We start from the raw sequence: 56,834 nt of genomic DNA, 5'->3' as shown, positions 1-56,834 counted from the left end.
GCATTCCGCGCGATCTACAACCGGCACACCTTGATGCACCACCAGTTCTTCACCGACTCCGAGATGCGCTTCGCCGACCATCATGACTGGCGTGTGACGTTCTTTCCGCCCTACGCGCTGGTCACCTTCACCATGATGTCGATACCGCCCGCGCTGGCGCTCGGCCGGCTGATCTCGCCCAATGTCGGCTGGCTCCTGATCTCGACCACGACATCGATGTACCTGATCTACGAGTTCATGCATTTCTGCTGCCATGTCGACGAAAACTGGTTCGTGCGCAACGTCCCCTTCGTCAACACCATCCGGCGTCACCATGCCGCCCATCACAATCAATCGATCATGATGGAGCGGAACATGAACCTCACCTTCCCGATCATGGACTGGCTGTTCGGGACCTCGGACCTCGACCGCGGGCTGATTGGCCATCTCCTGAACGGCTACGACACCCGTTTCGTCAAGACCGACATGCGCAAGACCTCGCGGACGCCGAAGCCGGCCTTGACGCGACATCCAACGGGCTTCGCCACACCCGCCGAATAGGCCGCGAGTTTCCATGGACGCCATCGAACCACGCTGGGTTTCGCTGCTCTGGTTTGCGGGCTTCGCGACGGTTGGCGCGATTGCGTTCCTGATGGTCTCCGGCATGTTTCCGCTGCGCTCGCGCCCGGACGCGACGAAATCAAATGCAGCCACCGTGCTAGTGTTCGGCAATGCCGTTCTGCTCGCGGCCCTGCTGGCCGGCACGGGATTGTATGGCTATGCCGAACTCAAATGGAGCACGCTGGTTATCGTCATCGGGCTGGTCGTGCTGTTTGCCCCCGGCCTGTTCGAAGCATGGCCGGCACGGCTGCGGGATGGTCCGGCCGGACTTGCCGCGCTGGTCGGCGTTCAGATCCTCGTTCTCGCGGTCCTTGCGAAAGTCGCATGGTCATCCATCGCAACCACGTCGTAGCCACCGGGAGATTCAGGTGATGCCCGTAAGAATCAAACTTGGACTTTCCCTGCTCGTCGTGCTGGTGGCGGCCATCGCGGTTTACTATCAGCACGTTCTGGGCCACGAGCGTATCCAGTACGTTGTTGCATTCCTCGGATTTTTCATGATCTTTGCGATGTGGCTGTTTCCCGAAGTCAAACGCGAGGAAACCGCGGGCGGCGTCCGGCGCGACGGCGCGCGACAATGAATGCCGGCAAGGCTCTGCCGATCAACAAGAAAAGAAACATCGGAGGAAGTCCATGACGAAACTGCTGAGTGAGAACGAAGTCGCGGCCTATCGCGAGCGCGGTTACCACTTTCCGGTCAACGCGCTGACCGAGGGCGAGGTCAGCGAATTTCGCGGCAAACTGGAAGACTATGAGGCGAGGACCGGCGGACCGATCAAGGGCGAGATGCGCCATCGCAGCCACGTGCTCTTCCCGTGGATCAACGAGATGATCCGTCATCCGAAAATCCTGGACGCAGTCGAGGACTTGCTGGGACCGGACATCCTCTGCTGGAACACCAGCTTCTTCATCAAGGAGCCCCATGATCCGGGGTTCGTCTCCTGGCATCAGGATGCGACCTATTGGGGCCTCGATTCCTCGGACGTCGCGACCGCCTGGATCGCGATGTCGCCGGCCAACAAGGTCTCCGGCTGCATGAAATTCGTGGCCGGCACCCACAAGCAGCAGGTCACGCACGAAGACACCTTCGACCAGAACAACCTTCTGACCCGGGGGCAGGAGATTGCCGTCAAGGTCGACGAGTCAAAGGCCATTTTTGTTGAACTGAAACCGGGTCAGGCCTCGCTGCATCACGTGCTGCTATTCCATGGATCGGAACCTAATCGTTCCGACGACCGCCGCATCGGTCTGGCGGTTCGATATATCCCGACGCGATTGAAGCAGGCCGTGGGCCAAAGAGACTGGGCAACGCTGGTGCGCGGCAAGGACACCTACCATCACTTCGAGCCGGAGCATGTCCCGAAGCGCGACCTCGAGCCCGAGGCGCTGGCCTTCCACAAAGCCGTCACCGAAGAGCAGGTGCGCGTGCTCTATCGCGGCACCGACAAGACCGCTTACCGCGCGTAACCACGACGCGGTTGCCAGCTGTCGGAATTGCCGGGACCGCGCCCTTGTTGGGCGTGATCCGGGCGAGCGAGCATGACGATGGCCTCTTCAACAAGCGTGGCCGATCAGGAATTCGCCGATCGCACCTCGAATTTCATCGAGTTGTGGCGACGCATCGGCTGCAACGGCGTGGCCCGCGTTACCATCCAGTCGCACCAGCGTGGCGTCCGGAATGGATCGGGCCGCCTCGATGGCGTCATCGACCGGATTGTAGAGGTCCAGAGCGGGAACAAGCAGCAACGTCGGCGTCTTGATCGTTCGCAGCGCCGCCGCCGTATCGCCGTCGAATCCGGGCGTTGTGCCGACATCGTGCGCATCGTAGGCCCAGCTCTGATAAATCCAGTCGAGCGGATCGGACGCCACGCCGCGCGCCGTCTCGACCACCTGGTCCACAAGACCCGGAACAGCCGCCGCCGCGACGCCTTCGAGTGCCCTTGGTTCGCGGTTGGTGATGACGCGCGTCAACGCAGCCCAGGCCTCAATGCCAGAACCGTACGGACCGGACGGATAGCCAGGATCGGCCCGCAGGATCCGGCGGGCAACTTCATTCATTGCAACTGACCAGGGACGGGTACGCGCCATCGGAACAAGCGCTACGATGCTTCTCATGCAATCGGGATGGCTGACGCCCCATTGCAGCGCCTGCATGCCGCCCATCGACGCGCCGACGATCGAGGCCAGCCGCTCCACGCCGAGCGCGTCGAGCAGCTTGCGCTGGCTTGCAACCATGTCGCGGATGGAAAACCTCGGAAACGAAAGATCGGGCTGCGCCTCGCTATTGCTGGGGGAAGTGCTCAGACCGTTTCCGATCGCATCGGCGCAAATGATGAAGTGGTGCTCCGGATCAAGTGGCCGCCCCGGTCCAACCAGGAAGTCGAGCCGGTGATGGGTCGAACCGATCGCAGTCAGGACCAGAACGACATTATCGCCGGCGCGGGTCCCGTGCGTGACATAGCTGATCTCGAAATCGCGAATGGGTTCACCGCTTTCGAGCGGCAGGTCGCCGAGCGCCAGCACCTGATGCGGTCGCTCGATCCAGCCCGGCTGAAGTTCCGGATGCTGCCAACGTTGTCTGCGAAGTCGCACCGTCATTCTCCTCTGCGCGAAGCGGATCAGCAGCAAGCTACAGGATGCGGACGCGGAAAGTCCAAGCTTTCACCTTGCGTGCGTGGCCGCTTTCGATCGGCAGCTTCGCTGAAGATGTTGCGACGCAGTCGCTGGCGATGCGCGAAACACGAGATCTGCACACGCAAACATCTTGTTCTCGCCAGTCTCAATCTCTTGTGCCAGACTTGTATTTGAAAAGGCCACAACAGAGGGCCGGCAAAGCGGGGAGAAAACACGATGGACCTTTGGACAGGCGTTGCGCTGCTCGTTGCATTTCTTGCCATCGTCATACTGATCATTCGCGGGCAAAGCCCGATCATCATGTTGCTGATATTGGCCGTCCTTTGGGCGGCGATTGCCGGCATCGGTATCGACGACATCCAGAAGAAGGTCATCCAGGCCGGCGGCGTGCAGTATGCCAGCGCAGTAATCATCATCGTATTTGGCGCATGGTTCGCCCAGGTCCTCATTCAAACCGGGATCGCGGAGAGCGTCATCCGCTCGGCCGTCGAGTTGGCAGGAGACCGGCCGCTGGTCACCGCGATGACCATCACGCTCGTCACGGCACTGCTGTTCACATCGATGTACGGCGTCGGCGCCGCGATCGCCATCGGCGTCATCGCGCTACCGATCATGCTGAGCCAGGGCATTCCCCCGCACGTCGCCGCCCCCGTATTCACGATGGGCATCGGTGCCGGCACGTTCATCAACCTCGTTCAGTTCGGTACATTCCAGAAGCTGTTTCCCGGTCTCAAATACGAAGCGCCCTATCTGACCTATTGGGTGGTCGGGATGTGCGTCTACATTCTTGCGGCATGGATGCTGGCATTCTTCTATCTCCGTAATGGCGGTGTCCGCCGGCTGGCCTCGGTCGACATAGCCGGCGAGAGCGCGGCCCCTGCCCGCAAACGGACTCCCTACTACACCTATATCGTGCCGATCTTCCCGGTGATCATGATCCTCGTCCTCAAATGGGAGATCATTCCAACCTTCATCGTCTCGATCCTGCTGGCACTCGCGCTAACCTGGCCGGACCGCACGCTGCAAGGCCATCTCAACCTCTTCAACAAGACCTTCTCGGATGCGTTTCCCGATATCGCGACCATTGCCGCGCTCTGGACGATCTGCGGCATGATCATCGTTGCGGGACAGACGCCCGAGGTTGCGGGAGCATTGAAGCCGATCTTCGCACCGATCCTGCCGCATACGCCGTTGCAGGCAGCGGTGTTCTTCGGATTGCTGGGCGGAATCGCCAGCATCTATCGAGGGCCGATGGTCGTCATCGGCACCGGCGCCGCCCTGCTTGCGATCATTCTCGCCAACAAGGAGATCCCGATCCCGTATCTCTATTCGATCTGGCTCGCGCCGACCGTGCTGCAGGGGAGCATGGATCCGACCAACTCATGGACGCTGTGGACGATTGGGCATACGAAAGTCAGCCACGGTCAATTCCTGAAAACCGCGCTGCCGTTCGGCTGCCTGATGGTCGCCGTCAATTCGTTGATCTGCTACCTGATGCTGGGCTCCCTGCAATAGACGAGGAATGTGAGCGATGACTGAGTCTTCGGCCTCGGGCCGCGCCTATCGCATTGGTATTGACGTCGGAGGCACCTTCACCAAGGCCGTGCTGATCGACAATGTGACCCACGAGGTGGTCGGGCGGTTCTCCGTGCTGACCACCCACTCCGATCCGCGCGGCGTGGCAAAGGGCGTGGTCGACGTGTTCCGCAATGTGCTGGAGCAATCGAACGTCGATCCGAAGGAGGTCATCTTCCTTGCCCATTCGACGACGCAAGCCACCAATGCCCTGCTAGAGGGGGATGTCGCAAATGTCGGTGTGATCGGAATGTCGACCCGCATGGAGTCGCTGCTGGCAAAGGGCCAGAGCGCCATGAAGCCGATCGAACTCGCGCCAGGGCGTCACCTCACCCCGTCCAATCGTTTCCTGATCAAGGAAACGCTGACGGACGAGACGATCGGCAAGGTCATTGGCGAACTCAAGGCGGAAGGCGCCAAAGTCATCGTCGCAAGTTCGGCCTTCGGCGTCGATGACAATGAGGGCGAAGAAGCCGTGCGCCGTCTGGTGGTCGAGGCCGGCCTCGCCGCAACTTGCGGCAATGAGATCACCAAACTCTATGGCCTGACCACGCGGACCCGCACGGCCGTCATCAACGCCAGCATTTTGCCGAAGATGATCGACACCGCCACGATGACGGAAGCCAGCGTTCGCGAGGCCGGCATCCAGGCGCCGCTGATGATCATGCGCGGCGATGGCGGCGTGATGGATATCAAGGAGATGCGTCGCCGCCCCGTCATGACGATGCTGTCCGGCCCGGCCGCGAGCGTGGCCGGCGCGCTGATGTATCTGCGGGTGTCCGATGGCATCTACTTCGAAGTCGGCGGCACCAGCACCAATATCGGTGTCATCCGCAACGGACGGCCGACCGTCAAGTATGCGCGGGTCGGCGGACATGAGACCTATGTCAGTTCGCTCGATGTCCGCGTGATCGGCATTGCCGGCGGCAGCATGGTCCGGGCCCGCGGCGGCAAGCTCGTCGACGTCGGGCCGCGCAGCGCCCACATCGCCGGACTTCCCTACGCCGCCTTTGCCAATCCTGAGGACATCAACGACCCGAAGATCGAGTTTTTCCAACCGAAGTCCGACGACCCCGCCGATTATGTTGCGGTACGTTCGGCCAACGGCACACGCTATGCCATCACCAACACCTGCGCCGCGAACATTCTCGGCTACGCCAAACCGGGATTGCACGCCAGCGGCAACGTCGAGGCGGCGCGACGTGCCATGGCCGCGCTCGCCGAATTCACCGGCAAATCGATCGAGGACACCGCGCGCGCGATTCTCGATATCGCCACCGACAAGGTCATTCCCGTCGTCGACGATCTGATCGCCGAATACAAACTCGATCGCGATCAAGCCGTGCTGGTCGGAGAAGGCGGTGGCGCCGCCGCCTTGATCCCGCACGCTTCCAGCCGCACCGGACTCCACCACGAGATCTCGAAGGACGCCGAAGTCATTTCCTCGATCGGTGTCGCGCTTGCCCTGGTGCGCGACGTCGTCGAGCGCGTCATCCCCAATGCGCAGCCTGAAGATCTCAAGCGGATTCGCCGCGAAGCCTTCGAGGCCGTGATCAGGCTTGGCGCAGCGCCTGATAATGTCGAGGTGACGATTGAGGTCGATCAAAGTACCCATCGTATCCGCGCAACCGCCATGGGTGCCTCGGAGATGCGCGCGCGCCAGCGCCGCGATGAGGTCGGCGAGACCGAGGCGCGGGAAATAGCGGCGAAGGCAATGGGCGTCAGCCTGGAGCGCGTCGCACTCGCCGCCGCCACGCCGCGCATGCGGGTATTCCAGGGCGAGGTCGAGGAACGGAGCTGGGGATTCTTCAAGAAGCGCCGCAGCCCGGTTCGCGCAGTCGATCTCGACGGTGTCATTCGGGTGCAGCGCAGCCACAGCGTCGTCCGCCCGGTCTTGGCGCAAACCGCGCTCGATGGACTGCGGCGGCTGTGGGAAGACACCACAATCTATAACGGCGACAGCACCATCACCCCGGATATTTTCGTGATCGTCGGCGGTCAGTTGATCGACCTGTCGGGGGTCAGCTCGATCGATCAGGCGATGGCGGTGACCCGAAGCGAGCTTGATGGACTCACCGCAGACGCCTCGATTGCACTGATCGGCATTCCGCCGTCGCGGGGACTTTAGCTGTGGCGCCCACCATGGCAAACGCATCCTGGTTCTCGCATGGCGCGGCCGCGGCACCCGAGACGCTCGGACTCGTGATGTTGCAGGCCGATCCCCATGCCTGGCGCCTGGATCGCTCGACACAACTTGTCGCTGTTTCCGATGCGCTCGCCGACGGAATTGCTGCTGCCGGGAAATTGCGGACACGTTTTGTAGATCTCTCGCCGGAGCAGATCGCCCGCGAGCTTGGCCTGCACGTCGAGATGACGGACGACGATCCCATGGTCGGATCGATCTGGCGGTTTGCAGAATACCGACCGCGACCGCCGCGCATTGTGCTCTACAGCCGCGGGCTGAGTCCGCTCGAACGCAACCTCACGCGTTCCCGCGCCGTGCGATTGCTCGGCCGGGCAACGCTACGAGACGTCTTTATCGCCCACGAACTATTCCATCACATCGAAGCCATTCGACCGGACGTTCCGATCGCGCGCCGCTACCAACCTTCCCTTCTTAGAATTGGCAACTGGCACTGGCGCACCGGCATCGGAGCAATGGCCGAGATCGCCGCCGGCGCCTTTGCGCAGTCATTGCTCGACCTGCCCTGCCACCCGAAGGCGTTGGACTTCGTTGCCGTGGATGCCATCGCCGTAACGTAAACTGCGACCGATTTTTCACGCAAGCGAAACGATCAATTCGCCGATTTGCGATGGTTGATCGTTTCCAGAGAGGTGGTCAAACACGGGCCGTTTCAAGTGGATCGGACTCCTCGCCGCCAGGACATGCCATAACCGCTCATTCCGCGAATTGATGAGCCCAAGCGGATCGCACGCTCTCGACACACCTATCCTCCGCTAAAGCGCTCAGCTCGGCGTACTCACATTGGTGGTGTCTAGATTTTCTTTGATCTCTCGGTGCACACGGCGTGCACACGGCGGCTTCTAACTGATTGAAAAACCTAAACCCTCTCTCCAATCCATCACTGGAGCGACTTGCAGCGATGCCCTAGCAGTCTTCGAGCGGAAAGCGCACTCCCGAAAATCAGCCCTGTGACTACCAACTAGTAGGTAACTAAGGATAACATGCGTGTTAAAGCCTTCAAGTCCTTCATCATTGCCGCATCATTCGGCACGTCGCTGATGACAGGCCTTGCATCTTCGTCATCAGCTCAGAACCCGAACGCCCAGCAGGTGCGTCTGCGAGGCAGCATCGTCCAATTCAGCGATGCAGTGCTCACGGTGAAGACACGTGAGGGGCAAACCGTTGATGTCACGCTCGCGCAGGGCTTCAATGTTTCCGGCGTTGCCAGGGCTTCGGTGACCGACATTAAGCCGGGCGACTATGTCGGCATCGCCTCGCTGCCGAAGGCTGCCGGCGGTGATGGCGCCCTGGAGGTGTTGATTTTTCCGCCGGCTCTCAGAGGCGCCGGAGAGGGAAGCTTTGCCTGGGACCTCAAGCCCAACAGCACGATGACCAACGCGACGGTGGCGAATGCGGTGAAGGGGGTGGAGGGACGCAGGGTGACGGTCACCTATCACGGACAACAGAAGACGATCGCCATTCCCGAAGGCACGCCCGTTGTTACCTTCGCTCCGGCGACCCAGGCCGATCTAAAGCCAGGGGCCATTGTCTTCATCTCGGCCGAGAAGGACGCGGATGGCGCGATCGCAGCGCAACGAGTTGTCGTCGGCACCAAGGGCGTCGTCCCGCCCATGTGAGTCGCGACACCACCGGCCGGGCATCGCCCTCGCCCGGCCGTGGCATCTTCGAACTAGCAGGCCCGGAAGGCTGTAGGCTATTATGGACATCCGGCAATGCGCGAGCCACCAGAAATTGTTGTAACGCCCCGCCTTCTCTTACGAAGCCCGGCACCTTCTGATTTGCAGCTCCTGCATGAATGCCAGTCTGGCGATGGCGCTGTATGCCGTCTTCCACCTCAGCTGAAAGCCGATATTGCCGCCGGGCCCGCCCGCTGCAATAAGCGGACATCGCGTGCTGTGCTGCGGCTGATCGCAGTTCACAACAACAAGAAGTTCTAAGGGAGATATCGATGAGCGTTTCACGTCGCGCGCTATTGAAGGCTACCGCCGCCTCGGCGGTGCTGGGCCGCGTTTCGGCCCCCATGGTGGCGCGGGCTCAGGCGGCCGAGTTTTCGTACAAATACGCCAACAACCTCCCGGCCTCTCATCCCATGAACACGCGCGCCAAGGAAATGGCCGCCGCGATCAAGGCCGAGACCAATGGCCGATTTGACCTCCAGATTTTTCCGAACAACCAGCTCGGTTCCGACACCGACACGCTGAGCCAGATCCGCTCGGCGGCATCGAGTTCTTCACGCTATCCGGCCTGATCCTGTCGACCCTGGTGCCGGCGGCCTCGATCAACGGCATCGGCTTCGCCTTCCCGGACTACGACACGGTCTGGAAGGCCATGGATGGCGGGCTTGGCGGCTACGTCCGCGGTGAGATCAAGAAGGCCGGCCTCGAGGTGATGGAAAAGATCTGGGACAACGGGTTCGGCCAGACCACGTCCTCGACCAAGCCGATCAACGGTCCGGAGGATTACAAAGGCCTCAAGATCCGCGTGCCGGTCTCGCCATTGTGGACCTCGATGGTCAAGGCATTCGATGCCGCCCCCGCCTCGATCAATTTCAGCGAGGTCTATTCAGCGCTGCAGACCAGGATCGTCGAGGGCCAGGAGAACCCGCTGGCGATCATCTCGACCGCCAAGCTCTATGAAGTGCAGAAGTACTGCTCGCTGACCAACCACATGTGGGATGGCTTCTGGTTCCTGGCCAACCGCCGCGCCTCGCAGACGCTGCCGGCAGACGTGCAGACCATCGTCGCCAAGCACATCAACGCCGCCGCCGTGAACGAGCGCGCCGATGTGGCCAAGCTCAATGCCGGCCTGCAGCAGGCCCTCGCGGCCAAGGGCCTGGCGTTCAACCAGCCGACCACCGCGCCGTTCCGCGAGAAGCTGAAATCCGCGGGCTTCTACGCCGAGTGGAAGGGTAAATATGGCGAGCAGGCTTGGGATCTGCTGGAGAAAGCCGTCGGCAAGCTGTCGTAGGCTTTAGCGCGAGCCAAGCCGAGCACTCCAAGCCAAGCAATCCCGACCAAAGCGCGTCTGTCATGGCTGTGCTTACCGCAAATCAAATCCGGGCACCTGTGGGTACCGAAAACCTAAACCCGGACGTAGTGGTGGTGGAGTCCGCCGAGGATGGGGGCCGATTTGATGCTTCCGGTCCGCTGAACCCGGCGGGCAACCGGCGCGTCTTTGTCCAACGAGCGGTGCGTTCGGATATCGTTGTAGTAGCGAGCATAATCTCGCAGGATTCGGCGCAGATGCGCCTCGCCCAAGACGACGAAATGATCCAAGCACTCGCGGCGGATCGATCCGATCAACCGTTCGGCAAAGCTGTTCTGCCACGGGAGGCTGGTGCAGTCGGCTTGTCCCGGATGCCCATGGCGCGCAATCGCCGGGTAACGATGGTGCCATAGATACGGTCACGATCGCGAATGAGGTATTTCGGGGCCTGATCCCAAGGAAAGGCCTCAGTGATCTGGCGTGCCACCCATTCGGCGGTCGGATTCTTTGTGACGTTGATCCAGGCCAGGTTTCTGCGGTCTAGCCGGACGATGACGAATGCATAGAGCAGGTCGAAGCCGATGGTGGGAACAACGAACAAGTCCATGGCGGCAATGCCCGGAGCGTGATTACGCAAGAAGATCCGCCATCCCTGATGGGACGGTCCTCGCCGCTTGACCATGTATTTGGCAACGAGGCTGAGCAAGTATTCAATCAGCATCGAGCGAAGTAGAAATACATTCGTTGTCGTAGGTGCTGGCACGTAGAAAATTTCATCGTGGTGGCCGTGAGTGTCGCGCAAAAGAACTACGTTCTACGAGACCGCGGCTGCACCGAATACTTGCCCAGCCTCAACGCTTGATTGAGCGACCTCAAACCCGAGCTTGAGCAGTTCGCGGTGGAGGCGCGGGGCGCGCCCCAAAGTGGGTTCTCGACGCTCATCTGCCGGATCAACGCGCGCAGCCCCACCGCGATCGGCGGCCGCCCTCCCGAGTGAGCGCGATTTCCAACGCCAGTAGCGGCGAAACCCGGCCCGATGCCACCGCACGAGCGTCTCGGGCCGGATGATGGTAAGAACCTGAAGGATAGACGGGAACCAACGATACAGCCGGACAAAGAACCAGCGATCACTGTTCGCGAATTGGATCCGGCCGGGCAGCCTGCGCCGCAAGATAGTCAACTGATGTCGAAGCGCCGCGTTCTCGGCCTCAAGCCTCATCTTTGACTTGAATGGCGAGACCAAGACGGCCAGGACGAAATACAGAAGCCCGATCATTCCGCCAGCTTAGGTGATTCCGTAACGTCATCAACTCGGTCGAGGTTTTCGGTACACACAGGCAGAAAGAGGGCGGCGGCCAGTACGGCACCGCTGAAAGCTGTCCTGCGCATTTGAACCTCCTCACGCCGCATAGTGAAACCCGACCTGCTGCAGTTCCGGAATGGTCGCAACGATTCCGGGAGTCAGCACCACGCCGTCGATGAGGGGGTTGGTGAGTTCGGCGGCCACCGCCTCGTGCGAGGCGTGATCCGGATTCTTGCCGGAGGCGATGAGCTTCGCCGTCACCTCCCAGATCGCGTTATGGCAAGCCATGAAGACGACGCCGCGCTCCTGCAGCGCGGGGATGGTAGGCCGAGGTTTGATTCATCGATTGTATCGATTGGAAAGACACAAACAACGAATTGGATAACTGAATTGGCGGCTCCTATGCTCAGAACATCACGATGAAAAGCAAGGAGACCGATCATGGATCATGTCGCAGTACAAACCCAAATTCACGCGTTTCGGGAAAGCTCAACATCGATCGAGCGGATATTGAGAGGAGAGTTCTCATCACGCTCGACGGCAAGTGTACGGAGTCACAAAACGCGCCCCATTGCCCTCATGGCACTTCTGGCCTTGGCGAACGTTTTTATCGCCGCGGCACCTGCAAGAGCAGAATCATATCCGGTCTGTCTCGCTGGCGAAGAAAGCGGTTCATTGGAGTGCGAATACGCGAGCCTCGAACAATGCCGCGCTACGGCGTCTGGTGGCGTAGGCTATTGCGTTACGAATCCAGCGTACGCCTTTAGTGCATACGCCCGCTATAACAGTAAAGCTAAGCGCCTTCGCTGATCGGCAAGCGAGTGACCTGGCGAAGCAGCGAAACGCCGCGGCGCTGCTCATCGCCCCTCCCCGCGAGCCAAGCGCAAGACAGCAAGGACAGCTCCATCGATTCGCGTAGCAAGAGCCCGTAGTCCCAATGCGCTACAGAGACAAGGGACGAGTGTTGTTGGTTCGAGCCGATGAACAAGCGCGCCACGTCGAAAGCTGCGCCTGCCTAGGCGCGTCGCGCATCGTGACTCATGGATAGGTTGGCATTTGCCGGAGGCAAATTGACATTCACGCGTTGCGGCCAGGTCAGGGATGGACGACGCCGGAGGACATCGCGCAAGTAGTCCAGTTCGCTCCGGAAGCTTTGGTCTCAAGTCGTCGAGCCGAAAGCCGTTGCATAAAACGGCCCACCGCTTGGCTTGAGACAGAAGTGGTCGGCTCCCAAGCGCGAGCCCCTAAACCTTCGTATCATTCCCTGGCCTCTTCGGACGGCCGGCGGACTACCTACGTTCAATTGAGGCGCTGATCGCGATCGTCTTAGGATGCATGAGTAGGAATGTGCACAGGCTCGTGAAGTGTCCCGGTGAAAAAAGGATGATCGACAAACAGCGACGATAGGATCAAGAGGAGACTACAATGCATAACTGCTCCGAAAGTCTTAGATCTGGCAGAGCCGCGCAATGCGCCGCTTGTGATGGCAAGTTTGGTCTCGTCCGGTACTACTCGTGGCGAACTCCACTTTGTTCCAAGAAGTGCCTCGATCGTTTCAGAGCTCGCCGGGCAAGTGACCGCAATTGGCTGTCCTGGCTCAATGTCGCCTTAGACCAGACGCCAGGGAACCGCGCGAGGGCTCTATGACATTCCAGATCTCACAACGCGGCAAGGAATACTTGGAAACCGCGCAGACTTTGCTTCGCGCTGCCCAAACCATGACCGACCGAGCGATTGCGAGTCAGCTTAGGACCCTAGCCGACGACTACCAGCGGCGAGCCGAGAAAGCTTCGCATGTTGATGCGGCCAAGGCACTCGCTCGATCGGCCAAGGCGGAGGGCGAGTGGCGTACATGATCTGGTAGGCAGCTTGGCACTCTAGACTAGCCCGCGGAATAGCCGCCTCGGTTGGGATGACCGGCGCTCGGCCCAGTCGCGAGCTCTTTATACCTTCGTTACGACCTGCGGAGCGTCAAAGTCTAAGCTGATATTCTAGATCTGAATAGAATGATGATAATAATCTCATAGCGTTTTCTAACTGCGGAGTCCTTCTCGAGTCAAAGTCTGGAGCCAATATGGGCGAAGTTATTCGATTTGTCCCGAAGTCTGAGCGCGAGCGAGCCCGCCTAATTCGAGAGGCCCGCGCGATATATGACAGCATCTTTCCGCCGGCTGATCCGATCAGGGAGCAGCGGGAGAGGGCACCGGTAAGTCATACCGCCAGCGGCGCCAATGCGCATCGTAGCGACGGGGTTCTCCTGCCATGATCAAGATCATTGCCGTGCTGTGCAGTCTCTCCTCTCCGGCAAATTGTCACGAGCAGACGGTGACCACCTCGGACTTCGCTGACGCGTCGGTGCAGTTCTGCCTGATGGGCGCGCCGCAGCTTGCCGAGTGGATGACGCAGCATCCCGCGGAGCGCCTGGCGGCATGGCGCTGCGTGATTGGCAAGCAGGATGGCAGGGGAGCTTAGCAGGCCAGGGCGAACGCCTGCAGCCACCAGCTCTCAAGATAAGAGGCGTTCCGCGGCATAGGTCTCCCTCCACCGTCTATGCCTGCACTGGCAAGCTGGCGAGCACCTTGTCAAGTGTGATTGGATAGTCGCGAGTTCGCGCGCCGCAGGCATTGTGGATCGCGTTGGCGACCGCCGCGCCGGCGCCGCAGATGCCGAGCTCGCCAATGCCTTTACTCTTGAGCGGATTGGAGTCTTCGTCCAGCTCCCGAAGAAAAATCGCATCAATGGCGGGAATGTCGGCGTGGACCGGCACGTGGTATTCTGCAAGGTCGTGGTTGACGAAATAGCCAAAGCGCGGATCGAGCACCATTGCTTGCTGCAACGCTGCGCCCACACCGAACACCATGCCGCCGATTGCCTGGGAACGGGCAGTTTTCGCGTTGAGAGCGCGGCCGGCGGTGAAGACACCCAGCATGCGTCGCAGGCGCACTTCACCCGTGTCTTCGTCGACACCAACCTCTGCGAAATGCGCGCCATACGACTGCTGCGAAAAGTCCACACCGTTTCGGCCCGGCTTTATCTCTCCGTCGGCATCAATGCCATCTATGCCTATCAGGTCTGTGAGCTTTACTGATTGTCCGTCCGACGTAAACGTGACCATCGGCGAAATGAGCGGCCGCAGGATCCATCCGCGCCATGCGAGCCAGCTTCTCGCGTAAAGCGGTGCAGGCCTCGAACAATGCGGAGCCGGAACTCGCTGCGCCGAATGAGCCGCCCGAGCCAGCGGCTTCAGGATAAATCGTGTCGCCGAGTTCGACCCGCACCTTCTCAGTCGGCAAGCCCAGCATCTCAGCAGCGATTTGCGCCAGGATGGTATAGGTTCCGGTACCAATGTCGGTCACTGCCATCCGCACCGTGGCGCTGCCGTCCGCACTCAGACGGACATTGGCTCTGGAGAATTTGAGCGGGTTGCCGCGGGTCGCCGCCGCCATGCCGATTCCCACAAGCCATCGTCCATCGCGGACCTGTCCCGGCATCGGGTTGCGCTTGTTCCAGCCGAACAGGCGCGCACCCTCTTTCATGCACGCGACCAGGTGGCGGCTGGAATAAGGGATATGCTTCTCGGGGTCTTCGTGCGGCTCGTTACGAAGGCGAAGTTCAATCGGATCGAGATTGAGCTTGTCAGCAAGCTCGTCCATCGCGCATTCGAGTGCAAGGAGCCCGACAGCCTCTCCTGGCGCGCGCATGGAGGATGCGACCGGAATGTCCAGTGGCGCCAGGCGATGTCGCGTCAAGCGGTTGGGGCCGGTGTACAGCGTGCGAGTCTGCAGCGCGGCTGCCTCATAGGTCTGTTCGCTGGGAAGATTACCGGAGAACACATCATGGCCGATCGCAACGAGACGTCCATCGCGGTCAGAGCCGAGGCGGATGCGCTGAATGGTGTCCGAGCGGTGCGTAGTGATATGAAAGATCTGCTGTCGGGTGAGGGCGGTCTTGACCGGGCGGTTGAGCTGCCGTGACGCAATCGCCGCGAGGATTTCGTCGGCATTGACCCAGAGCTTGCCGCCGAAACCGCCGCCGATGAACGGGCTGATGAGGCGGACGTTCTCCGGTGGGATTTTCAGCGTACGGGCGATGGCCATTTGGCCCTGGTTGAGCATCTGGTTAGCCGTGTGAAGAGTGAGCTTGTCACCTTCCCACATCGCAATGGTGGCGTGCGGCTCCATCATAGCGTGGCTCTGCAGCGGCGTCGTATAGGCAACGTTGAGCTGCACGGGCGCATCCTCGAACGCGCTGGCGAAATCACCGACCGCGCTATCAGCCACCGGGCCATCCTTCTGATGCGGAACGCTCGCCAATTTCAGATGGTTGCGGAGAGTGTATCTGCCGGCCTCTCGCTCGTAGTTGATGTCGATCAGGTAAGCCGCTGCCCGGGCCTGCTCGAAACTGTCGGCAACGACGAAGGCGACCGGCTGCCCGTAACGCGTCACTTCCGGGCCTGTGAGCACCGGATGAGCTTCGCGGTGATTGCCGGAACCTTGCTCGGGCGCATTATGGTGGGTGAGGATCAGTTTGACGCCGGGTGCGTTCTGGGCGGTACGCGTGTCGACCGAGCTGATCTTTCCCTTTCCGATCGATGCTTCCACAACAAAACCATACAGCGCATTCTGCTGCATCTCATAGGCGTAGCGGGCGGCACCAGTGACCTTTGGTCGTCCGTCGATGCGGTCAATCGGTTTGCCAACAATGGTCTCGGCATCAAGTGGGTTTGCGCCGACGGGGGCATTCATTTCCATTGGTGCGCTCTCTCAAGCCTTGGTGATGTCGGCGAGCACGGCATGCAGTGTTCGCCGTGTCAGCGGGATTTTGAAATCGTTGCCGCCGAATCCGCGTGCGCCCTCAAGCACTGCCTCTGCCGCGGCATTGAAGGTGCGAGCGCCGGCCGGCGCATTGGTGAGGCGCTCTTCCGCCTCCGCAACGCGCCACGGCTTGTGCGCCAGTCCGCCAAAGGCGAGGCGGGCGGAGCGGATGCGGCCGCCGACGGAATCGACAATCGCCGCGACCGAGACCAGCGCGAAGGCGTAGGAGGCGCGGTCGCGGACCTTGCGATAGACCTGCACGCCGCTTGGTGGCGGGGGCAGCGTGACTGAAGTGATGATCTCGCCGGACTTCAGCGTTGTTTCGATCTCGGGAGTGTTGCCCGGAAGCCGATGAAACTCTGCGATCGGAATGACGCGCGCCTCGCCATTGCCGTTGACGGTCTCCACCTTGGCATCCAGCGCCCGCATGGCCACCGCCATGTCGGACGGGTTCGTCGCGATGCATCCGCTGCTTGTACCAAGAATAGCGTGGATGCGATTGAGTCCGGCAAGCGCGGCGCAGCCGGAGCCCGGGCTGCGCTTGTTGCAGGGTTTGGTGATGTCATAGAAGTAATAGCAGCGCGTTCGCTGCAGCAGATTGCCGCCAGTGGTCGCCTTGTTGCGAAGCTGGGCGCTGGCGCCGGCGAGCGGCGCCCGACCGAGGACGCCATAGCTGCGGCGGACGCGGGAGTCCGCCGCGAGATCACTGTTGCGCACGAGCGCGCCGATCCGCAAGCCGCCATCCGGCGTCTCCTCGATCTTGTCGAGCGGCAATCGGTTGATGTCAACCAGATCGCCGAAGCTATTCCTAGACTAGGCGCGATCGCCGCGCGGCGCTCAGAGGCTGGGGTCTGTGCCGTTCCAAGGTCGAACCGATCGGGACTGACGATATGGATTGCGCTGCTCATTTCATGCTCGGTCATTTTCGAACGCGACACTTGTTGAAGTAGGCACTCAGATAGTTCGGGTCACTAAATAGGCGTTTAGTGACTTGACGTCCGATTGATGTGTTTCGGCGTGGGGTCTCGACCATGATCGGCGTGGGGTCCCACCATCCGAATTTAGCGAAATCAATGGCTTGAAGGGGGTCCCGACGACGCCGATGGGGGTCACTATTCGATCAGCATTCACAAGGTGCCGACGAGGAAGGCTCGCTTGGTGATCTAAAGACCTTTAGAAAAACGCTCGTTGATCCCACGGTTATGTCGTCATACGGTGCAACGATTGCATGCCGTTATAGGAGCGGGGGGCCTATGACGCTGTGAGCGATTTTGGTTCTCGTTCGGTCGACCAAACGCAGCGGTATATCCGCTGCCAGAAGAGATCGCATGGAGGAGGAAACATAAGATGAGAAATGTATCTATAGTATTGCTCGCTACGGCGACGGCGGCCATCCTGCTGTCGGCGCCGGCTCAAGCGCAAGTCACCCTGAGAGCCTCTCATCAATTTCCGGGCGGCAAAGGCGATCCGCGTGACGAGATGGTGCAGATCATCGCCAAGGAAGGCAAGACCGCCAATGTCGGGCTCGAGATCCAAGTCTATCCGGGCGCCTCGCTATTCAAACCGAACGATCAGTGGAACGCCATGGTCAACGGCCAACTCGACATCTCGTCATTCCCGCTTGATTACGCCAGCGGCAAGGTACGTGCCTTCGGTGCCACTCTGATGCCGGGCCTCGTGCGCAGCCATGACCGCGCCGCGCGCTTAGCGAACTCGCCGTTCATGAAGGACATCAGGGCCAAGATCGAGAAGGCCGGCGTCATCGTGCTCGCCGATGCCTGGCTCGCCGGCGCCGTGGCCTCCAAGAAAGGCTGCATCCGCAGGCCGGAAGACATCAAGGGCGTCAAGATCCGCTCCGCCGGCCCGACTTTCGCGGCCATGTGGCAGGCCGCAGGCGCTTCGATTGTCTCAATCCCCTCCAACGAAGTCTATAATGCGCTGCAGACGGGCGTCGCGGAGGCCACCGATACCTCGACCGGCAGCTTCGTCTCGTTCCGCATCTACGAGCAGGTCAAGTGCATCACCGCTCCGGGCGAAAATGCACTGTGGTTCATGTACGAGCCGGTGCTGATGTCGAAGAAGGCGTTCGCCAAGCTCAACAAGCAGCAACAGGACGTATTGCTCAAGGCCGGCAAGAAAGCGGAAGAATACTTCGCGAAGGAGAGCAAGGGTCTCGACGAAAAGATGGTCAAGACCTTCCAGGACAACAAGGTCGAAGTCGTTACGCTGTCGGCGACCGAGTACCAGGCTTGGCTCGACGTGGCGCAAAAAAGCTCCTACGCCGAGTTCGCCAAGGAAGTGCCCGACGGCAAGAACCTGATCGACGAGGCACTGGCCGTCAAGTAACGCTCCTTCGATAAGGATCGGCCGGCCGTTCGCCGGCCGATCACGGAAGCGGGGCAGCAATGAACATTCTCAATCGACTCACAACGCTGATGTCGCAGGCCTGCGGGATTTTCGCGGCGGCCTTGACGGCGGTCGCGGTGATCATTGTCTGCCAGATGGTATTCATCCGCTATGTGCTCAACGAGAACACGATCTGGCAGACCGATTTCGTCACTTACAGCCTGATTGCGGCCACCTTCATCGGCGCGCCCTACGTACTGTTGACCAAGGGCCACGTGAACGTGGATGTGTTGCCGATCTATCTGAGCGAACGCGCGCGCTACTGGCTCGCCATTTGCGCGATCACGGTCTCGCTGGGCTTTTGCCTGCTGATGACCGTGCTCACCTTTCAATTCTGGTATGAGGCCTACGAAGGCCGCTGGGTGTCCGACACCATGTGGCGCGCGCGGCTATGGATTCCCTATGGCGCCATGCCGGTGGGCTTGGGGATTCTCACGCTGCAGTATGTCGTCGATCTGCTCAATCTGCTCACCGGCCGCGAGCCGCCGTTCGGCATCGAGGTTAACGAGCGCTCCGTCGACCTCCGCTCGCCCGAAAGCGGGACCGAGGTGAACATTCCGGGAGCCGGCACATGAGCCCGTCTGCCCAAGGCGTTCTCGTGCTCTTTGCCACAGTTCTGGTGCTATTGACCGGTGCGCCGGTCGCCTTCGCACTCGGCGCCGTCGGCGTTGCGTTCCTGGTGCTGTTCCAGGGCGTCGATTCGCTGCGGGTTGCGGCGGAGACGCTCTATTCTGGTTTGAATGATTTCACGCTCGTCTCCATTCCGATGTTCATCATGATGGGAGCAGCGATCGGCTCGTCGCCGGCCGGCAAGGATCTCTATGCCGCGCTCGATCGCTGGCTTTACCGGGTGCCTGGCGGGCTGGTGATTTCTAATATCGGCGCTTGCGCGATGTTCGCGGCGCTGACCGGCTCCTCGCCGGCAACCTGCGCCGCCATTGGCAAGTTGGGCATACCGGAGATGCGCGCGCGTGGTTACCCGGACGAAGTGGCAACCGGATCGATCTGCGCCGGTGGCACGCTCGGCATCCTGATCCCGCCCTCGATCACCTTCATCCTTTACGGCATCGCGACCGAGACATCTATCGGTCGTCTGTTCCTGGCTGGGGTGCTGCCGGGCTTGTTGCTGACTGGTCTCTTCATGCTGTGGACGCTGGCCTATATTTGGTACAAGGGCTTCCGTGCATACGAGGCGGGTTTCCGTTTCACCTGGCGCGAGAAGTTCGAAGCGATTCCGAAAGTTGCGCCCTTCCTGGCGATCGTAATCGGAGTGATGTACGTGCTGTATGCCGGCATTGCCACACCGTCGGAAGCGGCAGGCGTCGGCGCCGCGCTGTGCGTGCTTCTGGCGATCGTCATCTACCGGATGTGGAGCCCGATGGCCTGGTGGCAGATATTGCGTTCGACCACGCGCGAGTCGGTGATGATCCTGATGATCATCGCGACCGCCGTTCTGTTCGGCTACATGCTGACCTCGCTCTACATCACCCAGACACTGGCGCAGGCCATTGCCGACGCGCAGCTCAACCCCTGGGTGCTGATGGGACTCATCAACATCTTCCTGCTGGTATGCGGCTGCTTCATTCCGCCCGCCGGAATCATCCTGATGACCGCACCGATCCTGCTGCCGATTATTACGGCCGCCGGTTTCGACCCGGTCTGGTTCGGCGTCATAGTGACCATCAACATGGAGATCGGGCTTATAACCCCGCCGGTCGGGCTGAACCTGTTCGTGGTCAATGCCATAGCGCCGGACGTGCCCACCAAGACGGTGCTGTGGGGCTCAATTCCCTATGTCGCGATGATGATTGTCGGAATCATCATCATGTCTATTTTCCCAAGTATCGCCACATGGTTGCCTGATTACCTGATGGGTGGTGCTGTAGGGCCTAAATGAACAATTCCTTCTTCGGCCAGTAGAGCGCGGTCGCGTACTGCTCGACCGCGACCGCGCAAAATGCGCAGAGCTCTTGGTAAGGCCGACATGGTATGGCGCGAAATAGAAGAGACTTCCGGGCTTGCCGCGCTGCCGGAAGCATAGCGTGTATGAAATAGGACGTCCGTCATTTGGCACTTTTCGGACCTCACGCAATGTGAGACTTGAGTCCGGAATGCGCCAAAAGCTGCCCTCCCCGCGAGGTCGCAGTTTGACCAAAGCTGCCCTCGCAACGAGAACGGCGAACGGCCGAGGGTAGACAGCAGAGTCTTCCTTAACTGTCGGCGCCTCCGCGGGCTCAACTCACAGGCCACGCCTCCGGGAATTTCCAGGTGCCATCGAGGATTTCGGATCGCGGGCGAAACATACGCACCGTGTAATATAATTCCACCCTGGTGTGATCGGCAGGCAGTTGGGTTTTTGCCATCGCAGCCGCCGAACTGGAGGGTGACCGAGCCATCTGGAGCTTGTTTCGCGGTGACGCTGTTTACTGCACAGGCATTGCTTGGATTCGGCTGCAAGTACCCTTCGCCGTTGTAGACAGTGAGTGACCAGAAACCATCGACGGGGATGTCCCTGACCATCAGCTTGTAGATCGTGCTGCCGTCATTGCCGGCCGGCGTGATCAGGAGTAAAGCGCGTCCTTCTCGGGATTGCCACCCCACAGCATTGCGCTTCCGATCAGGTTGTGTGTACCGAAAACTTAAACCCGGGCGTAGCAGTGATGGAGTCCACCTAGGATAGGGAACGGTTTGATGCTCCCGGTCCGCTGAACCGGGCGAGAGACCGGCGCATCTTTATCCAATGACCGATGCGTTCGGACCTCGTTGTAATAGCAGGCGTAGGATCGCAGGATTCGGCGGAGATGGGCCTCACCGAAAACGACGATATGATCCAGGCACTCGCGGCGGATCGACCCGATCAGCCGTTCGGCAAAGCCGTTCTGCCAAGGTGAAACCGGTGCGGTAGGCTTGTCCCGAACGCCCATGGCACGCAATCGACGCGTGACGATGCCGCCATAAATGCGATCGCGGTCTCGGATCATGTAGCCCGGAGCCCCATCCCAAGGAAATGCCTCCGTGATCTGACGTGCAACCCATTCCGCCGTCGGATTCTTTGTGACGTTGACCCAGACGAGGTCTCTGCGATCTATCCGAACGATGACGAATGCATAGAGGAGGTCGAAACCGATCGTCGAGACGACGAAGAAGTCCATGGCGGCAATCTCCGGCGCGTAGTTGCGTAGGAACGTCCGCCATCCCGGGCTGGATGGCCCGCGTCGCTTGACCATGTATTTGGCGACGCTTGACTGCGCGACCTGAAACCCGAGCTTGAGCAATTCGCCGTGGATGCGTGGCGCGCCCCACAGCGGGTTCTCGATGCTCATTAGCCGGATCAGCGCGCGCAGCTCCGCGTCGATCTGCGGCCGCCCTCCCCGTCGACCCGATTTCCAACGCCAATAACAGCGAAAGCCAGCCCTGTGCCAACCTACGAGCGTCTCGGGCCGGATGATCGTGAGGACCTGCAGGATAGACGGAACCCAGCGGTACAGCTGCATCAAGAACCAGCGATCATTGTTCGTAAGCCTCACGCGACCATGGAGCCTGCGCCTCAAGATATTCAACTGATGTCGAAGCGCGGCATTCTCAGCCTCAAGCCGGATCTTCGACTTGAATGGTGAGGTCAAGACCGCCATGACGAAACACAGGAGTCCGAACATTCCACCAGCTTAGGCGATTCCGTCACCTCAGCAACTCGGATAAGGTTTTCGGTACACACAGGTCGCGCGGGGCTTCACATCACCGATCTGGATGACGTTCAAGCAGTCCCTCGAGCTCGGCGGCCATGTCCGCAAAGGTGAGACCGGAACGATGGTGGTCTATGCCAACAAGATCACCAAGACCGAGACCGATGAGCATGGCGACGAACTCGAACGGACCGTTCCGTTCCTGCGCGCCTATACGGTGTTCTGCGTCGACCAGATCGAGAACCTGCCGGATCCCTATTACGGCCGCCCTGCTCCGAGCGTCGCGCCGGCGCGGCGCCTCGCGCAGGTCGACGCATTCTTCGCCAACACAGGAGCGACCATCCGGCATGGCGGTGACGAGGCATTCTTCGCGCCTTCGCTCGATCTCATCCAGATGCCGCCGTTCGAGAGCTTCCGTGACGCCGAAAGCTATGCCGCCACGCTCGCGCATGAATGCGTGCATTGGACGGCGCCGACGCATCGTGCCAATCGCGATCTCAGCCGCTACGCGAAGGACCGCAGCGAACGCGCCCGCGAAGAGCTGGTCGCCGAACTTGGCGCGTGTTTCCTTAGTGCCGACCTTGGCATCGTACCCGAACTCGAGCCGCGCGCCGATCATGCGAGTTACTTGGAATCGTGGCTTGACGTTTTGTCTAACGAGAAGCGCTTTATCTTCTCGGCTGCCGCACATGCGCAACGCGCCGTCGCCTATCTGCACGGCCTGCAGCCGAAGGCAGCAGACGTCGAGAAGGCGGCATGATGAGAGCACGCGCGATTTGCGCCGGCGCTTGCCGGTTATCCGCGATCAGCGTGGAGATTGCAGCCTCTTGTCGGCTGCTCCAGCGCCGCTTTATTCCTCGTCCTGGGTGTCGGACCCGGCAGCGGCCTCGCTTACCTTCCCTCGAGGGGGAACGACGTTTCGGCGTTGCACAGATCGTCACTATGCCGAGCACAAATCTTGTTTGGGGCCTGTGCGTTCACCTTTGCGGGCCAAATGGCTCTTGACGGCCAAGCGGCACGCTTCCCTTCCCGGTTCGGATTTCGACGCGCAAGCCTGAGGGGTTGCCAGATGTCTGCGGTGCTCGGGCGGTTCTGTCGGTGGCGGTTCAAGGTTTCGATGATCGCTATTCGTGTTCCTCGGCCGTTTCGTCCGGCACGCCCACGTCGTCCTCGATTTGGCATGTCTGACCGAAGGACGGCGTCGCTATAGCGCCGCCTCGCTCTTACCCCCGCAACAGCCGGTTACGACTTTCTTCCCCTGGCCGCTTTGCGTCCATTCCTCGCGTAAGACAAGAAAGTCGCGCCCTGGCTGCCCTTTACTGCGTGCCGGCCCCTTCGGGGTGCGGGTCGATCGCCTCCGGTCTGTCGCCAGCCATCGAGGCCGCGATGGGCGCGGCCCAGGAAACTGAAAGGACACGACAATGGCGACCATCGGCACCTTCACCTCCACCGGCAACGGCTTCACCGGCACGGTTCGCACCCTCGCCCTCAACGCCAAGGCCAAGTTGGTGCGGGTCGAGAACCCCTCGGACAAGGGACCCCACTTCCGCATCTTCGCCGGCAATGTCGAGCTGGGCGCCGCCTGGCAGAAGACCGCGAAGGACACCGAGCGCGATTATCTCTCGGTCAAGCTGGACGATCCGAGCTTCCCCGCTCCGATCTACGCCACCCTGATCGAGGTGGAAGGCCAGGACGGTCTCCAGCTCATCTGGTCCCGCCCGAACCGGGACTGAGGGCCAACGCAGCGGTCTCGCCTAAAGGCGGGGCCGCTTCTGCATGGATGACCGAGCACGGCTATCGGGATTTGCTGCATGGCGGAGCGCCGCACTGACGCGGCGAAGCTACAGGATACCCCACGCGCGATAGCGTCCCCGCCCGGTCGCCTCTCGCAAGCCGAGTTCGGCGACAAGATTTTGGGCCGCACGGGGTGTGACCCCGAGCTCGGCCGCGATCATACCGGCCGAGACGATCGGCCGCGTCAGCACGTAATCGAGGAGAGCCGGCAGTTTTGAAGTGGCGCGATGACCGGCGAGCTTGCGAGCGAGCAGGTTTTTGGTCATCAGCCAGCGGTCGTGATCGTTGCGGCCGGCCTCGGCGGCGGCCGTCATCGCCTCGAGCTGCACGCAGAGCCGCGCCGCAACGTCGCGGGGCCGCCGGCGCTCAAGCGGAATGCTCTTTAACCCGGCATGCAGACACGGTAGATGCCAGCGCGCTTTGCCGCGGTCGCGCAACAGCGCCGCGGCAAGCAGGTGGCCGAGCCAAGGCGTGTGCTCGAGCGGTTCAATGGCACGCCAGGCGTCCGCTGCGATCGCCGCCGCCAGGGTCGGCGGCAAACCACGGGTCTGGTCGACCATGGCGCGCCAATCATCCAACCGACCCTCCTCGTCCCAGTCGCGATCGTAAATGAGGGGATCCCGCTCCGGCCGCGAGCGAATCTTATCGGCGAGCGTGCGCTCCGCCCTGGCGTTCGCGGCGTCGACCGCGGCGAAGGCCGCGGCCAGATGAGGATCGGTGTTGATGGCACCAAGCGGCCCTTCGAGACCCACCCCCTCCCGCTCCACGTCCTCGTCGGCCCCAAACCCTTCCCCCTCTTCCTTCCGGTTGCCCTTCTCCTCTTCGCGTGGGCCCCGGCCACGGAGGCCAGCGAGCCCGGTTGCTGACAGCGCCCAATCCGGCTTTGCCTCGGCGATGCGCCGACGGGCGCGAAGCACCACATGAGCCCGGGTCAGCTCGTGTGTGGGGGCGCGGACGTCCATGCCGGCGTCGTGGAGTACGAGGTCGTCGAGGTGGACAAGTTCGCCGTCGAGCCACAGACTGGCGCAGGCATCAGTGAAGTGCATCCGGCTAATCGCGCCATCCCGAATTGGGCTTTTGGCCAGCCGCTCGTCGAGGCGGGCGACGGCATCCTCGGCCGCGGCGAGCGGCCCGGCGAGCTGGGCCCAGGGCACCGGATCGGGGAATTTGTAGCGAGATAGCAAGGTCTTGATAACCTTAAAAGAAGCTGCATAACGGAAGCTAACACGGCTTTAGGTTCCGTCATAGCGGGCCGAACCGTCGGCTTATCGGGGGCAGGTGTATATCGTCGGCACCGGCGAGCCTCTTACGTCGGAGCGCCTGGATCTCCGAACGTCTTGGAGCCTCAGAATCGCTGATTTGCGCCTCTAGCGGGGTACGAAGGGCCGCCCACCGCCTCAGGCGGCCTCGATATCTGTCTGCGGAAAGTCGCCGCCCTTGAACATTAAGGGCTGGCCCAGATGCCGGGCACAAGCATAGGCAAAACAGTCCCCGAAATTGAGACTCGCCGGATGTCGGCCCTTGCCGAACCGGTCGAAGGCGTCGAGTGCGATCCGCGCTGTCTCTGGAGGCACCGCGACCACGGCAATCTCCATCAGCGCAAGATAGCTCTCGACCGCCTCAGCTGCGGCGCTGATCGAAAGATTCAGGACGCGCGCCACCGCGACTGTCGTCTCCCACACCGCCAGTGGCGAGGTCAGGCGAGCTCCGGTCTGCTGTAGCCGCGCCAATAACTCCCGCGCCTCCTCCTCGTCGGTCAGGAGCGCGGTTAGCGCCGAGGCGTCGATGAACATCAATCGTCCCCGTACAGGGTGTCGCGAAATGCCTTGTCAGCCGGTTGGCCCATGGCGGGGTTGCCCCTGGCGCGGAGATCCCGGCAGAATTGGATGCCGAGGTCGACCAAAGATGGCTTGCCCTGCTCGCGCTCAAGCTCATGGGCGAGCGCAGCGTGAACCGCCTCTGTGAGGCCAATTTTTTTCAGCGCGGCGACCTTGCGGGCCAGCGCGTCGGTTTCCGGGTTCTTGATGTGGAAGGCCATAAAGCGCCAATCTAGAATACTTGGTGTATCCCTATATAGCACTGCGGATACACCAACGGAAGGGGCGGCCTCATTGGCCGGATTAGCCAAAGATCATCCTAGACCATCCTAGACTTGGCTAATTCGGGCTCAGGTCCAAGGTGCGAAGGTCGCCGATCGACGCTCGATATATCGAAGCGAGGCAGCGGACCCTCGGAGCGCGAGGGGTGGATTTCTATGGTTAATTCTTTATGACCACCTCCCCTCCCCGTCTCCTGAGGCTTCTTCCGTCAAGGCTGTGTTGGCTGATGCCGATCCTGCCTCGGCCGCCGAGCATCTTGTAGTAGCGGCCCTCGCCTGCGCCTTGTCTGGGTTTGGATTCAGCGGGGCTCGGTCCGTCATGCGACACCGGTCGGGACTTGGCCCCAGCGAACTAGAGTCTGACCGCACTTCACAGGACGCGGGATGTTGTCAGCTGACAACATTCCGTCGGCAATCCCCTTGTTGTCAGCTGACAACAACGCGGTAGCCGAGGTTGGTATCTGGCACGATAGCAAGAGGCGCATTCCGCATGCTCGACCGGCTTGATCGGACGCACGCCATCAGGATCCAATGCTCCACCACCGCGAGATCGGGTTCGTTCGTCCGCCTTTCTGCGCCAATGAAATGCTGCTTTTAGGAGGCCTCGGACCATCCTCTTGATGATCCGGACCGAGGTAGTCGACCGCGAGGTTGTGGTTCTTCCAAATGTGCACGGTGATGGCTTCATCCCCACGCCGGTTGCGATGGCCCAGGGTCCGTCAGCGCGTTTGCGGTCGGCAACACTCGGTTTCCAGTGGGGTTGGCGATGGCGGCGCGTCGTAGCCGAGCAGGATGTGAGCGCTAGGCGGTAGGTTTGTAGAGCATCATTAGTGAGATCCGCCCGGCGCCAGATCGATACACAGCGCGACGAGCCGATCGAAATTTTGGGCCGACCGCACGTTGCCCCTTTCTTGACTTAACGAATCGCACGCTCCCCGGGGAACGAGTGATTGACCAACTGGCCGCCCTGCATTGCTAGAAAGGAATCCCTTCGCAGCGCTGGCCGGCGGTCGGCGTCGCGGCTGACGTTCGGACCTCGGTGTGCCGGGGCAGCGTAAGAGCAAGCGCCGACGACCGGAATGTGCTGGGTCGACTGCTCACACCTGTCCGTCCGACCAGCGAGCGGACACCTTGTGGTGCTCACCTTTGGCTCCGACGAACGGCGCCTCGATGGCGCGCTAGCGCCTCCATAAATCGACTTTATGCCCGCTCACCATCCAACACTTGCGCGCCTGAGCCGCAGACGAGGCGGGGGAGGGGGCTTCGTGCGGGACCATGGGCGCGACCTCGGTCGAGTGGCTGGAGCGAGGCGACATTGCAAGGCGCGATTCTCCGGGCGATCTACCCCGTTGGGAGGGTGTGAAAGAGAGCCGTTAGCGCTCGAATCGATCAACTCTCGTCGAGCGGCGGTGCGTACTATTGGCTCGACCCTCAGGCGAGGGAGTTTGCTGCGCACGGTCGGGAGCGGAAGCCCTCAGTTGAGGCTGCGCGCTGCTGCTTCCCTTGGTGGCGGCATCCCGCGAGCACGGAAGGAAGACTTTGGGGGCATGAGAAACAGCCGACTCATGCTATAGTAGAGGTTCGAACTCCACTCGCTGGAGCCATTGTTGTCAGCTGACAACAGCAAGATAATGCGCCTAAAGGGCTGCTGTCCGCTGTTGAGCACGCTATCTAGCGTTAACTGCTCGTTAACCCTTTAATTCTTGCTCAAATCATAGAATCGTGGCCTTCTCTCAGACGGATATCAGGCGTCAGACGCGCGGAAACCGTCTTGAGAAGGTAGATGACGAGCTTAGCAGAAGATTCGGTGACTATGAGCGAGACTGCCTCTGCGCGGATCTCTCGGCACGCCGGCATTCTGTCCGGTCAGCTTCGCTCGCTCGCGACGACGCTTTTCCCGCCTTCAGCGAGCAAGTCGCTCCGGTCGTTCACTTCAGGGGAGGTTGCGCGAATTGCGGGCGTGTCTGATGGGTACCTTCGGCAGCTTTCTCTCGACGGACTTGGGCCGACCCCAGCGACGGGACTTGGTGGACGCCGATCTTATACGCTGGCCCAGATTCATGAGTTGCGCGGGTATCTTGCCGGCGCGCGGGCCCGAGAGGCATTGGAATTTCTTCCGCGCCGTCGCCCAGGCGACAAGCTTCAGATCATCACCGTCGCAAACTTCAAAGGCGGCTCCGCCAAGACGACGACGGCATTGTATCTTTCGCAATACCTCGCCCTAGCCGGCTTTCGGGTCCTCGCGATTGATCTGGATCCGCAAGCTTCGCTGTCGGCAATGTTCGGGTACCAACCCGAGTTTGACATCGCGGCGAACGAAACCCTCTACGGCGCCATACGATATGACGAACACCGCCGGCCAATGCGCGAGGTCGTTCGGCCGACCTATTTCGATGGGATAGGTCTCGTTCCAGGCAATCTCGAGCTTATGGAGTTCGAGCACACAACGCCTCGAGCAATGGTCGAGCGGCGTGAACGCGGACATGATCTATTCTTTCGCCGTGTCGCCAGCGCCATCGATCAGGTCGCAGACGACTATGACGTCGTCGTCATCGACTGCCCACCCCAGCTTGGTTACCTGACCATGGGCGCGCTAAACGCGGCGACTGCGATGCTCGTGACCATCCATCCTCAGATGGTCGACGTCGCATCCATGAGCCAATTTCTCCTCATGACGTCGGACCTCATGTCCGTCATCGAGGAAGCTGGCGGCCGCCTCGATCACGATTTCATCCGGTATGTCATCACGCGTCACGATCCCAATGACGTGCCCGAAGCTCAAATCGTGGCGCTCCTCCGGACCCTTTTTGGATCGGATGTGCTCCAGGCCACGGTGTGGAAATCGACCGCGATCGCCAACGCCGGCCTCACCAAGCAGTCACTTTATGAGCTGGAGCGCGGCGCCGTAGGGCGGGGCGCCTACGACCGAGCATTGGAATCGGTCGACGCAGTCAATGCCGAAATCGCGCAACTTCTTAAGAAGGTGTGGGGTCGATGAGCAAACGTACTGACACCATCAAGAGTCTTTTCACCGCCCCGCAATCAAACGCGTTGTCAGCTGACAACATGCCCGGTGCGTTGCCGCGGGTCTCGTCGGGCTCAGTCCGCTCGCTGAAAGACTCTTTTTCCGAGGTCGAGAAAGAGAACGAGGAGCTGCGCGACAAAATTGCATCCGGGTCTGTGATCCTTGAAATCGACCCCTCGCTTATCGATCCGTCGCCGCTGGCCGACCGGTTTCGCGACCAGGATGATAGCTCGTTCGAGGCACTTAAGCAGTCGATCGCACAGCGTGGTCAAGAGGTGCCCATTCTCGTTCGGGAGCATCCTGAAGCAAAAGGGCGCTACCAGAGTGCGTATGGTCATCGCCGCGTCCGCGCCACACGCGAACTGGGCATTTCGGTCAAAGCGATCCTGCGAGCGTTGTCAGATGAAGCGCTTGTCGTGGCGCAAGGACTCGAGAACGCACAACGCGAAGATCTGAGCTTCATTGAGCGCGCTACGTTCGCGATGCATATCGAAGATGCCGGGCATAGCCGAGCAATCGCGCAAGATGCGTTGTCGATTGATCGGGCAGAGGCCTCGAAACTCCTTGCTGTCGCTCGATCGGTTCCAGCCGAAGTTGTTCAAGCAATCGGGAAGGCTCCGAAAGTTGGCCGCGGCCGCTGGCAGTCATTCGCTGAATTGATCAAGGATACCGCGGCGCTCGAACGTGTCAGAGCGGCGATCGCTGAACCGAAATTTGCAGAGCGAGAGACCGATGCCCGGTTTCTCGCAGCATTCACAGCGGCAAGCCGTACATCTTCTGCGGGGACATCGAAGGCTCCGCAAGAGAAGCCGGTCTTTTCCGCATCCGGCGACAAGATTGCGCACGTGCGGCAGGCCGAGCGCGAATTGAAGCTTACCCTCGACAAGAATGTCTCGGCGACATTCGCGGCATTTCTTGTCGACCAACTCCCGGCCCTGTTCGACGCCTTTTCCAAGACGAGCGGCGGCCAGGAAACTACCGAGGCCTGACGGCCTCGTCCCGTAAACACGAACCAGGAGCAGACAAGGCAAAAGAAAAGGCCCCCGAAACGGAGTTCCGGAAGCCCTTCTCTTCAAGTTTGGCGACTGACAGAGAATCACTTTCGCGAATCGCAGTCAAGAGTTTCTACGCGATTTTATCGTCGTTTCGGCGAGCAGGTTTCCTTTGCCCAGCTGAGGCAAAGACATGCAGTCACACTCTCCAACGACGCCTTTTGGGCGGCGGTCGTTGACGCTTGCCCATGTGGCAAGCCAAATGATCGCAACAGAACGTCCTCCCGAAAAGATCGTGCACAAATGGAAGATCTTCCACGCCATCTGCACGGCACGGCCGCGCCTTGGTGTGTCGGAGCGCGCGCTGTCGGTGTTAAACGCGCTGCTGACCTTCCACCCTGAGACGGCGCTCACAGGAGAGGATGATCTGATCGTATTTCCGTCGAACCATCAGCTCAGTCGGCGGGCGCACGGCATGCCGGCATCGACGCTGCGACGCCACTTGGCTGTTCTGGTCGACGCGGGACTGATCGTTCGGCGCGATAGTCCAAATGGCAAGCGCTACGCGCGGAAGGACGATGCCGGCGAAATCGAGCTCGCCTTCGGCTTCGATCTGTCACCGCTTGTCGTGCGCTCGGAAGAGTTCGAGAGCCTGGCGGCCGATATCGAAGCGGAAGCCCGCGCACTCAAACTCGTGCGTGAACGGATCACGTTGTGCCGGCGCGACATCGCGAAGATGATTGCAACTGGCATCGAGGAAGGTATCCCAACGCGAAGGGCAGGGCAGGGGCCCGCCGATTGGCAGGAGGTGCATGCCGCCTTCCGCACAATGGTCGCCCAGATTCCGCGCACTGCGACGCGCAAGGAGCTCGAGCCGATCGCCGACGAGTTGTCGCAACTTGCTGACGACGTGCTCAATCTTCTGGAAGCGCACATCAAATCCAAGAATCCGAGCGCCAATGAGTCCCATTCTGAGCGCCACATACAGAATTCAAATACAGATGCCCCTATTGATCTTGAACCTAGCCTTCAAGAAGGCAGGGCCGCGAGAGCTGAGCCTAAACCTCAACCATCGCGAGTCGGGGAAAGTTCGTATCCGTTGGGAATGGTTCTGAGTGCGTGCCCGGATATCGTCGATTACGCGAAAGGTGGGATTTCGAACTGGCGCGATTTCCTCGCCACTGCAGCCGTTGTGCGATCGATGCTGGGGATCAGTCCGAGCGCCTGGGAGGAGGCGCAAACCGTCCTGGGTGAAATGCAAGCGACGGTCGTCGTCGCATGCATTCTGCAGCGTGGCACTGCGATCAGATCTGCTGGCGGCTACTTGCGCGGGCTGACGCGGAAAGCGGAGGTCGGGGAATTTTCCCTTGGGCCGATCCTGATGTCGCAGATTAATTCCCGGCTCCACGAAAAGCGACGAGCTTGAGCGATGGGAAGACCGGGGCTGGGTCGGGTTTCGGCTCGAGCGGGCGTAGCGATGTCCTTCAGCGCAGGTCGGCGATGTTGCCGATCGTACATGAGCCGGTGAAAGCGATGATCGCGGCATCTTCCTCGGCTCTAATTGTCGCTCCCGGTTGCATGGCTGGATACCTAAGATCGTCGATGGGGCGTCAACCAATGGAAGAAAATTTACTTGCCGGATCTATCCGGCAGCGGGGTTCCGATTGGGCTTGTGCGCTCGGCGCCAAAATTCTTTGCCTTCGGCCAGATGCCGAGCGGCGCTTGCCCTTTCCCCGGTCTTTCGGGTTAGTTTCTGTTTCGTCGCTCCACGGACTTCGCAACGTGGTGCAGCCCCAGAACACGTTGGTTTAAACCAACACGGCACGTGCAGCGCGGCTGCGCATTCGATTTCGGTTGTCTCCCGACAACGGCAATGTTGCCTGCTCAACCCTTGCGAACCGGTTTCGCACTCGGCGCCCTTTTTGGCTTGGCCGACCTGACTCTTCTGGCAGGGGATTTCGTGCCGGGTTTTCAAGATTATCCGGGAGGCGCTGGTTCGTAGCGGGTGTTGGTTCAAACCAACATCGGGATGAAGAGGCCGGTTTCATCAAGATCGTGCCCCGCGGGTGCCGCACGATTGGTGGGAGAAAATCGATGAAATGGGCTCAGATGGTCTCATCAAGGTTCGCCCGATGAAAACGATTGTCATCAACAATCAAAAGGGCGGCGTTGGCAAGACAACTCTCGCTGTGCATCTGGCCTGGTTCATGGCGGAGGCTGGCCGCCGGGTTCTGATGATCGATGTTGATGCGCAGGGCAACGCGACCGACACGCTCCAGCAGCATGCAGGGACGACCTCGGCGGCCGATTTCTTCAAGCCGGCGGCCCGGTTTATCGCTGGCGAAAGCAACGGTATCACGCTGGCGCCGGCCGACAGCTCCTTGACGGATATCGATCGCGGCAATGCTGCTGCCGTCATGACCCTGCAGCAGAATCTCGCCGATGTCGCCGAACGGTTCGATGTTTATGCGTGATCGACACCCCGCCATCGCTTGGCCTTCGCAGCGTCGCTTGCCTGGTTGCCGCCTCGCATGTGCTGGCGCCGATTTACCTAGAAGATTATTCGGTAAAAGGCGTCAAAGGCCTGATGCAGACCGTGATCGGTGTTCAACGACGATACGGTCGCCAGGACACGAGATTCCTCGGCCTGCTGCCTTCGAACTTTAATACCAAGTCGCCTCGTCAACGAACGCACCTAGGGCAGTTGTTGCGCGAAGCGGGCAAGTATGTGTTCCCAGGCCAGATTGTTGCACGAGACGGCTATGCCGAAGCCGTCGCGGAACGGGTGCCGGTGTGGAGCTTAAAGCGCCGCTCGGCGCAAGAAGCGGGTCGGGAAATCCGCGCGGTTCTCGCCAGGATCGCAGAACAGCTTGATCAGGAGACGACTAGTGACGCTCGATCTCAGCTTTAGGGAACTCGTCGACGCCGCCGCAAACCCTAACGCAGCCTCCGGGCGGCCGCTTTTGGTCGCGATCGATTGCATTGACGAAGACCCCGATCAACCACGCCGTAACTTCAGCGAACGGGAACTGGAGGAGCTCTCACAATCGATTGGCGAACATGGCGTGCTGCAACCCATCACGCTTCGCCGCTCCGATGAGAATGGACGCTACGTCATCGTCATGGGTGCGCGCCGGTACCGCGCTGCGCAGCGCGCGGGGCTGCATGAAATGCCCGCATTCGTTCAAGGCGTCGGTTCGCCGGACCGATACGCGCAGATGATCGAGAATATCCAGCGCGATGATTTGCGCGCGCCTGAAATCGCGACGTTCATCGCAGACCGGTTGAACGTCGGCGATACCCAAGCGGATATCTCGCGCAAACTAGGCAAGCCAAGAGACTGGGTGTCACGCTACGCATCGGTTCAAAGCATGCCGGAATTCCTCCGAGCGCGACTTGAGGGCAGTTCGATCCGTGCTCTTTACGAACTCTACCAAGCCTGGCGCACGCATCCTGACGAGATCGAACGGCTATGCGCGATGCAGGACAGCTTTACCGACGCGCAGGCTCGGCAACTGGCCCGCGACGTGCGCGCTGAGGCCGGCCGCGCCAATGCCCAGAGCGAACCGCCTGCTGGACCACGCCGATCGGAAAGATCCGATCTCCTCCCGGAAGCACTGCTTCCGCGCGCCGCTGCGAAAGGCCGAGGGGCAGCAACTGAGGATCAACCACCAAAAACTCGCGTCGTTTCACAATCGAGGTCGGCAGCATCGTTGGCAATCAGGGTTCGGTATCAGAACCGGGCTGGACAGCTTGTTGTTGATCGGCTTGCGACGCAAGGCTCCCGTCACGCTGTGGTGTTGGTCGACGGTGCGGAGCAAGCAGAAGAGTTTCCAGCCTCGGCACTCACGATCGAGGAGATCCTGTCGAGATGAGCTTCTTTGGCAGTCTTGTATCCGCGAAGACAGACTACCGGTGTGTGGCGGCAGAGCGACTTTCCCATTCGAAGGATGGCGCGTTAGCGCAGCAGCCGAAGGCCGAACGCGCTTCCCATAGCGCTGTAGAGAGGCCGCAGGCTGCTGGAAAGTCGCGGTCCACATCGCCTATGTCAGTTAGTGCGTCCGGTTCCTTTGTTGCCGGCGGATCGGGGCTCGCGGCGGTTATCTCGTCTAAGAGGGACCGCGGGCCGAATTTGGCAGAGAGGGCAGGGGGCGTCCGTCGCTTCGCCGTCGCGAGCCCTGAACACAAAGAATGTTGGTTTGAACCAACAGCAAGGGGTAGGTTTTTCTGCTTTCTAGTGCAGGATAGGCTTCGCGCCAGCGATGTATTACATCGCGATTGGGATTGGAGTGCATGGCTCTGATCTCGCTTCGCGTCTCCCGACGAAGTCGCGGCGGCGTTCTCAGTTCTTGCAGCTACCCAGGGCGGGAAATCCGCGCTGCTGCGGCGTCTCATTGCTGATGCACTAGCTGCACCAGCGCCCCGCATCTTGGCGTTGCCGGTCGGACGGCCGGAGAAGGTGACGGTGCGATTTCGCGAGAGCGAGATGCGGCAGCTCGCGGAAGTCTCACATCAGCGTGGAATGACGCGAACCGGCTGGATCGTTTCGCTGGTGCGCTCGCGATTGGCGTCACCCGTGCAGCATTCCCCGGACGAGCATGACGCGCTTCGCGCGATCGTTCGCGAGCTCAACCGAATCGGCGGCAACATCAACCAGATCGCGCGTGCCGCAAATACCAGTGTGCTGCAGGGCAGGGCGGTTGAGCCCGATCTATCCGCAATTCAAGAGGCCAAACTGGTCATTGAAACGGAGCTCGCGCAACTACGTAATGCGCTGCACGGCAACGCGGATTATTGGGATGGACGGCGATGAGTCGACGCCACTCGCCGCGGTCAACCGAACTAGCGTCCGAACTTCCGCCGATCTCGTATGTCTGGGAAACGCCAAATCGGCGCCCACGGCGGGCCGAGTGGGATATCCCGGAGTCGGCCGCTCCTGGTCGCCTTACGCCGGCGATGCGTGCAAAGCTCGAACGCATCGTGCGCCGAGCACCAGAGGTGATGGTCAAGATCACCGGTCGCACGAAGGGCGTGGCGCATCTCAAGTCGCACCTCGCATACATCACGCGAAACGGTGAGCTCGATGCGGAAACAGAGCAGGGCGCGACACTGGCGGGTCGTTCCGGATTGAAAGACCTGCAGCAACGCTGGGAGGATGATGCCGGTCTCGACGACAAGCGCCGTCGTGATGGATCGCTTTCGATCAACATTATTCTGTCGATGCCGGCTGGCACCGACGCCATCGCAGTCAAGGATTCAGCCCGGGCATTTGCCATTGAGACGTTCGGAGACAATCACGACTACGTCTTCGTCCAGCATCTCGACGACAAGCATCCCCACGTGCACTTGACCGTTCGGTCCCTGGGCCATGACGGCGAGCGTCTCAACCCCCGCAAGGCGGATCTTCAGGCCTGGCGGGAACGGTTTGCTGGCGAACTCCGAATTCGCGGAATCGCGGCGGAGGCAACGCCGCGGCGAACCCGCGGGCGGGTTCGAAAGGCCGATCGCGGGGCGGTGCTTGCTTTGCGCAAGCGAAAGATCACACCCGATGTCGATCGGCTTGCTCGCAAGGAGGTGCTTTCGGAGGTGAGGGGCGGCAGGACTGCCAAACATCCTTGGGACGAACAGATCAAGTCACGTCAGGACGAGATTCGGCGGCGTTATCTCGACTATGCGGCCGAGCTACAGCGCTCTGGATTGGCAGCAGATCAGGTGCTAGCGCGACAGATTCGGCAATTCGTCAACGACATGCCTGCTGTCGAAACCCGCCGGCATGCGCTCAAGAACGAGCTTTCGGAGCTTGCCAATACTCGGCTCCGCAGCGCGGAGCAGGGCGTTGATGCCGACCAGCGTGACGAAACGCGAGGCGATGAGCGGACCAGATAAGCGAACCCGCAGTTTTGGGCCAGATTTCTTCGAGCTAGGCCCGATCTTCCGGAGCTATCGAGACGCCTGGAATATATCCCAGTTGCTGTTCCATGGCGGCCAGAGTCAGGCGGGCTGAATCCAGCTTCGCAGTCGCCTCGCTCAAGCCCGCTCGATGCGCGGCGGCTCCAGCGATTTCGAATCCCTACCCTGTGCTAACCGCGGCTCGCGGATCGTCGCCACGGGCGAGAAGGAAGACCCGGCGCCGGCCGCTTGTCCACGTGTTCCGCCCCGGCCCACGCTTCCTCTGACCGTGACACCCACTATCGCGAAGCCAGCATTAAGATCGGTCCCGCCGGGATGAATCCTTCCGCCGGCGTCGTTCCCGGCGCACGCCCGCGATCGCGCCTATGATATCGCTCGTCGGGATCCGCGGGCAGGCATTTCTCCCGACGAAGCCACAGATGCGATCACAGAGCTCTTGGATTCGGTCGGCGATGCCTGCCGCGAGTGTCCGCCCAAGGATGTGGTCTAAGCTGCGACGGCTGGACGGCGAACGTCTATAATCTAGGGATGGTCCGGTCCGATTCAGAGCAAGGCGACCCGAACGCGCCTCACCGCAAGATCATCCATATCGACATGGATGCGTTCTATGCGTCCGTGGAACAGCGCGATAATCCGGACCTGCGTGGAAAGCCGGTCGCGGTGGGCGGCTCGGCAGAGCGCGGCGTCGTGGCGGCCGCGAGCTACGAAGCCCGCAACTTTGGGGTTCGCTCTGCGATACCCTCGGTGACCGCGAAGCGACAATGTCCCGACCTGATCTTCGTCAGGCCGCGCTTCGAGGTCTACAAGGCGATCAGCCGGCAAATACGCGAGATCTTCGCCGAGCACACAACGATCATCGAACCTCTGTCGCTCGACGAGGCCTATCTCGACGTGACCGAAAATCTTCAAGGCGTCCCACTCGCCAGGGACATCGCGTTGCGCATCCGCGAGAAGATCAAGGCGGAGACCGGCCTCAACGCCTCGGCCGGCATCTCCTACAACAAATTTCTGGCGAAGCTCGCTTCGGATCACCGCAAGCCCAATGGTCAGTTCGTCATCTCGCCTGAGATGGGGCCGGCCTTCGTGGAGGCGCTTCCTGTAGGCAAATTCCACGGGATAGGCCCCGCAACGAGCGCTAAGATGAATGCCTTGGGCATATTCACCGGTCTCGACATGCGCAACCAGACGCTGCAGTTCATGAACGCGAACTTCGGCAAGTCGGGCGCCTACTACTATTGGATTTCGCGCGGCGTCGACGAACGGCCTGTTCGAGCCAACCGCACCCGGAAATCCGTCGGCGCGGAGAATACGTTCTCGACCGACCTTACCGAAGCCGAGGCCATGATCGCCGAGCTTGAACCGCTGATCGACAAGGTCTGGCGACATTGCGAATCGGCCGGCACGTGTGGGCGAACGGTGACGCTCAAAGTGAAGTTTGCCGACTTCGAGATCATCACGCGCAGCCGATCCGCCTCTTCGGCTGTGGCCAACCGCGATGGCTTCGCCGAAGTGGCCATAGGCCTGCTGCAGGATAACATGCCTTTTCCGAAGCCGGTTCGGCTTTTGGGGGTGTCACTGTCTTCCTTGCAAGTCGGAAATGGTGCGGAGCCGCAACTGGATTTCGGGCTTTGATCCGGAATAGATTCACGGCGGTCGCCAAACCCGCTGCGCAGGTATGCGAGGGGCAGTAAGAATCAAATGCTCGAAGCTGATTTAACTTTGGCCGCGATGGCCGAAAGGTTGGCCAAATCCGCCGACTACCGCGTCCTTCGGCGCCTGGTTCACCGCGAGACTTCCACTCGGATCACAGGTCAAAGCACCAAGACAGCCATCCTGCTCGACGTGGAGACGACCGGCCTAGACCAGCACAAGGACGAGATCATCGAGCTCGGAATGGTCAAGTTCGACTACCTACCCGACGGTCGTATCGCAGGGCTCCGGGATGTCTTCTCCTCATTCAACGAGCCGTCCGAGCCGATCCCGCCGGATGTAATCGCACTCACCGGGATCACGAACGAGATGGTCGCGGGCCATCGGATAGACGAGGTTGCGGTATCATCGTTCGCAGAAGATGCCGTGATCGTAATCGCCCACAATGCCGGATTCGACCGCAAATTCGCCGAGCGCTACTGGCCGACACTTCAGCGCAAAGCTTGGGGGTGTTCGGCGACCGAGATCGAATGGCGAAAGCACGGTTTCGAGGGCTCGCGCCTCGGCTACCTGCTGAACGGTGCCGGTTTCTTTCACCAGGCTCACAGGGCGGTTGACGATTGCCACGCTCTCCTCGAGATCCTTGCGTTGGAACTGCCGACAGCCGCCGCACCGGCGCTTGGCATCCTGCTCGAGCAGGCTCGCAAAAAAAAGATGCGAGTGTGGGCCGAGCAGTCGCCGTTCGAGCTCAAAGACGCGCTCAAGCGGCGCGGCTATCGTTGGAGCGACGGCAGCGATGGCAGACCGAGGTCATGGTACGTCGACGTCGACGAAAGCAAGCTCGACGACGAAATCGCGTTTCTCAAGGCCGACATTTACCTTGGTGAAGTGGAGCCGCGCCTGCAGACCTTGACTGCATTCGATCGATTTTCGATCAGGGCGTAGGTTCAGTCCCCGAGTCGGACGACGCGGCCTCAGCGTCCAAGGGGCTTCTCGACGCGCTTGCGGCTGTTTCCGATCTTCTTGACGGCCCGCTTCACGGCTCCGGCCCAGCCACGCTTTGACGCGGACCGCGGGGGCCGGGGCCGCTTCCACAAGCGGGAGGCTTGATATCACTCCGGCCGCGGGATGATCTGGTGATGGGCGTCCACGCCAATGCGGCCGCGCTCCATTCCGTGCGGCTGGCCGCCGCTGTTGTAGATGACGAGGATGGCGTTGTTGTGGGTCGGCATGCTCGGCAGCGTCACGGTGACGCTGCCGGTGCCGTCGGCCTTCGCGGTGAAGCTGTTCGTCTTCCCGGCGCCGTCCATCGGCGTGAAGCTGATTGGCTTCGTGTCGAAATGGTTCTCGAAGAGGCTGTAGCTCGCGTTCGGCTGCAGGTTCTTGAAGGTCGCCTCGAGCGTCACCTTGCCGTCCTTCTCCGTGATGGAGACGGTTCCGGTGGCGGCCAACCATGACTGGAGATCGAAGCCCAGCGGCTTATGCTCGGCGTTGAACAGCTTCGACGTCTTGGGATCCTGGTCGATGAACGGCGGCCGAATGCCGGCGACGGCGCGATCCAAACCCAGCGGGCGGGCTGCGCGAGCAACAGACTGAGGATCATGATATACAGGGCGGCTCCGATGTAGCCGTCCGGAATGCCAAAGGGCCGCGCAAACGGTGCGTCGGCGACGCCCTCGCACTGCTCGCCGAGGAACGGGCAGACGAGGCGACCGACCAGACGGCTCTGATACAGGCCGACGTAGAACATCGCTGCGGCGCTCCCCGCCGCGATGGCGAATGCGATGTAGCGGAATTCGATCGCCGTAGCCGCCCGACGGATCGCGCGGCATCGATAGGAATGGTTCGATCGAGCTTCGAAAAGGTTACGGTCGTCGCGCCGATTTTAGTCACGCGATTGGGCAACAGTCGGTCATGTGTGTGAAGGCTAGGGCGCAGTGAGCGCGAGGGATGGGCCCATGGCGGGTAGCCAAAAACCGCTGTTTGTGCGCGACCAGCGCCGCCTAGTCGTAGGCAGCCGGGTCCGTCGGCAGATCGTTGCGGATCAGATGAGATACGAAGGGAGGAAATGCCGCGCTGCCTGTATTGCGCCAGATCACGAAGATGTCCTTGTTGAGCTCGGGCCTGACGGGTATCGCTCGCAGGCTGCCGCTGGCGACCTCCTCGGCGACGGCCGATCGCAGCACCAGGGAAACGCCGAGGCCCGCCTTCACCGCCTGCTTGACCGCTTCAGTGCTGCCGAGTTGCAGTTGAGAAACGCGCGGCCTTGGCTCGCCCGGCCCGAAATAGGCATCAAGCAAACGGCCGGTCCCTGTGCCGGGCTCGCCACCAAGCAGGTCAAGCGTTGCGAGTTCGTCCTTGTGGATCTCCCGGCGATCAGCCAGGGGGTGCGCAGGCCGGACAATGACGACGAGCGGCTCGCGACGCCATTCCTTCCAAAGGAAGCCCGGCCGCCTGTCCCACCATTCCATCACGGCCACGTCGATTTCCGAATCCGATAGTTTCTGCGCAATTACCGGGTTGCGGTCGATCGCAACGTCGAATGACACCGGATCTCGCCCGTCAAGATAAGTCCTCAGATAGGGCTGAAGCACGTAGATTCCGACGTTCGAGCTTGCCCCGATCCGCTGCTCGCCGCGCTGCACAGCCGCAACCGCCCTCTGATGGATCCGGATGAGACTTTCGGCATAGGGGATGAACGCGGCGGCGGCCGGCGTCGGCGCGCAGCCCGAGCGGCGACGGGTTAGAAGAACCACACCGAGTTGCTCTTCAAGCTTGCGGATCTGCTGCGAGACCGTCGGTTGCGCAAGTTGCAATTGATCTGCGGCGGCCTGAAAGCTCTTGTACTCCACCAAGGCAAGAAAGGTTCTCACCCAGGTCAGGTTCAACATGCGGTTTCCCTCAGCACGGCAATATCATTGATGGCGTCGTCCGGCCGTTGCCCCAGCAAAGCCTGGCGGATATTGGCGGCGGCCCGCAACTCGATCGCGAGCCGGACGCGCCGTACCGCCGAACCCATATGTGCCGTGAAGAGCGTGTCGGGACGCGACAGCAAGGCCGGCGCGATCTTGGTTGGACGATCCGCGCGGGCCCAGTCCTCCATCTCGAACACATCGGCGGCATAGCCCGCGAGTTGGCCGGCCTGCAGCGCGGCCAGGACTGCGGCTTCGTCCACCACCGATCCGCGGCATGGATTAACCAGGAAGGTGCCGTGCTTCGTCAACTTGAGGCTTTCGGCGTTGACGAGATGTTGCGTCTCGGCCGTGAGCGGCAGCGCGAGGATGATGGCGTCGGCCTGCCGCAGCAGCGCTTCGCATTCGCACCAGGAAAGGCCCAGCCGCGCCTCGGCATCCGATGCGATCCGCGCCCGATCCGTGTAGAGAATACGGGCGTCCCAGCCACGCAACCGATCGGCGACGGCTTGGCCAATCGCCCCCATCCCGACAATGCCGATGGTCGATCCCGCCATGCCTAGTCCATAAAATTCGGGCCGCCATCCAGCAAACTGGCCGCTGCGGACCCAGCCGTCACCCTGCCGGATCTGGCGCGTGATGCCGATCAGCAGGCCAATCGTCAGCTCTGCCGTCGGGACGGTCAAAAGGTCCGGCACCACCGTGAGCCAGACGCCTCGCGCGGTGCAGGCGGCCACATCGAAATTGTCAAAGCCCTTCAGCGCAGCGCCAACGATCTTCAGCCGCGGGCAAGCTGCCAGGAATGCCGCGTCGATCTTGTCCGGCATGAACGCCATCATCGCATCCGCGCTCGCCGCTCGTCGCGTCACCTCCTCGCGCGGCAGCGTCTCGGCTGTCTGATTGGCAACGAGCTCGCCGCAAGGCGCGAGATATTCCAGCACCTCCTCGTGCACCCTGTGAGTCAGGACAATCTGCGCCATTGCGGTCCTTCCTATTTGAAGCTGCGGCGCAGATAGCCGCTGAACCAGTCCACGATTGTGACCATCGCCAGGATCACCAGCATGACCGCGCTGACCTCGCGATACTGCATGATGCGCAGCGCGCCCATCAGTTCGAATCCGATGCCGCCGGCGCCAACCATCCCCATCACGGTCGAGGCGCGGAAGTTGTACTCCCAGCGGTAGATCGAGGTGTCGGCAAACTGCGGCAACACCTGCGGCAGTACGGCGTGATAGAGCACCTGCAACGGCATCGCGCCGGCCGCCCGCGCCGCTTCGACCGGCGCCTCGTCGACGTGTTCAATCGCCTCGGCAAAGAATTTTCCAACCATGCCGACCGAATGTAGGCCGAGTGCCAGCACGCCCGGAAGCGCACCAAATCCGACCGCGGCGACGAACACGATGCCCATGATCAGCTCGGGGACCGAGCGCAAGGAGTTCAACAGCGTCCGCGCACAATGGTAGACGATCGGATGCGGCGAGGTGTTGCGCGCAGCGAGAAATGCCAGTGGAAAGGAGAGCAGAACAGCTACGGCCGTGCCGGCGATGCTCATGGCGAGGGTATCGACGAGCGGCTTCCACCAGCGCATTGCGTTGCCGAAGTCCGGCGGGAAGGACTCGCGCGCGAGCGTGAGGATCGCGGGCACGCCGTTGGCGAGCGTCGCAAAATCGAGGAGATTGACATACCAGGCCGCGGCAACGACGACGGCGAGCACGATGCCGGCATGGACCACGGCGCGCAGGCGCGCCTGGCCATATGCCGCAACTCGCGCGCCGCTGTCAGGGCGACCGGGAACCGCGACGTCGGTCATCGTGCTCAGATCCGCCTTACATCGTTGCGAAGTCGAGATTCAGCAGCTTGCCCATCTCACGGATCACGTCGTAATCCTTGTCCGTGATCGGCGCGAAGCCCTCTGCCTTGAAGTTCTTCAGCACTGCGGGATCTTTCAGGGTGAGGAAGGCATTGCGTAGCTTGTCCTTCAGTTCGGGCTTCAGATCGGAGCGCATGGTCCAGGGATACTGCGGATATTCCTGGCTGTAGCCGAGCACCTTGACCTTGCTTGCGTCGATCACCTTGCGCTCGACGAGACTGTTCCAGATCACCTCGGAAAGGCCTCCCGCGTCCCCGTTGCCGTTGGCGACGTTTGCAGCGACGGCGTCATGCGAACCGACGAAGTGCTGCTGGTAGTCGCGATCGGCCAGCAGGCCCGCCTGCGCCAGCATGGTTTTCGGGATCAGGTGGCTCGAGGTAGAGGCGCGGTCGCCGTAGACCATCTTCTTGCCTTTGATGTCAGCGAAACTCGTCACCCCGGACTTGACGCTGGCGATCACGACGGACCGATAGGTCGGCTTGCCGCCTGAGATCATCGCGGCAAACGGCTCGATCTCGCTCTTGCTCCTGGCAAGCACGTAGGAGAGCGGCCCGAAATAGGCGATATCGATGCGGCCGAAGCGCATGGCCTCGATCATCGAGGAATAATCGGTGGTGACAATGAGCTCGATTTTCTTGTCCAGCGCCTTTTCCAGATAATCCTTGAGCGGCTGATTGCGCTTGATCAATTCCGAAGCGTTCTCGTCCGGCAGCAGGGCCACCTTCAGCAGTGCCGGATCGGCTTCGGCTGCAACCGTCGGACGCGCCAGCCCGAAGGCAAGCGTCACACCGACGAGGAATCCGAGTACGTATTTCACAGCGACGTCTCCATTCTGGGTTCGAGGAAGGATGGGGCGAAGGATGCTTCGTTCGTGTCGGTCTTGTTTATCGCGGGCGGCCGGCCCTGACCGCCGTAGATGCGGCCAAGATGCGCATCATTCAGCTCCGTCGCCGATCCGTCGAACACCACCTGGGCATCGGCGAGCCCGATGACGCGGTCGGAAAATTGTCGTGCGTATTCCAACTGGTGCAGCGAGACGACCGCGGCGATGCCATCCTGCCGGCAGATCGATCGCAGCAGGTTGAGCACGGTCTCGGCGGTCGCGGGATCAAGACTGGCGACCGGCTCGTCAGCCAGGATCATCGCTGGCTCCTGCGCCAGCGCGCGCGCAATGCCGACCCGCTGCTTCTGACCGCCGGAGAGCTGATCGACGCGGGTGAGAGCCTTATCGCTGAGCCCGACACGATCGAGGCAGCGGAGCGCAAGCTCAATGTCGGCACGCGGCAACGGAAACAGGCTGCGGATCGTCCCGTGAAACCCAAGGCGTGCCGTCAGCACATTGTCGAGCGCAGCATGTCGTTCGATCAACTGATGATGCTGGAAAACGAAAGCGGTGCGGCGCCGGTGCTGGCGCAGCGAATGGGCCGGCCCCAGGGTGCCGAACTCGCGCGAGATCACGCGGCCCGTGGTCGGCAAGACCAGATGGTTGACAGTGCGTAACAACGTCGATTTTCCGGCCCCGGAACGGCCGAGCAGCACGGTGAATTCGCCGCGACGGAAGGTAAGCCGGGTTGCCCGCAGCGCGGTGACGCCGCCGGGATAGGTGACGCCGACATTATCCAGCTCGAGAATACCGTCCTCGCCGCGGTCGCCCATGTATTTGCCTTTCGCAATTTGATGAGCAGGCAGATTACGATCGGCAATACGCCTACCGCGGTCGCGTGACAGCGCAGTGACAAGCTTGCAATGATGGACAACTCAGATTTTGCGCCGAGTATCTTGGCAGGTAATCTCGTCGGCTCTGCTCAATCTAATTCCCGGTCCGTGAACCAGGCGCGCGCTGTCGCGGAGAGGACGGCAAGCGTCGCCTTCGCGCCATCGGCCTCTCCTTTTTTTCGAAGTCCCCTTCCGTCTGCGCCATGGCGTTCGTGACATGAGCAAAACACACGACCGGATTGTCCGTGGCGGCACTGAACGCATACAGGGCTGCCGCTTCCATTTCGACGGCGAGCACCTCCAGATCGCGCGCGTGCGAGATGGCGGCCTCGGTCTCGCGGTAAGGCGCGTCCGTCGTCCATGTCGCTCCGCGGTGGAGCGCGATGGTCGGCAGCGCGCGAACGCTGTCCTCCACGCCTGCGAGCAGCTTCCCATCGGGGCATCGGCAAACTTCGACGGCGGAAGATAGTGGTAGCTCGCTCCCTCGTCGCGCAACGCTCGATCGATCAGGACAAAGTATGGGGTTGGTCCGATCGGGGTGATTTGTCCGGCGGACGTGACGCTGACGAGCAGCCGACAGCCGGACGCAAAAAGCTGTTCGGCCACGAGTACCGCGAACGGCGCGCCTACGGCACAGCCGACGATGCCGACCTCGCCAAGGCCGTCAAGTTCGGAGGCGAGCAGCTCGGTATGATAGCAGGCCCATCCTTCATGGACCTTGCCGGCGTCCGTCCGCTTGAGGTGACGGGCGACATCACCGTCTGGATCGAGCACGCAGATTTCGGGGACAGCGACGAGCGGCAACTGCCTCTGCCGGCGCGCCTCCCTTAACAGGGCTTCGGGTCGGAACACCGAAGGAGCGGAATTAATACGGCCGTCGGATTGCGTCGCCTGCGCAATCCATTTGAGGGCGACAGGGTGCGATGGCCGGACGACGCGAAGCCCTCAGTCCGGCGCGAGGCGCTCGATTCAGCTCACCGGCTGCTTCATGGCGAATCCGTCGACCGTCTTCAAGGCCATGGCCGGCAAGGGGCCGTATCCGGTCAAGTCGCTGTTCTCGCTCGGGAACAACACCCTGATGAGCTACGCGAACATGCCGCTCATCCTGAAGTCTTTGCTGAACCAGGACCTCAACGTAATCCATGAGCAGTTCATGACGCCGACGGCGCAACTCGCCGACTACGTGCTACCTGCCGATAGTTGGCTCGAAAAGCCTTGGATCATGGAGGGTTACGGGTGGTCGTCGGTCTATCGTCCGTCCCAGAAGGCGATGGAGCCGCCGGGCGAGTGCAAGAGTACGTTCGAATTCTGGAAGCGGACGGCCGACGCGCTGGGGCGTTCCGACGTCGTGCCGTGGCCGACGCTCGAAGCGCTCTACGACTGGCGGCTGGAGAAGGTCGGCATGGGCTTCGAGGAGTTCGCCGAGACCTACGAAGTCTACGCGTACCGGCCCGGCTTCAAGAAGTACGAAAGGTTGCTTCGCGACGCCGAGCGGAAAGGTCGAGCTGAAGTCGTCGGTTCTCGAGAGCCTGGGCTTCGATCCGCTCCCCTATTATCGGCCCGATCCGCCGGTGGACCCAGAATATACGCTGAAGATGTTCACCGGCGTGCGCGAGGACGAATACTTCCAAACCGGCGGTCGCCACATTCCCGAGCTGCGTAAGCGCAAGCCGGAGCCCATATTGTTCGTGAGCCCGACGACCGCGGCCCGAGCCGGCGTCGTCGGAGAGTGGGTCGCCGTCGAGAGTCCGACTGGTCGCATCGAGATCAAGGTTGGCGTCCGCGACAGCATGCCGGACGGGCTCGTCCGTATCCCGCACGGCTGGTGGCGGCCCGAAGCCGAGTGGGGTCTCGACCGGAAGCTTTCCGATGCGCTCCGGTTAGCCGACGCCATGCTGTGTCCGGACGACGAGGACTACCTCGATCGCGAGCAGGGTATCCCGCACCTGAAGGGATTGCCGTGCCGCATCGCCAAGCTGAGCCAGCGGAAGGCCGATCAAGGAGCACCATGATGACGCAATGAAACGCTACCGCCGTGGTCGTCGGCGCCGGCGACTACATCGGCGCGGAGATCGCGAAGAAGTTCGCCGCGGAAGGCTTGACTGGTTCCAAAAAAGAACTGTAAGGAGCTGGTCGAAGTATGCATTCCACCGCGATTTGCAGCGGCGCAGAAGCCTGCATTGATCGCGTCAGCCTCGGCGGCTTCACGGCAGCTCACGCACTTTCGTCGGGCTTCAACGACACGCCGGAGCGCGCGTCACGGCCGTTCGACCGCGACCGATTCGTAATGGGGGAAGGCGCTGGCGTCGTGGTGATCGAGTCGCTCGATCACGCGCTGGCGCGGGGTGCGGAGCCGATTGCAGAATAGATCGGCTACGGCACCACGTCGGATGCGTTTCACATGATCGCCGGGCGCGAAACGGGGATGGCGCCAAGCGGGCGATGCAAATCGCCTTGCAGCCGGCGGGAATTTCCGCGCGCAACATCCAGTATCTCAACGCGCACGCGACGTCGACCCCCGTCGGCGATCACGGCGAACTGGAAGCAATCAAGACAATCTTCGGCACCAATGGCGGCGTCGCCGTCAGTTCAACCAAGTCCGCCACCGGCCATCCGCTCGGTGCCGCCGGTGGCCTGGAGCCGATCTTCGCGATCCTCGCGCTACGCGACCAGATCGCGCCGGCAACGCTCAACCTCGACAATCCAGATCCCTTCGCGCGGAGCCCTGGCCGGGAGCTCCGCAATGTTGGCGTGGAAGCTGAATTCATCCGCGCTGACGTCCGCCACGAAGACGAAATCCGCGACCCATCGGAGGCGCGGCCTAACTCGAAGATATCCTGTTCTAGAGCATGATCCGGAAAAATGGAAACCGGTCTTCCGAAAAGATCATGCTCAAACGAAAAGATAAGATCATGATGCGGTTCCAGTGGATTTGACGGGATACGGCCTCGAGCACGGCCGACCGCGGCCAGCTTGCTGGCGGCTGCCGCGGTCATCGCATCATCGCCAACGCGCTGTTCCTGCAGGCTGGACGGCATCCATCGCCGATGTTCGGATCCGTGGTCGCACTGCCGCGGCCCGACCGGCACCATCGGTGCGGACACCCAGGCCGCGATTGCGAAATTCGAGCGCGACCGCAGTTGCCGATGACCGGGCAGATGTCGGATCGCCTGGTGCGCGAACTCACCGCAATGATCGGCCACCCGGTCGAGTAGCGGCGAGGCCGTCAGCGCTCGCGAAACGCACGCGCGATCTGATCCGACAACGGCTTGACGAAATAGGACAGCACGCTCCGATCGTAGGTCCTGGCAAAAATTTCCGCGGGCATTCCGGGAAGCAGCTTGACAGTGCCCAATCGCGCCAGTTCCTCGGGCGGGATCGAAAGCCGCGCCGTATAGAAATTCTGCCCGGTGCGCTGATCCGACGTCACGTCGGCCGAGATGCGGCTGATCGCGCCCTGGATCTCCGGGGTGGTTCGCTGATTGAAGGCGGAAAACCGCAGGCTCGCAACCTGTCCGACATAGAGCTGGTCGATGTCCTGCGGCGAAAACTTGGCTTCGACCGTGAGCAGGTCGGCCTCCGGCACGATCAGCATGACGGGGTCGGCCGGGCTCACCACCCCGCCGATCGTGTGCACGTTGAGCTGGTGGACGACGCCGTTTTGCGGCGCGCGTATGTCGACGCGCTTGAGCTGATCCTCGGCCGTCACCTTGCGCTCCACGAACTCGCCGATCTTGCCGTCGATCTCGCGCAATTCCTTTGCGACCTCGCTGCTCAGGTCCTGATCGATCTGAAGGATCTGCAGCTCGATCTCGGAAATCTTGCCGCGCACTTGCGCGGTGGAGGCGATCGACTGGGCGAGTTCGCCCTTGAGACGGGCGGCCTCGCGCTCCAGCAGCGTCAGCCGGTTCATCTGGATCAGATTCTTCTGCCACAGCGCCCGCACGCCGACCAGTTCGCGCTGGATCAGCTCGATCTCCTCCGACTTGGCCTGCTGCAGAGCGGCATAGCCGCGGACTTCGTCGTCAAGCTGGGCGATCCGCTGGCGAAGCTGGGATTTCTGGCCCTGGCGCGCCGCGCGCCGCGCGCCGCAGCTCGAACAATTTGGTCTCGCTCTGCAACGCCGAGGCGAATTCCGGCGATGGCGGTGCATCGAGCAGATCGGGTGCGACCACGATGCGCTCGGCGCCGTCACGTTCGCTGGCAAGGCGGGCCTTGCGGGCCCGCATCTCGTCGAGGCCCTTGGTGTAAATTGCAAGCCCCGCGCGCAGCACGGTTTCGTCGAGCCGAACGAGGGTGTCTCCCGCTCGGACGTGGTCACCCTCGCGAACCAGCAACTCGCCGACGATTCCACCGGTCAGGTGCTGGACTTTCTTGACGTTGGAATCGACGACGACCAATCCTGACGCGGTCACGGCGCCGGATAGTTCGGTGGTGGCGGCCCAGCCGCCGATGCCGAGGGTCAAGACCATCGCGATGACAGCGCCGCCGATCAGGTGATTGCGCAGGGTGCGGACTTCGCCGCCTGATGATTTGTCGGTCATGTCGATGTCGCGGTTTGAGGAACGACCTTCAGGGACGCCGCGGGCGCCGGTTCTCGCCGCGCCAGCAGCGAAAGCACTTCTTCTTTCGGTCCGAACGCGTGCTGCCTGCCCTGCATCATCGACATTACGAAGTCCACCGCGGCGAGGGCGCTGGAGCGATGCGCCACGATCACGACGATGCCTCCTCTCGCCCGGACCCCGAGAATTGCCCGTGTCAGCGCCTCTTCGCCTTCAGCGTCCAGATTCGAATTGGGTTCGTCGAGAACGATAAGGAAGGGGTTGCCATAGAGTGCGCGGGCCAGGGCCACCCGTTGCTTCTGGCCGGCCGAGAGCAGCGCGCCCTGTTCGCCGATGTGGGTGTTGTATCCTAAGGGCAGGCTGACGACGAGTTGATGGATTCCGGCCGCGTTCGCCGCGGCGAGCACCTGATCCATCGCGGGATCCGGCGCAAATCTCGCGATGTTTTCGGCGATCGCGCCCTCGAACAGTTCGACGTCCTGCGGCAGATAGCCGATATGGTCTCCGAGGGCCTCGGGCGGCCATTGCTCCAGCGACGCCCCGTCGAGCCGAACGACACCGCGCGACGGACGCCATGCGCCGACGAGCGCGCGGACCAGCGACGATTTTCCCGATCCACTGGCGCCGATGATGCCGACCGCACTGCCGGCCTTGAGGAAGAAGCTGACGTCGGCGACCAGAAGCTTTTCCGACTCGGGCGCCGTCACCGACAGCTTTTCCACGGTCAGGGCCCGGGTCGGGGCAGGCAATGGCAGCTGGGCCGTAGCGGCGGGCAGCAGCGCCAGCAGCTTCTCAAGACGCTGCCAGCTCTGGCGCGCCGCAACGAAGTTTCCTCTAGTTTCCGATCGCGAGATCGACGGGCGCGAGCGCACGGCCGGTCAGGATCGAGCTGGCGATAATGATCCCTCCCGATGCCTCCTGATGAATGACGAGATAGGCGCCCACCGCGAGGACGGCGGACTGCAGCATTATGCGCAGGATGCGCCCGGTGACCCCGAAACCTCCGGAGATGTCGCCGGCGCTCTTCTGCTGCCTGCGATAGGCGAAGCCGAGCTGGCGCTACCGCGCCAGCAAGCGCGCCGACATCGCCATCGACACCAGGACCTCGGCGTTACGCCGGCTGGCATCCGCCAATCGGTTGCGGGCAGCCGCATAGTTCGAAGCCTTTTGCACCGATTGGCGGGACAGGCGATCGGTGAGCAGCGTCAGGAACACGAGCACGATTGCGCCACCGAGCGCCGTTACCCCGATCAGCGGGTGGAAGGCAAAGCAGATGGCGAGATAGAACGGCAGCCATGGCAGGTCGAACAAGGCGGCCGGGCCGGAGCCTGACAGCACCGAGCGTATCGTATCGAGGTCGCGGACCGGCTGTAGGCCGTCGCCGCTGCCCCGGGTGCGTAGCGGCAGGCGCACCACCAGATCATAGACACGGTCGCTCAAGCGCCAGTCGATCTGGTTGCCGATCCGAACCAGCATGCGCCCGCGGGTGAGTTCCAGTACGCCCTGGAAAAGGAAGAGCAGGGCCGTGATGATCGCGAGGCCGATCAAGGTCGGAACGCTGCGGCTCGGCAACACGCGATCGTAGACTTCGAGCATGAAAAGCGAGCCGGTCAGGCCCAACAGGTTGATCAATCCGCTGAAGGCGGCAATGCCGACCAGCGCGGCGCGGCACGAAGCAAGCGCGGCGTTCCGATCCTGTCTCGGTGGCCGCGGGACGCCGGCTTGCCTGCGCAGTTCGTGTCACGAGCGATTACTCCGCGGATCAAAACGCCAGGAATCGGGAAACACCAAAGGTGCCGGCCCGAAAGCCAGCACCTTTGACGCGTTTGTCTTGAGAAGACCGGCGAAGCTGACGCTCCACCGGCCAGGATAGGTCGTCACACCAGGTACTGGTGGATCAGCTGGAGCTGACCGCCTTCGTATCGTTCGCCGGCGACGGAGAAGTGGGCCTGGGTATCGATCAGGTAGACATTCTCGCCAGCGTTGCCGAGGATGTGCGTGATGTCGATCACGCCGGAAGCTTCCTCGTCCTGGGTCAGGAAGTTGGTCGCTCCTGTCAAGAAGCGGTCCGGATCGTGCTGGGCGAGTTGGGTCAGCACGTCGGTGGCGGGATCGTATTGCCAGACCTTGCCGAGATGAGCGTTGTTGCCGACGTCCTCGCAGAGGGTGACGCGGCCATACGAGTCGACGGTGATATTGTCGAACATCTGCTGGCCTTCGGTGCCGTTGAGAAGCAAGTGGATGGTGCCGCCGGCAGCCGGATTGCTGGCATCGTTGAAATCCGCCGCCCAGAGCTGGCTCGGAGAACCGAAGGCATTCGTCGTCACGAAGTAGAAGCGGTTGGGATTGAGGGTATCCCAGGCGCCGTCTTCCGGACGCAGGAACGAGGTTACGCTTGCCGCATCGATCTGGGCGCCGGTCATGCCGTTGACCTCGTTGAGATCGATCATCGTGAAGGCGGAGCTTTCGTCCGCGCCAAGCGGGCTCGAGCTATTCGGCGCGTTGTTCGCACTGCCCTCAAAGTCGACCACGTGGATACCGAACAGATGGCCGCCGGTCAGACCCGCCTGCTCGATCGCATTGCCGGTCGCCTTTTTGTCGCCGGCATAGAAGTAGACCTGGCCGTTCGTGCCGTCGTCCATCATGGCGACGATCGTCCGGTCGCCGGTGTGCGCGTTGGCGACGACGTTCTCGTAGGCCATGTTGCCGAGCCAGGCGAGTTCGTAGCTGTTGCCGTCCTGCGCGCCGCCGACGATGTGCGCAAACGCGCGGCCTTCAGCGCCGGTTTCTTCGCCGTTGAGGAACAGTCGTCCGTTGAATCCGAGCCCGGTGCTCGCGTTGTAGAACGCCAGCTTCTTAAGATGGGTCTTGCGTTCGACCAGCGGCAGCTTCCGAAGGTCATAGCCGTTGAGGTACAGCAGATCGAAAGCCACCATCACGATCTTGGTGGACCTGCCTTTCAGCTCGTTCTGCAGGACGGAGAAATCCGTGGTCCCGTCCTGCGATGGCACCACGACCTCGCCGTCGATGATTGCCCAGCCGGCATTGATCTCATAAGCGTCGGCGGCAATCTTTTTGGAGCGCCTGGTCCAGTCGTAGCCGCGCCGGGTGAATATCCTGATCGCCTCGTTGGCTGTGTGAAGCTGGACGCGATAGCCATCGAACTTGATCTCATGAAGCCAGCGCGTCCCGGAGGGCACTCGATCGACCGGGGCGGCCAATTCAGGCTCGATGAAGCCCGGGTAGGGCGCCTTGATGCCGATCGCCGCCGGCTTCTTACGCTGAAACGCCACTCAAATAACTCCAATACGAAAGGCTGACAAATTGGAGGTTGCGACCTTTCGTTCCAACTGCAGTTGACGATGGGAACGGATCATCGTGACGCCGGTTGGCGCGATGGGCAGCAGCTCTGTGAGGGAAACGATGAGGATTAAGACGATCAGTTTAGCCGCAGTTTTTGTATTGTCATCGGCCGTCGCAATGGCGCAAACGGGCAGCAGCGCTGGAGGTAGTTCGCAAGCTGGCGGGCCGGCTGGTAGTAAAACCACCATAGGAGAGTCCATGAGTGGCTCGACGACCGGAGGCGGCGCGAACATGAAGAACAGCAGGACGGGACCAGCCGCACAAAGCTCGGCCCCATCCGCCAAGGAGCCGAGCACCCAAGGAGCCGGTCCAGCCGGGGCGCCTGATCGCAAGGGCGACGCCGCATCGCCCGGAGGGGTGATGAAGAAGTAGTTCTGGTCTGACGTGTAGACTGGGCGCCCGCCCGCAGCTGGGGCCGTCCGCGCCTCTCCCACTCGTGGAAGAAGGCGGCCCAGCTGCCGGGTCGCTCCAATGCCTGCGCTCTCATCGGATGATTGGGCGCCGCGGAGCCGATCCTCGGCGACCCCGAGCCGACATGGGCGGGAACTGATGAGGCGTCAGCTCGTTCCGGGAAGCAGCAGAATGCCAATCGTTGGCGAGCCGCACTCGCTAGGCCGTTTGTTAATGGGGGGCTAATTGTGTCGGCGCAGAGGAGGAAGACGCGATGTCGACTTCAAAGAAGCCGCTGAAACCCAAAGATTTTCCGGTGAGTGCCGAAGGCAAAAAGATCAAGAAGCAGGACGGCACCCCGATCGCGACCACGGAAGATTCACCTATTGCTGACGAGGTGGCCGAGCGCCTCAATGAGGACGAAGCCCGCCGAGAACAAGATAGGTGGTCGGCATGATCGTCGTGAATAGATGTACGACGGCCGGCCCATGCGACTAGCCGCTGGTCAACGCGCCGATCAAGTCGAGGAGCGCGCGGTGCTCGGGAACGCTAGCTCCATCTCGAAGAAATTCGCCAATGGCCGCGTAGGACACCTGTCCCCCAGGTCTTGGGTTCGGGTGATGCCTCACGACGACCGCGGCCGCCGCAAGAAACAGTCCCCACCTCCTGGACAGGCGACCCGCTCGCCCGGCGGGCAGGACCATGGTCCCGAACGGCGCGTGAGCCCCACTTGCGACAGCTACTGCATTTGCCGAGATTAGAGGCTGCGCTCTCGGCGTAAACCAAGTCGCCACGTCGCAGCGATAGTCGACAGCACCACTCGAAGTACAAGCACAAACAGCGTGATCTGAAGCCAGATCAAACCGCCGAGCTCTCGGAAGACGAACTCAATCCGTGGTCGCCACGGCGGTCTTGACAACGAGGGTCCAGCTTCCTCCCGGCTGAAGCGATGATTCGATGTCGCGGGTCATCAACAAAGCTTCCCGCCAAACAGCGCGAGCGTCTCGAAGCTCCGTTCCGCTTTCGTCATGAAACGGGAACGTCCCCTCGATGTGCAAAAAGTAGCGAGGCATCGACCGCAAACCGCGACGTTCTAGGGCGCAAAACAACGACCTTCCGCAGCCGTTCCTAAACGGCTTCGCTATCCGGAACGTTAAACGAGCGGGTGAATTGAGGGCCTGAGACCGGACCAATTGGCGGCAGGGGAGCGAGCGCGACCAGTGGATCGGCCATGCCTGACGATGCAGATATTTGCCGCACGCGAGCCGAGCAATACCGGCAACATGCTGCGAAGACGGTTTGTCCGATAGACAAGCAGCAACTGCTACGGCGTTCGGAAGAATGGCTGAGGCTCGCACAGCGACCCTCATTCGGGGACGACATGGCTGCCGACGGCGGTCAGGCTATCGGGGCCGCTGTCAGGCATCCACCGGTTCACTGAGCGTCCGCAGTCAGGATGAGAAGGGAAGAACCATGAAGACGATCTATTTCGCTTCGGTTTGCGGCGCCACCCTTTTGGCAGTCACCAGCTTCGCAAACGCACAAGGAACGGGTGTTAGTGCAAACCGCGATCAGGGCGTGACGCCCAAGCAATGCTGGGATGTAAGCAGTAACATCATTCGCGAAAAGAACCCGGCTTCCGCTGGTGCATCATCGTCGGGAAAGGCACCTGAGACTACTGTGGGTTCAACCACGTCCGGCCCCACCAGTTCTGGCGCCTCTGGCTCAACCAGCTCCACCGGAAATGTGTCGGCGCGTCCGGCGGGAATGCCAGATTGCTGAGACACACCCTCTGTGTCGGCCTGTTTAAGCCGATGGCCGCGGCAAGGCAAGCTTTGGCCGCGCGCGACGACAACGATGTCGTGATTAGCGACCGCTTCGCACCGGTGATGCGAGGGGCGAAGGCCTAGTGAAACTCGCTCGGAAACGTTCACTCGCATCCGCTGTTGCGGGCGAGCACAGCTTAGGTGCCGTCGCGCGGAGCTGATTGGTCACGGCATTAGCGCACAGTCCATGGCCATGCCAACGAAGTTGCGGTTTTGCGGCCGATCAAGCCGCACGAACCATTATCCGGCTTGTGCTTAGGTGAGCGCGGTTACTGCGCTTCCATCACCCGGCGATACGCTTCGTTGACCTTTGCCCGGTCTTGGCGATCCTCTTCCGGCAATTCCATGACGGCACGGTGCAACTCGGCTGGGATCGTCTCCAGGCTATTGAGTGGCTTTTCAGTCCACTGCCAAAAGCGCTCCAATGCGTCGTTCCATAGGCAATCAAAGAAGGCAGCCATCACAGACAGGTCCTCTATGGTCCCTCTTCAGCTTCCGGGTCTTTTCGCTTCGGATTAAACTCGCGGACGTGGCCGCGGTTCAGCGCCCGCATAATGCCGATGCGCGCGAACATCGTGGGGCCATTCAACTCCACCACCAACATAAGCGCCTCCATAGCGGCTTGCCATTCCGGCGCGTTGGCTTCCTTCGCGGGGAGGGCGGTGATGTACTTCGCAGCGTCGCGCAGGCAGGCCAGCTTCTTGCCGTTTGGCAGCGCTGTTGGTTCTGAAAACCCACTCGACCAAGGCAAGTTCTAACGAACACCTTTGTCGTAGTTAATGGAGGTCCCGGCAACGCCGCGGCGGGCACGTCGCCGCGCAATTGCGATGCGCGCGTCTCGTGCTCTCTTTCGGCGCCTGACACGCGCTCTCGCTTCGGCCTGCTGCACTTGCCTTCTAAGATCGTGAAGTTCCGCAATACGTTGGGTCATCGCCCGGATACGCTTACGCAGAGCGTCGGCTGAAATGCCGCTGCAACCACTCATAAATACCACCTATAAACACTACTAAAACTACATATAAACGGGGGTTAGTATCATGGACGGCTGCGCTCGCTCAACAAGACTTCTGGCCGAGACATGGTGCTGAGGCGCGCGCCACACCCTGGGGCGCCGCTCGCTTGAATATTGAGATGTGCTTCGCGATTCTGCTAAAGCAGCCGTACTTTGCACAATCGGAGTTGAAAATTGAAAAAGAGCAAGAAGAAGCCAATTCGTCGCGAGTGGAGTGCTGAAGATCTTCGCGTTCTCAAAAGGCATTCAAAGGCTCGGACGCCTATCGTGAAGGTTTCAAAGGAGCTCAAGCGAACCGTCGGCGCGCTACGCGTGAAAGCTTCCCAACTCGGCCTTGGGCTTGGCCATCAACGATAGTGGAAACGGCTCCAGTGTTGGGGCTGGGGCCGCCAACCTGATTGGGACAGGTTTTCTTCCGGCCGGGGCGCTTTCGTGGGGAATGTGCGGCCGGAAGCCGGGAATCGACGATCACCGACCGATTTCGTTCCTGCTTGACCAGAGACGGTGAGGCGCCCGCTTTCGGCTCCCAGCGGTTAGCGGCGTGCCGGACCTTGGGACTCGCTGGTGCTCTCGTCGGTGCACACCTGCGCTCACCCGTAGGTCTCCGCAATCTTACCGCCGCGAATTTCATTCCCTCGTTGCACGCTTCGGTATTTAATTGCCCTCGTATTACCTGATTATATTTTCGAATGGCCCGGCAGGCGTGCTGCCGGATTTTTTGTTGCTATCCGGCCCCTTTAATCCTTCAACCCTGATGGAGGCTAACCGACTTGGTTCCGCGGAGGCCTGCGCCTGTTCGCCCGGGTTAAGCGAAGATGGACAAGTTCGTGCAGAAAACGCCTCTGTCGATGCAAGCACGCCGGACAGATGAAAAGCTGCTGACTTCCAGGTGGATCAGCAACGATTTCGATTGTGTCTCCCCGTGGCGGCTTACCAACCGCTAAGGAGATAAATTCTCGGCAGTCTTCATTCTCGCAATACAGGCCCGAATTTTCGGTCCCCGCAATGCCCTTGCTTGCATTCAGGGGCTCCGTCAGGCTTGTCCTCAGATGTATTCGGCGAATGGTCATGAATGATCGCCACAAGCTCACATTCCAACCAACTCGGTCATCCTTTCTTTCTTCCGGCCTCACAAACCTTTTAGACCCCTCTTAGTATTAGACCCCGCTTAGTAGAAGTGCCCTTCGACATCGTCCCCGACCTGCTGGGTTCATCCAACCCGAGCACACGAGGTGCAAGCGCGCCGGGAAACGGCCCCAGAACCGCCGGGGCCGCCAACCTTGGAGGTTTTCCTCCGGCCTGGGCTGAGGAGTCGGCCGGAAGCCCTAAGTTGACTCCCGGCAAGCCGGCTTCGTTCCTTAAGGCCGGTCTCGGCTCCCGCTCAGTGATCTCGCGGCAGCGCCGGCCACCAGGCTGAGGCGGCCTTACTCTTTCGGATCGGGATGTAGCTCGCGCTTTTGCGCCTCGTACCGCTCTATCAGCAGCGCTATGCCCGATTGGGTCAACTG

At 61.3% G+C, this 56,834-nt stretch carries 50 protein-coding genes and 11 pseudogenes (1 of these 61 running past the window's edge); 34 read left to right on the top strand and 27 right to left on the bottom strand.

Annotation, left to right across the window (positions count from 1 at the left end; translation table 11 throughout):
- The 4 genes in view from J6497_RS28725 to J6497_RS28710 are tightly spaced (at most 52 nt apart) and all read left to right on the top strand, a layout consistent with a single transcriptional unit that may run on beyond the window.
- Window positions 1–540, top strand: the 3' portion of a protein-coding gene (locus J6497_RS28725; RefSeq protein WP_225707624.1) for a sterol desaturase family protein. 264 nt of this gene lie to the left of the window's left edge; the window shows 540 of its 804 coding nt (coding positions 265–804); the start codon falls outside the window, past its left edge; its stop codon occupies window positions 538–540.
- Window positions 541–553: 13 nt separating this feature from the next.
- Window positions 554–952 (top strand): hypothetical protein, encoded by a 399-nt coding sequence (locus J6497_RS28720; protein WP_225707623.1) that lies wholly within the window; start codon window positions 554–556, stop codon window positions 950–952.
- 19 nt (window positions 953–971) lie between these two features.
- A complete protein-coding gene (locus J6497_RS28715) occupies window positions 972–1,181 on the top strand; it encodes a hypothetical protein (RefSeq protein ID WP_225707622.1) in 210 nt (69 codons plus the stop codon).
- A gap of 52 nt (window positions 1,182–1,233) precedes the next feature.
- A complete protein-coding gene (locus tag J6497_RS28710; RefSeq protein WP_225707621.1) occupies window positions 1,234–2,067 on the top strand; it encodes a phytanoyl-CoA dioxygenase family protein in 834 nt (277 codons plus the stop codon).
- An 87-nt stretch (window positions 2,068–2,154) separates the two neighbouring features.
- On the opposite strand, the gene J6497_RS28705 is transcribed toward J6497_RS28710, so the two are convergent.
- Window positions 2,155–3,192: an alpha/beta fold hydrolase gene (locus tag J6497_RS28705; RefSeq protein ID WP_225707620.1), complete on the bottom strand. Its 1,038-nt coding sequence runs from the start codon at window positions 3,190–3,192 to the stop codon at window positions 2,155–2,157.
- A gap of 258 nt (window positions 3,193–3,450) precedes the next feature.
- Between J6497_RS28705 and J6497_RS28700 the strand changes: the two genes are divergently transcribed.
- From J6497_RS28700 to J6497_RS28680, 5 genes and pseudogenes are all read left to right on the top strand, one after another.
- Window positions 3,451–4,749: a hypothetical protein gene (locus J6497_RS28700; protein WP_225707619.1), complete on the top strand. Its 1,299-nt coding sequence runs from the start codon at window positions 3,451–3,453 to the stop codon at window positions 4,747–4,749.
- Window positions 4,750–4,765: 16 nt separating this feature from the next.
- Window positions 4,766–6,937 carry a hydantoinase/oxoprolinase family protein gene (locus J6497_RS28695; RefSeq protein ID WP_225707618.1) on the top strand — a complete coding sequence of 724 codons (2,172 nt, stop codon included), beginning with the start codon at window positions 4,766–4,768 and terminating at the stop codon, window positions 6,935–6,937.
- Between the two features lie 77 nt (window positions 6,938–7,014).
- Entirely contained in the window at window positions 7,015–7,572 is a 558-nt protein-coding gene (locus J6497_RS28690) for a hypothetical protein (RefSeq protein WP_225707617.1), read from the top strand.
- 480 nt (window positions 7,573–8,052) lie between these two features.
- Window positions 8,053–8,631, top strand: coding sequence for a hypothetical protein (locus tag J6497_RS28685; RefSeq protein WP_225707645.1), 579 nt, complete (start codon window positions 8,053–8,055; stop codon window positions 8,629–8,631).
- Window positions 8,632–8,963: 332 nt separating this feature from the next.
- Window positions 8,964–9,982: pseudogene (locus J6497_RS28680) on the top strand (TRAP transporter substrate-binding protein).
- A gap of 113 nt (window positions 9,983–10,095) precedes the next feature.
- On the opposite strand, the gene J6497_RS42095 reads toward J6497_RS28680, so the two are convergent.
- The 4 genes from J6497_RS42095 to J6497_RS28660 all read right to left on the bottom strand — a co-directional run bounded on the left by J6497_RS42095 (window position 10,096) and on the right by J6497_RS28660 (window position 11,591).
- The gene (locus J6497_RS42095; protein WP_376708284.1) at window positions 10,096–10,290 is read right to left on the bottom strand and encodes a hypothetical protein; all 195 of its coding nucleotides are present in this window, start codon (window positions 10,288–10,290) and stop codon (window positions 10,096–10,098) included.
- Between the two features lie 23 nt (window positions 10,291–10,313).
- Window positions 10,314–10,802: a transposase gene (locus tag J6497_RS28670; RefSeq protein WP_225707616.1), complete on the bottom strand. Its 489-nt coding sequence runs from the start codon at window positions 10,800–10,802 to the stop codon at window positions 10,314–10,316.
- Window positions 10,803–10,814: 12 nt separating this feature from the next.
- Complete coding sequence (locus J6497_RS28665) at window positions 10,815–11,276, bottom strand: hypothetical protein (RefSeq protein ID WP_225707615.1); 462 nt, start codon at window positions 11,274–11,276, stop codon at window positions 10,815–10,817.
- A 123-nt stretch (window positions 11,277–11,399) separates the two neighbouring features.
- The gene (locus J6497_RS28660) at window positions 11,400–11,591 is read right to left on the bottom strand and encodes a hypothetical protein (RefSeq protein WP_225707614.1); all 192 of its coding nucleotides are present in this window, start codon (window positions 11,589–11,591) and stop codon (window positions 11,400–11,402) included.
- A 153-nt stretch (window positions 11,592–11,744) separates the two neighbouring features.
- On the opposite strand from J6497_RS28660, the gene J6497_RS41650 reads away from it, so the two are divergent.
- The 4 genes from J6497_RS41650 to J6497_RS28640 all read left to right on the top strand — a co-directional run bounded on the left by J6497_RS41650 (window position 11,745) and on the right by J6497_RS28640 (window position 13,775).
- Entirely contained in the window at window positions 11,745–12,113 is a 369-nt protein-coding gene (locus J6497_RS41650) for a DUF3551 domain-containing protein (RefSeq protein WP_225707613.1), read from the top strand.
- Window positions 12,114–12,946: 833 nt separating this feature from the next.
- The gene (locus J6497_RS28650) at window positions 12,947–13,159 is read left to right on the top strand and encodes a hypothetical protein (protein ID WP_225707612.1); all 213 of its coding nucleotides are present in this window, start codon (window positions 12,947–12,949) and stop codon (window positions 13,157–13,159) included.
- A 218-nt stretch (window positions 13,160–13,377) separates the two neighbouring features.
- Complete coding sequence (locus J6497_RS28645; RefSeq protein ID WP_225707611.1) at window positions 13,378–13,569, top strand: hypothetical protein; 192 nt, start codon at window positions 13,378–13,380, stop codon at window positions 13,567–13,569.
- Complete coding sequence (locus J6497_RS28640) at window positions 13,566–13,775, top strand: hypothetical protein (RefSeq protein WP_225707610.1); 210 nt, start codon at window positions 13,566–13,568, stop codon at window positions 13,773–13,775. Before J6497_RS28645 ends, J6497_RS28640 begins: the two co-directional genes overlap by 4 nt.
- Window positions 13,776–13,851: 76 nt before the next feature.
- On the opposite strand, the pseudogene J6497_RS28635 reads toward J6497_RS28640, so the two are convergent.
- Window positions 13,852–16,054 (bottom strand): annotated as a pseudogene (locus J6497_RS28635) (molybdopterin cofactor-binding domain-containing protein).
- Window positions 16,055–16,066: 12 nt separating this feature from the next.
- Window positions 16,067–16,909, bottom strand: a pseudogene (locus J6497_RS28630) (FAD binding domain-containing protein); the annotation flags it as partial.
- A gap of 555 nt (window positions 16,910–17,464) precedes the next feature.
- Here J6497_RS28630 and dctP point away from each other — a divergent pair.
- From dctP to J6497_RS28615, 3 genes are read left to right on the top strand one after another with little or no spacing between them, the layout of a single operon-like run.
- Complete coding sequence (dctP, locus tag J6497_RS28625; RefSeq protein ID WP_225707609.1) at window positions 17,465–18,463, top strand: TRAP transporter substrate-binding protein DctP; 999 nt, start codon at window positions 17,465–17,467, stop codon at window positions 18,461–18,463.
- A gap of 59 nt (window positions 18,464–18,522) precedes the next feature.
- Window positions 18,523–19,098 carry a TRAP transporter small permease gene (locus J6497_RS28620; RefSeq protein ID WP_225707608.1) on the top strand — a complete coding sequence of 192 codons (576 nt, stop codon included), beginning with the start codon at window positions 18,523–18,525 and terminating at the stop codon, window positions 19,096–19,098.
- Entirely contained in the window at window positions 19,095–20,420 is a 1,326-nt protein-coding gene (locus J6497_RS28615) for a TRAP transporter large permease (RefSeq protein ID WP_225707607.1), read from the top strand. Before J6497_RS28620 ends, J6497_RS28615 begins: the two co-directional genes overlap by 4 nt.
- Here the strand turns inward: J6497_RS28615 and J6497_RS41645 are convergent.
- Both J6497_RS41645 and J6497_RS28605 read right to left on the bottom strand, forming a co-directional pair.
- Window positions 20,387–21,043: a DUF1214 domain-containing protein gene (locus J6497_RS41645; protein ID WP_312010379.1), complete on the bottom strand. Its 657-nt coding sequence runs from the start codon at window positions 21,041–21,043 to the stop codon at window positions 20,387–20,389. The two genes, J6497_RS28615 and J6497_RS41645, sit on opposite strands and share 34 nt — an antisense overlap.
- Window positions 21,044–21,162: 119 nt before the next feature.
- Window positions 21,163–21,846 (bottom strand): integrase core domain-containing protein, encoded by a 684-nt coding sequence (locus tag J6497_RS28605; RefSeq protein WP_225707606.1) that lies wholly within the window; start codon window positions 21,844–21,846, stop codon window positions 21,163–21,165.
- A 394-nt stretch (window positions 21,847–22,240) separates the two neighbouring features.
- Here J6497_RS28605 and J6497_RS28600 point away from each other — a divergent pair.
- Window positions 22,241–22,966: pseudogene (locus J6497_RS28600) on the top strand (ArdC family protein); the annotation flags it as partial.
- A 661-nt stretch (window positions 22,967–23,627) separates the two neighbouring features.
- Window positions 23,628–23,939, top strand: a complete 312-nt coding sequence (locus tag J6497_RS28595; RefSeq protein ID WP_225707605.1) for a DUF736 domain-containing protein — start codon at window positions 23,628–23,630, stop codon at window positions 23,937–23,939.
- Window positions 23,940–24,047: 108 nt separating this feature from the next.
- Here J6497_RS28595 and J6497_RS28590 read toward each other — a convergent pair whose 3' ends face one another.
- The 3 genes from J6497_RS28590 to J6497_RS28580 all read right to left on the bottom strand — a co-directional run bounded on the left by J6497_RS28590 (window position 24,048) and on the right by J6497_RS28580 (window position 26,038).
- Window positions 24,048–25,184, bottom strand: a complete 1,137-nt coding sequence (locus J6497_RS28590) for an RHE_PE00001 family protein (protein ID WP_225707604.1) — start codon at window positions 25,182–25,184, stop codon at window positions 24,048–24,050.
- A 213-nt stretch (window positions 25,185–25,397) separates the two neighbouring features.
- Window positions 25,398–25,793 (bottom strand): type II toxin-antitoxin system VapC family toxin, encoded by a 396-nt coding sequence (locus J6497_RS28585; protein WP_225707603.1) that lies wholly within the window; start codon window positions 25,791–25,793, stop codon window positions 25,398–25,400.
- Complete coding sequence (locus J6497_RS28580; RefSeq protein WP_225707602.1) at window positions 25,793–26,038, bottom strand: type II toxin-antitoxin system VapB family antitoxin; 246 nt, start codon at window positions 26,036–26,038, stop codon at window positions 25,793–25,795. The genes J6497_RS28585 and J6497_RS28580 overlap by 1 nt, the downstream gene beginning before the upstream one ends.
- Before the next feature lie 1,843 nt (window positions 26,039–27,881).
- Between J6497_RS28580 and repA the strand changes: the two genes are divergently transcribed.
- From repA to J6497_RS28535, 10 genes are all read left to right on the top strand, one after another.
- Entirely contained in the window at window positions 27,882–29,096 is a 1,215-nt protein-coding gene (gene repA, locus J6497_RS28575) for a plasmid partitioning protein RepA (RefSeq protein ID WP_225707601.1), read from the top strand.
- On the top strand, window positions 29,093–30,112 hold the full coding sequence (gene repB / locus J6497_RS28570; RefSeq protein WP_225707600.1) for a plasmid partitioning protein RepB: 1,020 nt from the start codon (window positions 29,093–29,095) through the stop codon (window positions 30,110–30,112). Before repA ends, repB begins: the two co-directional genes overlap by 4 nt.
- Window positions 30,113–30,308: 196 nt before the next feature.
- The gene (repC, locus tag J6497_RS28565) at window positions 30,309–31,541 is read left to right on the top strand and encodes a plasmid replication protein RepC (RefSeq protein ID WP_225707599.1); all 1,233 of its coding nucleotides are present in this window, start codon (window positions 30,309–30,311) and stop codon (window positions 31,539–31,541) included.
- 640 nt (window positions 31,542–32,181) lie between these two features.
- A complete protein-coding gene (locus J6497_RS41305) occupies window positions 32,182–32,589 on the top strand; it encodes a ParA family protein (RefSeq protein WP_312010377.1) in 408 nt (135 codons plus the stop codon).
- A complete protein-coding gene (locus J6497_RS41300) occupies window positions 32,586–33,026 on the top strand; it encodes a ParA family protein (protein ID WP_312010376.1) in 441 nt (146 codons plus the stop codon). Before J6497_RS41305 ends, J6497_RS41300 begins: the two co-directional genes overlap by 4 nt.
- Window positions 33,004–33,990, top strand: a complete 987-nt coding sequence (locus J6497_RS28555) for a ParB/RepB/Spo0J family partition protein (protein WP_225707598.1) — start codon at window positions 33,004–33,006, stop codon at window positions 33,988–33,990. Before J6497_RS41300 ends, J6497_RS28555 begins: the two co-directional genes overlap by 23 nt.
- 554 nt (window positions 33,991–34,544) lie before the next feature.
- Window positions 34,545–34,928 carry a plasmid mobilization protein gene (locus J6497_RS28550; protein ID WP_225707597.1) on the top strand — a complete coding sequence of 128 codons (384 nt, stop codon included), beginning with the start codon at window positions 34,545–34,547 and terminating at the stop codon, window positions 34,926–34,928.
- Between the two features lie 167 nt (window positions 34,929–35,095).
- Window positions 35,096–36,001 (top strand): relaxase/mobilization nuclease domain-containing protein, encoded by a 906-nt coding sequence (locus tag J6497_RS28545; RefSeq protein ID WP_225707596.1) that lies wholly within the window; start codon window positions 35,096–35,098, stop codon window positions 35,999–36,001.
- A gap of 552 nt (window positions 36,002–36,553) precedes the next feature.
- Entirely contained in the window at window positions 36,554–37,657 is a 1,104-nt protein-coding gene (gene dinB / locus J6497_RS28540) for a DNA polymerase IV (RefSeq protein WP_225707595.1), read from the top strand.
- A 66-nt stretch (window positions 37,658–37,723) separates the two neighbouring features.
- Window positions 37,724–38,620: a 3'-5' exonuclease gene (locus J6497_RS28535; protein ID WP_225707594.1), complete on the top strand. Its 897-nt coding sequence runs from the start codon at window positions 37,724–37,726 to the stop codon at window positions 38,618–38,620.
- A gap of 167 nt (window positions 38,621–38,787) precedes the next feature.
- Here J6497_RS28535 and J6497_RS28530 read toward each other — a convergent pair whose 3' ends face one another.
- The 8 genes and pseudogenes from J6497_RS28530 to J6497_RS42085 form a co-directional block, all read right to left on the bottom strand.
- On the bottom strand, window positions 38,788–39,237 hold the full coding sequence (locus tag J6497_RS28530; RefSeq protein ID WP_225707593.1) for a hypothetical protein: 450 nt from the start codon (window positions 39,235–39,237) through the stop codon (window positions 38,788–38,790).
- 53 nt (window positions 39,238–39,290) lie between these two features.
- Window positions 39,291–39,425 (bottom strand): annotated as a pseudogene (locus J6497_RS42090) (hypothetical protein); the annotation flags it as partial.
- Between the two features lie 253 nt (window positions 39,426–39,678).
- A complete protein-coding gene (locus J6497_RS28520) occupies window positions 39,679–40,566 on the bottom strand; it encodes a LysR family transcriptional regulator (RefSeq protein WP_225707592.1) in 888 nt (295 codons plus the stop codon).
- Complete coding sequence (locus J6497_RS28515) at window positions 40,560–41,567, bottom strand: phosphonate dehydrogenase (protein ID WP_225707591.1); 1,008 nt, start codon at window positions 41,565–41,567, stop codon at window positions 40,560–40,562. The genes J6497_RS28520 and J6497_RS28515 overlap by 7 nt, the downstream gene beginning before the upstream one ends.
- 11 nt (window positions 41,568–41,578) lie before the next feature.
- The gene (gene phnE / locus J6497_RS28510) at window positions 41,579–42,397 is read right to left on the bottom strand and encodes a phosphonate ABC transporter, permease protein PhnE (RefSeq protein ID WP_225707590.1); all 819 of its coding nucleotides are present in this window, start codon (window positions 42,395–42,397) and stop codon (window positions 41,579–41,581) included.
- A gap of 16 nt (window positions 42,398–42,413) precedes the next feature.
- Window positions 42,414–43,274, bottom strand: coding sequence for a phosphate/phosphite/phosphonate ABC transporter substrate-binding protein (gene phnD / locus J6497_RS28505; RefSeq protein WP_225707589.1), 861 nt, complete (start codon window positions 43,272–43,274; stop codon window positions 42,414–42,416).
- The gene (phnC, locus tag J6497_RS28500) at window positions 43,271–44,113 is read right to left on the bottom strand and encodes a phosphonate ABC transporter ATP-binding protein (protein WP_225707588.1); all 843 of its coding nucleotides are present in this window, start codon (window positions 44,111–44,113) and stop codon (window positions 43,271–43,273) included. Before phnC ends, phnD begins: the two co-directional genes overlap by 4 nt.
- A gap of 154 nt (window positions 44,114–44,267) precedes the next feature.
- Window positions 44,268–44,947: pseudogene (locus tag J6497_RS42085) on the bottom strand (nucleoside phosphorylase).
- A gap of 214 nt (window positions 44,948–45,161) precedes the next feature.
- On the opposite strand from J6497_RS42085, the gene J6497_RS28490 reads away from it, so the two are divergent.
- The 4 genes and pseudogenes from J6497_RS28490 to J6497_RS28475 all read left to right on the top strand — a co-directional run.
- Window positions 45,162–45,836: a molybdopterin-dependent oxidoreductase gene (locus J6497_RS28490; RefSeq protein ID WP_225707587.1), complete on the top strand. Its 675-nt coding sequence runs from the start codon at window positions 45,162–45,164 to the stop codon at window positions 45,834–45,836.
- Window positions 45,769–46,185, top strand: coding sequence for a molybdopterin dinucleotide binding domain-containing protein (locus J6497_RS28485; protein ID WP_225707643.1), 417 nt, complete (start codon window positions 45,769–45,771; stop codon window positions 46,183–46,185). Before J6497_RS28490 ends, J6497_RS28485 begins: the two co-directional genes overlap by 68 nt.
- Before the next feature lie 140 nt (window positions 46,186–46,325).
- Window positions 46,326–47,026: pseudogene (locus J6497_RS28480) on the top strand (beta-ketoacyl synthase N-terminal-like domain-containing protein); the annotation flags it as partial.
- 225 nt (window positions 47,027–47,251) lie between these two features.
- Window positions 47,252–47,388, top strand: a pseudogene (locus tag J6497_RS28475) (peptidoglycan-binding protein); the annotation flags it as partial.
- An 11-nt stretch (window positions 47,389–47,399) separates the two neighbouring features.
- Here the strand turns inward: J6497_RS28475 and J6497_RS28470 are convergent.
- From J6497_RS28470 to J6497_RS28455, 4 genes and pseudogenes are all read right to left on the bottom strand, one after another.
- Window positions 47,400–48,717, bottom strand: a pseudogene (locus J6497_RS28470) (HlyD family type I secretion periplasmic adaptor subunit).
- Window positions 48,714–50,367: pseudogene (locus J6497_RS28465) on the bottom strand (type I secretion system permease/ATPase). Before J6497_RS28465 ends, J6497_RS28470 begins: the two co-directional pseudogenes overlap by 4 nt.
- 1,139 nt (window positions 50,368–51,506) lie before the next feature.
- A pseudogene (locus J6497_RS28460) lies at window positions 51,507–52,028 on the bottom strand (ATP-dependent DNA ligase); the annotation flags it as partial.
- Complete coding sequence (locus tag J6497_RS28455; protein WP_225707586.1) at window positions 52,029–52,394, bottom strand: hypothetical protein; 366 nt, start codon at window positions 52,392–52,394, stop codon at window positions 52,029–52,031.
- 368 nt (window positions 52,395–52,762) lie between these two features.
- Here J6497_RS28455 and J6497_RS28450 point away from each other — a divergent pair, with 368 nt between their 5' ends.
- Entirely contained in the window at window positions 52,763–52,945 is a 183-nt protein-coding gene (locus J6497_RS28450) for a hypothetical protein (protein ID WP_225707585.1), read from the top strand.
- 430 nt (window positions 52,946–53,375) lie between these two features.
- On the opposite strand, the gene J6497_RS42080 is transcribed toward J6497_RS28450, so the two are convergent.
- Window positions 53,376–53,561, bottom strand: coding sequence for a DUF6894 family protein (locus J6497_RS42080; protein ID WP_376708282.1), 186 nt, complete (start codon window positions 53,559–53,561; stop codon window positions 53,376–53,378).
- A gap of 400 nt (window positions 53,562–53,961) precedes the next feature.
- Between J6497_RS42080 and J6497_RS28445 the strand changes: the two genes are divergently transcribed.
- Complete coding sequence (locus J6497_RS28445) at window positions 53,962–54,270, top strand: hypothetical protein (RefSeq protein ID WP_225707584.1); 309 nt, start codon at window positions 53,962–53,964, stop codon at window positions 54,268–54,270.
- A 313-nt stretch (window positions 54,271–54,583) separates the two neighbouring features.
- Here the strand turns inward: J6497_RS28445 and J6497_RS28440 are convergent, their stop codons facing one another.
- Window positions 54,584–54,775, bottom strand: a complete 192-nt coding sequence (locus J6497_RS28440) for a hypothetical protein (protein ID WP_225707583.1) — start codon at window positions 54,773–54,775, stop codon at window positions 54,584–54,586.
- Window positions 54,776–54,789: 14 nt separating this feature from the next.
- On the bottom strand, window positions 54,790–55,065 hold the full coding sequence (locus J6497_RS28435; protein WP_225707582.1) for a hypothetical protein: 276 nt from the start codon (window positions 55,063–55,065) through the stop codon (window positions 54,790–54,792).
- Between the last annotated feature and the right edge of the window lie 1,769 nt (window positions 55,066–56,834).

This window comes from Bradyrhizobium cenepequi, from assembly GCF_020329485.1.
GTDB lineage: Bacteria > Pseudomonadota > Alphaproteobacteria > Rhizobiales > Xanthobacteraceae > Bradyrhizobium > Bradyrhizobium cenepequi.
The sequence above is the reverse complement of the archived record's forward strand: the minus strand, read 5'-3'. Positions and strand labels throughout refer to the sequence as shown.

What these genes read in the sequence shown, in the direction of transcription:
- J6497_RS28720 (WP_225707623.1), top strand. Translation starts at nt 554, where the DNA reads ATGGACGCCATCGAACCACGCTGGGTTTCGCTGCTCTGGTTTGCGGGC.
- J6497_RS28715 (WP_225707622.1), top strand. Translation starts at nt 972, where the DNA reads ATGCCCGTAAGAATCAAACTTGGACTTTCCCTGCTCGTCGTGCTGGTG.
- J6497_RS28710 (WP_225707621.1), top strand. Translation starts at nt 1,234, where the DNA reads ATGACGAAACTGCTGAGTGAGAACGAAGTCGCGGCCTATCGCGAGCGC.
- J6497_RS28700 (WP_225707619.1), top strand. Translation starts at nt 3,451, where the DNA reads ATGGACCTTTGGACAGGCGTTGCGCTGCTCGTTGCATTTCTTGCCATC.
- J6497_RS28695 (WP_225707618.1), top strand. Translation starts at nt 4,766, where the DNA reads ATGACTGAGTCTTCGGCCTCGGGCCGCGCCTATCGCATTGGTATTGAC.
- J6497_RS28690 (WP_225707617.1), top strand. Translation starts at nt 7,015, where the DNA reads ATGTTGCAGGCCGATCCCCATGCCTGGCGCCTGGATCGCTCGACACAA.
- J6497_RS28685 (WP_225707645.1), top strand. Translation starts at nt 8,053, where the DNA reads ATGACAGGCCTTGCATCTTCGTCATCAGCTCAGAACCCGAACGCCCAG.
- J6497_RS28665 (WP_225707615.1), bottom strand. Translation starts at nt 11,276, where the DNA reads ATGATCGGGCTTCTGTATTTCGTCCTGGCCGTCTTGGTCTCGCCATTC.
- J6497_RS28660 (WP_225707614.1), bottom strand. Translation starts at nt 11,591, where the DNA reads ATGGCTTGCCATAACGCGATCTGGGAGGTGACGGCGAAGCTCATCGCC.
- J6497_RS41650 (WP_225707613.1), top strand. Translation starts at nt 11,745, where the DNA reads ATGGATCATGTCGCAGTACAAACCCAAATTCACGCGTTTCGGGAAAGC.
- J6497_RS28650 (WP_225707612.1), top strand. Translation starts at nt 12,947, where the DNA reads ATGACATTCCAGATCTCACAACGCGGCAAGGAATACTTGGAAACCGCG.
- J6497_RS28645 (WP_225707611.1), top strand. Translation starts at nt 13,378, where the DNA reads ATGGGCGAAGTTATTCGATTTGTCCCGAAGTCTGAGCGCGAGCGAGCC.
- J6497_RS28640 (WP_225707610.1), top strand. Translation starts at nt 13,566, where the DNA reads ATGATCAAGATCATTGCCGTGCTGTGCAGTCTCTCCTCTCCGGCAAAT.
- dctP (WP_225707609.1), top strand. Translation starts at nt 17,465, where the DNA reads ATGAGAAATGTATCTATAGTATTGCTCGCTACGGCGACGGCGGCCATC.
- J6497_RS28620 (WP_225707608.1), top strand. Translation starts at nt 18,523, where the DNA reads ATGAACATTCTCAATCGACTCACAACGCTGATGTCGCAGGCCTGCGGG.
- J6497_RS28615 (WP_225707607.1), top strand. Translation starts at nt 19,095, where the DNA reads ATGAGCCCGTCTGCCCAAGGCGTTCTCGTGCTCTTTGCCACAGTTCTG.
- J6497_RS41645 (WP_312010379.1), bottom strand. Translation starts at nt 21,043, where the DNA reads ATGGTCAGGGACATCCCCGTCGATGGTTTCTGGTCACTCACTGTCTAC.
- J6497_RS28605 (WP_225707606.1), bottom strand. Translation starts at nt 21,846, where the DNA reads ATGAGCATCGAGAACCCGCTGTGGGGCGCGCCACGCATCCACGGCGAA.
- J6497_RS28595 (WP_225707605.1), top strand. Translation starts at nt 23,628, where the DNA reads ATGGCGACCATCGGCACCTTCACCTCCACCGGCAACGGCTTCACCGGC.
- J6497_RS28585 (WP_225707603.1), bottom strand. Translation starts at nt 25,793, where the DNA reads ATGTTCATCGACGCCTCGGCGCTAACCGCGCTCCTGACCGACGAGGAG.
- J6497_RS28580 (WP_225707602.1), bottom strand. Translation starts at nt 26,038, where the DNA reads ATGGCCTTCCACATCAAGAACCCGGAAACCGACGCGCTGGCCCGCAAG.
- repA (WP_225707601.1), top strand. Translation starts at nt 27,882, where the DNA reads ATGACGAGCTTAGCAGAAGATTCGGTGACTATGAGCGAGACTGCCTCT.
- repB (WP_225707600.1), top strand. Translation starts at nt 29,093, where the DNA reads ATGAGCAAACGTACTGACACCATCAAGAGTCTTTTCACCGCCCCGCAA.
- repC (WP_225707599.1), top strand. Translation starts at nt 30,309, where the DNA reads ATGCAGTCACACTCTCCAACGACGCCTTTTGGGCGGCGGTCGTTGACG.
- dinB (WP_225707595.1), top strand. Translation starts at nt 36,554, where the DNA reads ATGGTCCGGTCCGATTCAGAGCAAGGCGACCCGAACGCGCCTCACCGC.
- J6497_RS28535 (WP_225707594.1), top strand. Translation starts at nt 37,724, where the DNA reads ATGCTCGAAGCTGATTTAACTTTGGCCGCGATGGCCGAAAGGTTGGCC.
- J6497_RS28520 (WP_225707592.1), bottom strand. Translation starts at nt 40,566, where the DNA reads ATGTTGAACCTGACCTGGGTGAGAACCTTTCTTGCCTTGGTGGAGTAC.
- J6497_RS28515 (WP_225707591.1), bottom strand. Translation starts at nt 41,567, where the DNA reads ATGGCGCAGATTGTCCTGACTCACAGGGTGCACGAGGAGGTGCTGGAA.
- phnE (WP_225707590.1), bottom strand. Translation starts at nt 42,397, where the DNA reads ATGACCGACGTCGCGGTTCCCGGTCGCCCTGACAGCGGCGCGCGAGTT.
- phnC (WP_225707588.1), bottom strand. Translation starts at nt 44,113, where the DNA reads ATGGGCGACCGCGGCGAGGACGGTATTCTCGAGCTGGATAATGTCGGC.
- J6497_RS28490 (WP_225707587.1), top strand. Translation starts at nt 45,162, where the DNA reads ATGGCGAATCCGTCGACCGTCTTCAAGGCCATGGCCGGCAAGGGGCCG.
- J6497_RS28485 (WP_225707643.1), top strand. Translation starts at nt 45,769, where the DNA reads ATGTTCACCGGCGTGCGCGAGGACGAATACTTCCAAACCGGCGGTCGC.
- J6497_RS28450 (WP_225707585.1), top strand. Translation starts at nt 52,763, where the DNA reads ATGTCGACTTCAAAGAAGCCGCTGAAACCCAAAGATTTTCCGGTGAGT.
- J6497_RS42080 (WP_376708282.1), bottom strand. Translation starts at nt 53,561, where the DNA reads ATGCCTCGCTACTTTTTGCACATCGAGGGGACGTTCCCGTTTCATGAC.
- J6497_RS28445 (WP_225707584.1), top strand. Translation starts at nt 53,962, where the DNA reads ATGAAGACGATCTATTTCGCTTCGGTTTGCGGCGCCACCCTTTTGGCA.
- J6497_RS28440 (WP_225707583.1), bottom strand. Translation starts at nt 54,775, where the DNA reads ATGGCTGCCTTCTTTGATTGCCTATGGAACGACGCATTGGAGCGCTTT.